The 56,672-nt window shown below is 60.3% G+C and carries 52 protein-coding genes and 1 tRNA gene; 19 read left to right on the top strand and 34 right to left on the bottom strand.

What is annotated here, in order from left to right:
- The first annotated feature begins 188 nt into the window (after window positions 1–188).
- The 4 genes from gspE to D8U70_RS22570 all read left to right on the top strand — a co-directional run bounded on the left by gspE (window position 189) and on the right by D8U70_RS22570 (window position 17,007).
- Window positions 189–1,595: a type II secretion system ATPase GspE gene (gene gspE, locus D8U70_RS22585; protein ID WP_130929758.1), complete on the top strand. Its 1,407-nt coding sequence runs from the start codon at window positions 189–191 to the stop codon at window positions 1,593–1,595.
- A complete protein-coding gene (gene gspF / locus D8U70_RS22580) occupies window positions 1,595–2,806 on the top strand; it encodes a type II secretion system inner membrane protein GspF (RefSeq protein WP_041480124.1) in 1,212 nt (403 codons plus the stop codon). The genes gspE and gspF overlap by 1 nt, the downstream gene beginning before the upstream one ends.
- Window positions 2,807–3,243: 437 nt before the next feature.
- Window positions 3,244–4,347, top strand: coding sequence for a substrate-binding domain-containing protein (locus tag D8U70_RS22575; protein ID WP_130886952.1), 1,104 nt, complete (start codon window positions 3,244–3,246; stop codon window positions 4,345–4,347).
- A 174-nt stretch (window positions 4,348–4,521) separates the two neighbouring features.
- Window positions 4,522–17,007, top strand: a complete 12,486-nt coding sequence (locus tag D8U70_RS22570; RefSeq protein ID WP_130929757.1) for a filamentous haemagglutinin family protein — start codon at window positions 4,522–4,524, stop codon at window positions 17,005–17,007.
- 56 nt (window positions 17,008–17,063) lie between these two features.
- Here the strand turns inward: D8U70_RS22570 and D8U70_RS22565 are convergent, their stop codons facing one another.
- The 9 genes from D8U70_RS22565 to D8U70_RS22525 all read right to left on the bottom strand — a co-directional run bounded on the left by D8U70_RS22565 (window position 17,064) and on the right by D8U70_RS22525 (window position 23,730).
- Complete coding sequence (locus D8U70_RS22565; protein ID WP_347238406.1) at window positions 17,064–17,285, bottom strand: type II toxin-antitoxin system RelE/ParE family toxin; 222 nt, start codon at window positions 17,283–17,285, stop codon at window positions 17,064–17,066.
- A 37-nt stretch (window positions 17,286–17,322) separates the two neighbouring features.
- The gene (locus tag D8U70_RS22560; protein ID WP_110645437.1) at window positions 17,323–17,517 is read right to left on the bottom strand and encodes a stability determinant; all 195 of its coding nucleotides are present in this window, start codon (window positions 17,515–17,517) and stop codon (window positions 17,323–17,325) included.
- Between the two features lie 230 nt (window positions 17,518–17,747).
- Window positions 17,748–17,966 carry a hypothetical protein gene (locus D8U70_RS22555; protein WP_024013150.1) on the bottom strand — a complete coding sequence of 73 codons (219 nt, stop codon included), beginning with the start codon at window positions 17,964–17,966 and terminating at the stop codon, window positions 17,748–17,750.
- Window positions 17,967–18,073: 107 nt separating this feature from the next.
- The gene (locus D8U70_RS22550) at window positions 18,074–19,753 is read right to left on the bottom strand and encodes an MFS transporter (protein WP_073476721.1); all 1,680 of its coding nucleotides are present in this window, start codon (window positions 19,751–19,753) and stop codon (window positions 18,074–18,076) included.
- Between the two features lie 178 nt (window positions 19,754–19,931).
- Complete coding sequence (gene phnE, locus D8U70_RS22545; protein WP_024013148.1) at window positions 19,932–20,699, bottom strand: phosphonate ABC transporter, permease protein PhnE; 768 nt, start codon at window positions 20,697–20,699, stop codon at window positions 19,932–19,934.
- Window positions 20,696–21,523 carry an ABC transporter permease gene (locus tag D8U70_RS22540; RefSeq protein WP_122746097.1) on the bottom strand — a complete coding sequence of 276 codons (828 nt, stop codon included), beginning with the start codon at window positions 21,521–21,523 and terminating at the stop codon, window positions 20,696–20,698. The genes phnE and D8U70_RS22540 overlap by 4 nt, the downstream gene beginning before the upstream one ends.
- On the bottom strand, window positions 21,517–22,314 hold the full coding sequence (locus D8U70_RS22535) for an ATP-binding cassette domain-containing protein (RefSeq protein WP_130929756.1): 798 nt from the start codon (window positions 22,312–22,314) through the stop codon (window positions 21,517–21,519). The genes D8U70_RS22540 and D8U70_RS22535 overlap by 7 nt, the downstream gene beginning before the upstream one ends.
- Entirely contained in the window at window positions 22,311–23,174 is an 864-nt protein-coding gene (locus D8U70_RS22530; RefSeq protein WP_041480134.1) for a putative selenate ABC transporter substrate-binding protein, read from the bottom strand. The genes D8U70_RS22535 and D8U70_RS22530 overlap by 4 nt, the downstream gene beginning before the upstream one ends.
- A gap of 157 nt (window positions 23,175–23,331) precedes the next feature.
- Window positions 23,332–23,730: a RidA family protein gene (locus D8U70_RS22525; RefSeq protein WP_130929755.1), complete on the bottom strand. Its 399-nt coding sequence runs from the start codon at window positions 23,728–23,730 to the stop codon at window positions 23,332–23,334.
- 116 nt (window positions 23,731–23,846) lie between these two features.
- On the opposite strand from D8U70_RS22525, the gene D8U70_RS22520 reads away from it, so the two are divergent.
- Both D8U70_RS22520 and D8U70_RS22515 read left to right on the top strand, forming a co-directional pair.
- Window positions 23,847–24,776, top strand: a complete 930-nt coding sequence (locus tag D8U70_RS22520; RefSeq protein WP_130929754.1) for a LysR family transcriptional regulator — start codon at window positions 23,847–23,849, stop codon at window positions 24,774–24,776.
- A gap of 48 nt (window positions 24,777–24,824) precedes the next feature.
- Window positions 24,825–25,850 (top strand): GlxA family transcriptional regulator, encoded by a 1,026-nt coding sequence (locus tag D8U70_RS22515; protein ID WP_130929753.1) that lies wholly within the window; start codon window positions 24,825–24,827, stop codon window positions 25,848–25,850.
- A 216-nt stretch (window positions 25,851–26,066) separates the two neighbouring features.
- On the opposite strand, the gene D8U70_RS22510 is transcribed toward D8U70_RS22515, so the two are convergent.
- Window positions 26,067–27,101 (bottom strand): alpha/beta hydrolase, encoded by a 1,035-nt coding sequence (locus D8U70_RS22510; RefSeq protein WP_130929752.1) that lies wholly within the window; start codon window positions 27,099–27,101, stop codon window positions 26,067–26,069.
- Window positions 27,102–27,408: 307 nt separating this feature from the next.
- Between D8U70_RS22510 and D8U70_RS22505 the strand changes: the two genes are divergently transcribed.
- Window positions 27,409–27,483, top strand: a tRNA-Gln gene (locus D8U70_RS22505).
- Window positions 27,484–27,597: 114 nt separating this feature from the next.
- On the opposite strand, the gene D8U70_RS22500 is transcribed toward D8U70_RS22505, so the two are convergent.
- Complete coding sequence (locus D8U70_RS22500) at window positions 27,598–29,586, bottom strand: U32 family peptidase (RefSeq protein ID WP_110645430.1); 1,989 nt, start codon at window positions 29,584–29,586, stop codon at window positions 27,598–27,600.
- Window positions 29,587–29,810: 224 nt separating this feature from the next.
- On the opposite strand from D8U70_RS22500, the gene D8U70_RS22495 reads away from it, so the two are divergent.
- Window positions 29,811–30,296, top strand: a complete 486-nt coding sequence (locus tag D8U70_RS22495) for a hypothetical protein (RefSeq protein ID WP_130929751.1) — start codon at window positions 29,811–29,813, stop codon at window positions 30,294–30,296.
- 156 nt (window positions 30,297–30,452) lie between these two features.
- On the opposite strand, the gene D8U70_RS22490 is transcribed toward D8U70_RS22495, so the two are convergent.
- Complete coding sequence (locus D8U70_RS22490) at window positions 30,453–30,833, bottom strand: RidA family protein (RefSeq protein ID WP_024013136.1); 381 nt, start codon at window positions 30,831–30,833, stop codon at window positions 30,453–30,455.
- Between the two features lie 215 nt (window positions 30,834–31,048).
- Here D8U70_RS22490 and D8U70_RS22485 point away from each other — a divergent pair, with 215 nt between their 5' ends.
- Entirely contained in the window at window positions 31,049–31,462 is a 414-nt protein-coding gene (locus tag D8U70_RS22485; protein ID WP_016774943.1) for a cupin domain-containing protein, read from the top strand.
- Between the two features lie 12 nt (window positions 31,463–31,474).
- Here D8U70_RS22485 and D8U70_RS22480 read toward each other — a convergent pair whose 3' ends face one another.
- From D8U70_RS22480 to D8U70_RS22460, 5 genes are all read right to left on the bottom strand, one after another.
- On the bottom strand, window positions 31,475–31,726 hold the full coding sequence (locus D8U70_RS22480; protein ID WP_071172612.1) for a hypothetical protein: 252 nt from the start codon (window positions 31,724–31,726) through the stop codon (window positions 31,475–31,477).
- Complete coding sequence (locus tag D8U70_RS22475; RefSeq protein ID WP_073476698.1) at window positions 31,723–31,980, bottom strand: DUF6555 family protein; 258 nt, start codon at window positions 31,978–31,980, stop codon at window positions 31,723–31,725. Before D8U70_RS22475 ends, D8U70_RS22480 begins: the two co-directional genes overlap by 4 nt.
- Before the next feature lie 204 nt (window positions 31,981–32,184).
- Window positions 32,185–32,736, bottom strand: a complete 552-nt coding sequence (locus D8U70_RS22470) for an ATP-dependent Clp protease proteolytic subunit (protein WP_130929750.1) — start codon at window positions 32,734–32,736, stop codon at window positions 32,185–32,187.
- A gap of 97 nt (window positions 32,737–32,833) precedes the next feature.
- Complete coding sequence (locus D8U70_RS22465) at window positions 32,834–33,184, bottom strand: general stress protein (RefSeq protein ID WP_130929749.1); 351 nt, start codon at window positions 33,182–33,184, stop codon at window positions 32,834–32,836.
- A gap of 469 nt (window positions 33,185–33,653) precedes the next feature.
- Window positions 33,654–33,830, bottom strand: a complete 177-nt coding sequence (locus tag D8U70_RS22460; protein ID WP_016774938.1) for a general stress protein — start codon at window positions 33,828–33,830, stop codon at window positions 33,654–33,656.
- Between the two features lie 327 nt (window positions 33,831–34,157).
- Here D8U70_RS22460 and D8U70_RS22455 point away from each other — a divergent pair, with 327 nt between their 5' ends.
- Window positions 34,158–34,325, top strand: a complete 168-nt coding sequence (locus D8U70_RS22455) for a general stress protein (protein WP_130929748.1) — start codon at window positions 34,158–34,160, stop codon at window positions 34,323–34,325.
- A gap of 67 nt (window positions 34,326–34,392) precedes the next feature.
- On the opposite strand, the gene D8U70_RS22450 is transcribed toward D8U70_RS22455, so the two are convergent.
- From D8U70_RS22450 to D8U70_RS22420, 7 genes are all read right to left on the bottom strand, one after another.
- Entirely contained in the window at window positions 34,393–34,623 is a 231-nt protein-coding gene (locus tag D8U70_RS22450) for a hypothetical protein (protein WP_016774936.1), read from the bottom strand.
- Window positions 34,624–34,776: 153 nt separating this feature from the next.
- Entirely contained in the window at window positions 34,777–35,814 is a 1,038-nt protein-coding gene (locus tag D8U70_RS22445) for a DNA topoisomerase IB (RefSeq protein ID WP_130929747.1), read from the bottom strand.
- Between the two features lie 71 nt (window positions 35,815–35,885).
- Window positions 35,886–36,965, bottom strand: coding sequence for a molybdenum ABC transporter ATP-binding protein (modC, locus tag D8U70_RS22440; protein ID WP_130929746.1), 1,080 nt, complete (start codon window positions 36,963–36,965; stop codon window positions 35,886–35,888).
- Window positions 36,966–36,968: 3 nt separating this feature from the next.
- Window positions 36,969–37,649 carry a molybdate ABC transporter permease subunit gene (gene modB, locus D8U70_RS22435; protein ID WP_125927562.1) on the bottom strand — a complete coding sequence of 227 codons (681 nt, stop codon included), beginning with the start codon at window positions 37,647–37,649 and terminating at the stop codon, window positions 36,969–36,971.
- The gene (gene modA, locus D8U70_RS22430) at window positions 37,650–38,363 is read right to left on the bottom strand and encodes a molybdate ABC transporter substrate-binding protein (RefSeq protein WP_241664679.1); all 714 of its coding nucleotides are present in this window, start codon (window positions 38,361–38,363) and stop codon (window positions 37,650–37,652) included.
- A gap of 187 nt (window positions 38,364–38,550) precedes the next feature.
- Window positions 38,551–39,615, bottom strand: a complete 1,065-nt coding sequence (locus D8U70_RS22425; RefSeq protein WP_130929744.1) for a nitronate monooxygenase family protein — start codon at window positions 39,613–39,615, stop codon at window positions 38,551–38,553.
- A 104-nt stretch (window positions 39,616–39,719) separates the two neighbouring features.
- Window positions 39,720–42,167 (bottom strand): autotransporter, encoded by a 2,448-nt coding sequence (locus D8U70_RS22420; RefSeq protein WP_130929743.1) that lies wholly within the window; start codon window positions 42,165–42,167, stop codon window positions 39,720–39,722.
- A 185-nt stretch (window positions 42,168–42,352) separates the two neighbouring features.
- Here D8U70_RS22420 and D8U70_RS22415 point away from each other — a divergent pair, with 185 nt between their 5' ends.
- Window positions 42,353–43,336 (top strand): MDR family oxidoreductase, encoded by a 984-nt coding sequence (locus D8U70_RS22415; protein WP_130929742.1) that lies wholly within the window; start codon window positions 42,353–42,355, stop codon window positions 43,334–43,336.
- On the opposite strand, the gene ada is transcribed toward D8U70_RS22415, so the two are convergent.
- The 4 genes from ada to D8U70_RS22400 all read right to left on the bottom strand — a co-directional run bounded on the left by ada (window position 43,326) and on the right by D8U70_RS22400 (window position 45,646).
- Entirely contained in the window at window positions 43,326–44,387 is a 1,062-nt protein-coding gene (gene ada, locus D8U70_RS22410; protein ID WP_130929741.1) for a bifunctional DNA-binding transcriptional regulator/O6-methylguanine-DNA methyltransferase Ada, read from the bottom strand. The genes D8U70_RS22415 and ada overlap by 11 nt on opposite strands.
- 80 nt (window positions 44,388–44,467) lie before the next feature.
- The gene (gene alkB / locus D8U70_RS22405; protein WP_122704144.1) at window positions 44,468–45,139 is read right to left on the bottom strand and encodes a DNA oxidative demethylase AlkB; all 672 of its coding nucleotides are present in this window, start codon (window positions 45,137–45,139) and stop codon (window positions 44,468–44,470) included.
- Between the two features lie 7 nt (window positions 45,140–45,146).
- A complete protein-coding gene (locus D8U70_RS27810) occupies window positions 45,147–45,317 on the bottom strand; it encodes a hypothetical protein (protein WP_016774926.1) in 171 nt (56 codons plus the stop codon).
- 26 nt (window positions 45,318–45,343) lie between these two features.
- Window positions 45,344–45,646, bottom strand: a complete 303-nt coding sequence (locus tag D8U70_RS22400) for a DUF1883 domain-containing protein (protein ID WP_007912251.1) — start codon at window positions 45,644–45,646, stop codon at window positions 45,344–45,346.
- A gap of 211 nt (window positions 45,647–45,857) precedes the next feature.
- On the opposite strand from D8U70_RS22400, the gene D8U70_RS22395 reads away from it, so the two are divergent.
- Entirely contained in the window at window positions 45,858–46,214 is a 357-nt protein-coding gene (locus D8U70_RS22395; RefSeq protein WP_016774925.1) for a hypothetical protein, read from the top strand.
- Window positions 46,215–46,286: 72 nt separating this feature from the next.
- Window positions 46,287–46,517, top strand: coding sequence for a hypothetical protein (locus D8U70_RS22390; protein ID WP_016774924.1), 231 nt, complete (start codon window positions 46,287–46,289; stop codon window positions 46,515–46,517).
- A gap of 3 nt (window positions 46,518–46,520) precedes the next feature.
- On the opposite strand, the gene D8U70_RS22385 is transcribed toward D8U70_RS22390, so the two are convergent.
- Together D8U70_RS22385 and D8U70_RS22380 are read right to left on the bottom strand one after the other, a co-directional pair.
- Entirely contained in the window at window positions 46,521–46,808 is a 288-nt protein-coding gene (locus tag D8U70_RS22385; RefSeq protein ID WP_071172599.1) for a hypothetical protein, read from the bottom strand.
- Window positions 46,809–46,948: 140 nt separating this feature from the next.
- The gene (locus tag D8U70_RS22380) at window positions 46,949–47,134 is read right to left on the bottom strand and encodes a hypothetical protein (RefSeq protein WP_016774922.1); all 186 of its coding nucleotides are present in this window, start codon (window positions 47,132–47,134) and stop codon (window positions 46,949–46,951) included.
- A 258-nt stretch (window positions 47,135–47,392) separates the two neighbouring features.
- Between D8U70_RS22380 and galU the strand changes: the two genes are divergently transcribed.
- Both galU and gorA read left to right on the top strand, forming a co-directional pair.
- Window positions 47,393–48,232, top strand: a complete 840-nt coding sequence (gene galU / locus D8U70_RS22375) for a UTP--glucose-1-phosphate uridylyltransferase GalU (RefSeq protein WP_024013124.1) — start codon at window positions 47,393–47,395, stop codon at window positions 48,230–48,232.
- Window positions 48,233–48,361: 129 nt separating this feature from the next.
- Window positions 48,362–49,720, top strand: a complete 1,359-nt coding sequence (gene gorA / locus D8U70_RS22370; protein ID WP_130929740.1) for a glutathione-disulfide reductase — start codon at window positions 48,362–48,364, stop codon at window positions 49,718–49,720.
- On the opposite strand, the gene D8U70_RS22365 is transcribed toward gorA, so the two are convergent.
- Window positions 49,717–50,733: a DNA-binding protein gene (locus D8U70_RS22365; protein ID WP_130929739.1), complete on the bottom strand. Its 1,017-nt coding sequence runs from the start codon at window positions 50,731–50,733 to the stop codon at window positions 49,717–49,719. The genes gorA and D8U70_RS22365 overlap by 4 nt on opposite strands.
- A gap of 177 nt (window positions 50,734–50,910) precedes the next feature.
- Between D8U70_RS22365 and D8U70_RS22360 the strand changes: the two genes are divergently transcribed.
- The 3 genes from D8U70_RS22360 (at window position 50,911) to ahpF (ending at window position 54,237) form a co-directional block, all read left to right on the top strand.
- Complete coding sequence (locus tag D8U70_RS22360; RefSeq protein ID WP_130929738.1) at window positions 50,911–51,849, top strand: site-specific integrase; 939 nt, start codon at window positions 50,911–50,913, stop codon at window positions 51,847–51,849.
- A 137-nt stretch (window positions 51,850–51,986) separates the two neighbouring features.
- Window positions 51,987–52,550, top strand: a complete 564-nt coding sequence (gene ahpC / locus D8U70_RS22355) for an alkyl hydroperoxide reductase subunit C (protein ID WP_016774916.1) — start codon at window positions 51,987–51,989, stop codon at window positions 52,548–52,550.
- Between the two features lie 124 nt (window positions 52,551–52,674).
- On the top strand, window positions 52,675–54,237 hold the full coding sequence (gene ahpF / locus D8U70_RS22350) for an alkyl hydroperoxide reductase subunit F (RefSeq protein WP_130929737.1): 1,563 nt from the start codon (window positions 52,675–52,677) through the stop codon (window positions 54,235–54,237).
- A 252-nt stretch (window positions 54,238–54,489) separates the two neighbouring features.
- Here ahpF and gloA read toward each other — a convergent pair whose 3' ends face one another.
- The gene (gene gloA, locus D8U70_RS22345; RefSeq protein WP_130927772.1) at window positions 54,490–55,011 is read right to left on the bottom strand and encodes a lactoylglutathione lyase; all 522 of its coding nucleotides are present in this window, start codon (window positions 55,009–55,011) and stop codon (window positions 54,490–54,492) included.
- Between the two features lie 137 nt (window positions 55,012–55,148).
- On the opposite strand from gloA, the gene D8U70_RS22340 reads away from it, so the two are divergent.
- Window positions 55,149–55,667, top strand: coding sequence for a DUF4946 domain-containing protein (locus D8U70_RS22340; protein WP_130929736.1), 519 nt, complete (start codon window positions 55,149–55,151; stop codon window positions 55,665–55,667).
- 215 nt (window positions 55,668–55,882) lie between these two features.
- Here D8U70_RS22340 and D8U70_RS22335 read toward each other — a convergent pair whose 3' ends face one another.
- Both D8U70_RS22335 and D8U70_RS22330 read right to left on the bottom strand, forming a co-directional pair.
- Window positions 55,883–56,248 carry a histone-like nucleoid-structuring protein, MvaT/MvaU family gene (locus D8U70_RS22335; RefSeq protein ID WP_016774912.1) on the bottom strand — a complete coding sequence of 122 codons (366 nt, stop codon included), beginning with the start codon at window positions 56,246–56,248 and terminating at the stop codon, window positions 55,883–55,885.
- A gap of 233 nt (window positions 56,249–56,481) precedes the next feature.
- Window positions 56,482–56,672, bottom strand: a 191-nt coding sequence (locus D8U70_RS22330) for an EAL domain-containing protein (RefSeq protein WP_130929735.1), incomplete at its 5' end; no start/stop codon positions are given.

Raw genomic sequence — 56,672 nt, 5'->3', positions numbered from 1 at the left:
ACTGAGATGATGACTGTGGCGAGGGGATTCATCCCCGCTCGGCTGCGCAGCAGTCGTGAAACCGGTACACGCGATTTGCCTGTAGAAACCGGTTCTCAAGGTTTGGGTCTGCTGCGCAGCCCAACGGGGATAAATCCCCTCGCCACTGAGGATCCCATTGCCACGGTCGATTGCGGGGAGGAAGGGTGATGAGTGTATTGCCTTACGCCTGGGCCAAGGCGCAGCGCATTCTTTTGTGCGATGGCGTGCTGACGGTGTGCCCGTCAACGGCCGGCTGGTCGATCAGCGAAGTGCGTCGGCAGTTCGGTGCGACGCGGCTGGAGCGTGTGCGCGATGACGAGCTCGACGGTTTGCTCGCCAGCGCTTACGCCGACACCGGCAGTGCGGCGGCGGTGGTGGGTGCTGCGGAAAACGAGGTTGATCTCGATCGGCTGATGCAGGACATGCCGGAAATCACCGACCTGCTCGACACCCAGGACGGCGCGCCGGTGATTCGCATGATCAACGCTTTGCTCACCCAGGCTGCGCGCGATGAGGCCAGCGACATTCATATCGAGCCGTTCGAAACCCATTCGGTGGTGCGCTACCGCGTCGACGGCACCCTGCGCGATGTGGTCTCGCCGCGCAAGGCGTTGCACGGTGCGCTGGTGTCGCGGATCAAGATCATGGCCCAGCTCGACATCGCCGAAAAACGCTTGCCGCAGGATGGCCGAATCGCTTTGCGCGTAGCGGGGCGGCCGATCGATATTCGTGTGTCGACGGTGCCCACCGGCCATGGCGAACGGGTGGTGATGCGCCTGCTCGACAAACAGGCCGGGCGCTTGCATCTGGAAACCTTGGGCATGGATGCGCAGGTATTGGCAAAGCTCGACCACCTGATCCGCCAGCCCCACGGCATCGTCCTGGTCACCGGGCCGACCGGCAGCGGCAAGACCACCAGCCTCTACGCGGCGCTGGCGCGGCTGGATGCGAGCACCAGCAACATCCTCACCGTGGAAGATCCGGTGGAATACGATTTGCCGGGGATCAGCCAGATTCAGGTCAACGCCAAGATCGACATGACCTTTGCCCTCGCGCTGCGGGCGATTCTGCGGCAGGACCCGGACATCATCATGATCGGCGAGATCCGCGATCTCGAGACCGCGCAAATCGCCGTGCAGGCCTCGCTCACCGGGCACCTGGTGCTGGCGACGCTGCACACCAACGACGCGGTGTCGGCGGTCAATCGCCTGATCGATATGGGCGTTGAGCCGTTCTTGCTCGCGTCATCCATGCTCGGCGTCCTCGCGCAACGTCTGGTGCGGCGCCTGTGCAATCAATGCAAACAGGAAGACCCGGCCACGCCCGGCACTTGGCGGCCGGTCGGTTGCGCGGCGTGCAATCACACCGGTTACAGCGGCCGCACCGGCATCCACGAATTGTTCTGCATCGACGACGACATCCGCACGCTGATTCACCAAGGGGCAGGGGAGCAGGCCTTGCGCGCGGCGGCGTCGAAAGCGGGGATGTTCAGCCTGCGTGAGGACGGTGAGCGTTGGATTTGCAGCGGTGCCACCGCGCCGGAAGAAATCCTTCGTGTGACACGGGACGCCTGATGAATCGCTATCGCTTTGAAGCGGCGGATGCCACTGGGAAAATCGAGTCCGGACATCTTGAGGCCGACAGCCAGAGCGCGGCGTTCAGTGCCTTGCGCGGACGTGGCCTGACAGCGTTGTCGGTGCACGAGGAAAGCAACGTCGCCCGACACGGTGGCGGCGGTTTGTTCAGCGCCAGACTCTCCGACAACGACCTCGCCTGGGCCACGCGGCAACTGGCGAGCCTGCTCGGCGCCAGCCTGCCATTGGAAGCAGCACTGAGCGCCACAGTCGAGCAGGCCGAGAAAAAGCACATCGCCCAGACCCTCAGCGCCGTGCGCGCCGATGTGCGCAGCGGCATGCGTCTGGCGGAATCGCTGGCGTCGCGGCCACGGGATTTTCCGGAGATTTACCGCGCGCTGATTGCCGCTGGCGAAGAGTCCGGCGATCTGGCGCAGGTGATGGAACGGCTGGCCGATTACATCGAGGAACGCAATAACCTGCGCGGCAAGATTCTCACCGCGTTCATCTATCCGGGCGTGGTCGGGCTGGTGTCGATCGGCATTGTGATTTTCCTGCTCAGCTATGTGGTGCCGCAGGTGGTCAGCGCGTTCTCTCAAGCGCGGCAGGATTTGCCGGGGTTGACGCTGGCGATGCTCACCGCCAGTGATTTCATTCGCGCGTGGGGCTGGTTGTGTGCGGCGCTGATGGCCGGGGCGTTCTGGAGCTGGCGTCTTTATTTGCGCAATCCGGCGGCGCGGTTGAGCTGGCATCACCGGGTGCTGAAATTGCCGCTGTTCGGGCGTTTCATTCTCGGCCTGAACACCGCGCGCTTCGCCTCCACGCTGGCAATTCTCGGCGGTGCCGGCGTGCCGTTATTGCGTGCGCTGGAAGCGGCGCGGCAGACCTTGTCCAACGACCGCTTGAGCCTGAGCGTCAGCGAGGCCACGGCGAAAGTGCGCGAAGGCGTCAACCTCGCCGCCGCGCTGCGGGTGGAGAATGTCTTCCCGCCGGTGCTGATTCACCTGATCGCCAGCGGCGAGAAAACCGGTTCGCTGCCACCGATGCTTGAGCGTGCGGCGCAGACGCTTTCCCGGGACATTGAACGACGGGCGATGGGCATGACCGCGTTGCTGGAGCCGCTGATGATTGTGGTGATGGGCGGGGTGGTGCTGGTGATTGTGATGGCGGTGTTGTTGCCGATTATCGAGATCAACCAGTTGGTGCAGTAGCCCAGTTTGATGTCGGCCGGGCCGGCCTCTTCGCGAGCAGGCTCGCTCCCACAGAGGAACGCATATCAACTGTGGGAGCGAGCCTGCTCGCGAAAGCGCCAGTCCCGACAACACAAAACTCAAATATTTTGCACCGGCCTGACCCTCACCCGAGTCCCGATCCCATCATCCTCGGGTTCTCCATTCTGTCATCTGCAACCACCCACCAACGGCTCCAGCCCGATTCAGCCAAACCCGCGATCCAGACGCGCCGCAACCCACCGCAAACACCCGAGAAATCCGCACCAAAATCCCCGCGCAGCTCCCGAGGTTTTTTCCTTTATCTGTCACCGGAAGCTGCGAATTTCTCCCTGCGGCTCCACTGCGGTGGACCCTCCCGGTGTCATGCAAGCCTTCCGAAACCTGTGTTCCAAACCAAGTTGAAAAGGAGATTCTTCATGTTCAAGCGCACTCTGATCGCCGCCTCACTGACCGTCGCCGCTCTGGCTTCCGCCCAGGCCATGGCCGTTACCGGTGGTGGTGCCTCGCTGCCTGCCGCGCTGTACAAAGGTTCTGCCAACAGCATCCTGCCTGCCAACTTCAGCTACGCCGTGACCGGTAGCGGCATCGGCAAAAGCGCTTTCCTGACCAACAACGCTGCCCAGTTCAGCACTACCGGCACCGTGCATTTCGCCGCTAGCGACTCGATCCTCAGCGCTGCGGAACTGAGCACCTACACCACCAACTTCGGTGCTTCGTACGGCCCGCTGATCCAGCTGCCATCGGTGGCCACTTCGGTTGCCATTCCGTACAAAAAATCCGGTCAGACCGCGCTTAACCTGACCAGCGCTCAGTTGTGCGACGCGTTGTCGGGCACCAAGACTACCTGGGGCGCGCTGTTGGGTACCGCCGACACCACCGCAATCCGCGTGGTTTATCGCAGCACTTCGAGCGGCACCACCGAAATCCTCAGCCGTCACCTGAACTCGATCTGCCCGACCAAATTCGCCGTCAACTCCACCTTCACCAACGCTCGTCTGCCGGCCGGTTCCGCGCTGCCATCGACTTGGGTCGGCGTAGCCAACACCGCTGATGTGGCCACTGCGGTGAACGCCGTGGACGGTTCGATCGGCTATGTGGGTCCGGACGGCGTGAACGCCACCAGCAACGCTGTGGTTGCCCGCGTCAATGGCGTCCAGCCAACCAACGCTAACGTGACGCTGGCGCTGAGCACTGCACCGGTGCCAAGCGCACCTGCCAACCCGGCTGGCTGGGCCCCGGTCGTGCCTAACCCGGCAAGCGGTTACCCGATTGTGGCTTACACCAACTTCATCTTCGGCCAGTGCTACAAAGATGCAGCCGTGGCCACCGCCGTGCGCAACTTCCTGACCACCCACTACAGCAACCCGGGCAACAACGTCGCCACCGTCGCCCACAGCTTCACGCCGGTTCCCAACAACTGGAAAACCGCTGTGACCGCCAACTTCATCACCAACACCTCGGGCAATAACCTGGACATCAATAACGCCAACGCCTGCAACGGCATTGGTCGTCCTTTGTAAGCCTTGTCTCAACTGCAATGAAACGGCAGCAGCCTTCGGGCTGCTGTTTTTTTTTGCCGATTTACTCCTTGATCATGAAGTTTGTGTGACATCCGTTCGGTCGTGAGGCTCGCCAACTGCCTATGTCGTAACAGCAGGGCTGATCCGACCTGCCACCCAAAAGGACCTGTAGTGATGCTTGCTCGCACCTCCCGTCACAGTAACCGTATCCGGCCGATCAAACGTGGCGCGGGCGATCCCGCACAGTGGCTGCTCAAGCCATTGGCGCAAGCCGTCGCCTTGTGTCTGGTGGCGGGCAGTGCCGAGGCGGCGACCGCGTTCAGTTCCACCTGGTTTGCCGCGAAGGGCGCGGCGCAGCAGGCTTCGGCGTCGCGTCCGGGTGGGAGCGGTCTGCCGGGGATGACCCCACCGCTGGCACAGCAGCAACGGGCCAGCCAGCAGTTGCAGCGCTCTTTGCAAACACTCAATAACACCGTGGCAGCGATTGCCACTCAGCAGGCCGCACAAGCCGCTGGACGTGCCGCCGCATTGGGCAGTGTGCAAGTGGTTCCGGACGGATTGGGCGAGGGTGGCCTGAAGATCGATAACAGCTTGAGCCAGGGCTGGATGAACGCCAAAGGCCCGCAACAGACCCAGGCCGACGGCAAGACCACGGTGAAGATCGAGCAGACCGCCGACAAGGCGATTCTCAATTGGGAAACGTTCAACGTCGGCCGCAATACCACAGTGGAATTTGCCCAGCAGGCCAACTGGGCGGTGCTCAATCGCGTCAACGATCCGAGCGCACGGGCCAGCCAGATTCAGGGGCAGATCAAAGCGGACGGCACGGTGATGCTGATCAACCGCAACGGCATCGTCTTCAGCGGTGGCAGCCAGGTCAATGTGCGAAATCTGGTAGCGGCAGCCGCGAACATGACCGATGCACAATTTCGCGATCGGGGTCTGTATTTCGACAGCACCGGCAGTCAGCCAACCTTTACCGACGCTGCTGGCAAAGTCCTGGTGGAGCGTGGCGCAGCCATACAAACGCATCAACCTGCGCTCTCCACCGACGCCGGCGGCTATACCTTGCTGCTCGGCCAGGACGTGCAGAACGACGGCTCGATCAGTACGGCCAAGGGTCAGACGGTGCTGGGTGCCGGGGACCGTTTCTATATCCGCAAGGGCTCGGGCACCGACGGTAATGGTTATTCAACCACCTTCGGCAGTGAGGTCATTCCCGGTTTCAAGGCTGACAGCTCGGGCAAAGTCAGCAACACCGGCCTGATCCAGGCATCCACCGGCGACATCACCCTGACCGGCCGCGACGTTGTGCAAAACGGTGTGCTGCTGGCGAGCACTTCGGTGGCGACGCGCGGCACCGTGCATCTGCTCAATCCGGCCAGCGATGCCCAAGGCCGTGTGACCCTGGGCGAAAATGGCGTCAGTGCGATTCTGCTCGACAGCAGTGATCTCACGGCCCTGGACAGCCAGCGCGAGGCCGCGCTGACCGGCGTCAATGCCAACAACCGGATCCGCAGCGATCAGTCACGCATCGACATCGGCAGCGGCGGCACCGTCGAATTCAAAAGCGGCTCGATCACCCTTGCCACCGGTGGGCAGGTGGCAGTTGCCGCCGGACAGCGCAGTCTATTGCGCGAGGGGGCGGTGATCGACGTGTCCGGCGCCCTCGGCGTCAAAGTGGCGATGGCAAACAACAACATAAAGATCAACGTCCAGGGCAACGAGCAGCGTGATGCGCCGGTCAATCGCGAGAACGGCGCGCTCAACAGTAACGACATCTGGGTCGATGTCCGTGAGCTGGTATTCGTGCCGGCGGGCACCAACGGTTACGCCACCGACCGCTGGTACACCGCCGGTGGGTTGTTGGAGGTCGGCGGATACCTCGGCACTCAGGGCCATGGCGTTGGTGAATGGATGGCGCAGGGCGGTGAGGTGCGGTTTTCCGGAAAGGACGTGATCAGCGAAAAAGGTTCGCTGATCAATGTGTCCGGCGGCACGCTTGATGTGCAGGGCGGCGAGATTCGCCAGAGCTGGCTGCGCGGTGCGGACGGGCGGTTATACGAAGTGTCGCGTGCGCCGGGCGATATTCTCTACAACGGTCTTTACAAAGGTTACGAAAGTCACAGCGAGCGCTGGGGCCAGGCGGATTATTTCTATAGCCCGCTGATCGCGCCGACGCGTCGTCAGGAAGCGGGTTACACCGTTGGCCGGGATGCCGGCCAGTTGGTGATCGCCACGGGCAACGCCGTGCTGGATGGCCAGCTGTTGGGTGAGGTGTTTCAGGGCGAACGGCAAATCCAGGCACCGCGGGCAAGTCTGGACGGCTATGCCCAGACCCAGACCGCCCGGGCGCGGCGAGGGCAGTTGGTGGTTGGCAGTTACGATGCTGCTTATGTCGCTGCCAGTGCCGGCCTGCTCTATCAACTCGACCCGTTGCTCGATCAGGTGCAAGTGGGGGGCGCGCATGCCAGCGTAGCGAACGCAGGGCTGACCGATGCGGTCGCGGCAGAACGCGCAGGCAAACTGTTCCTCGATGCCGGGCTGCTCAATGGTTTCGCGCTGGGCGCGCTGAAGATCTCGGCAAAAAACACGATTGAAGTCAATGAAGGCGTGACCGTGGATCACGGTGGCAACATCACCCTGTTCAGCCCTGACGTGCAGGTCAATGCCGATCTGATTGCGCAAGGCGGCAGCCTGCAATTGGGCAACGTTTTGAACCAGCTCGCCACCGATCGGCGTGATGACACCAGTCTCCAGGTTTCAGCAGGCAAGCTAGCGCGAGTGACGGTTGCGCAGGGTGTGCAGCTGCAGACACGCGGTCTGTGGAGCAACCTGTCGAGTAACCCGGACGACGCGGGCGGCCTGGCGTACCTCAATGGCGGGACGGTGTCGATCCGCAGTACCGGCGACATTCTGCTGGCCAGTGGCAGTCTGGTCGATGTTTCGTCGGGCGGCGCGGTATTGGCCAACGGCAAGACGCGTGGCGGCAAGGGTGGCGACGTGACGCTTGAATCCAGCGCCAACAGTGCGCCGGGCCTGTCGCGCATGGTGCTCGATGGCGAGGTGCAGGGCTATGGCGTGAACGGCGGCGGCACCTTGACCGTGCAGGCCAGCAAGGTGCGGATCGGCGCTTCCGGCGAAGTGGCCGAAGAACAGACCTTGCGCCTGACGCCGGAGCTGTTCCGCACGGGGTTCAGCGCCTACAACATCATCGGTCTGAAGGGGCTGGAGGTCGATGCGCAAAGCGCGATCGATGTGCAGATGCCGGTCTATCGATTTGGCGAATCCGCCTCGACCATTGTGTCCGGTATGTCGCCGCGCGCTGCGCTGGAGCTATGGACGCCCGCGCTATTCCAGGAAGACCCGCTCAAGGGCGTCTTGACGCAAAGGGCCGGCGCTTCTGTCGCATTGCAGGCCGGCGCGACGCTTGCTGGCTTGATTGATCCCGCCAGCAGTCCGTTGTCGATTGGCCAAGGCTCACGGATCAGCGTCGATCCCGGCCAGCGCATCGGTTTGCGCGGGGCAGGCCAGATCACGCTTGATGGTGAACTCAACGCTTGGGGCGGTATTGTCGATATCCGTCAACAGCAGTTCGGCGCGATTGATGTGGCGACGTCCTTGCAAGAGGCCGATCCGACCCCGCACAACCGTTCGATCTGGATCGGTGAACATGCCTTGATCGATGTTGCCGGTCGGGCAGCGACCGCTGTCGATGCGCTGGGCCGCGTCTACGGCCAGGTTGGCAAGGGTGGCTCGATCATTGTCGGTGGCGAGATTGATGTGAAGAAAATCACGGCGACCGCTGCCGATGCTTACGTCATCATCCGCCAAGGTGCGCGACTGGAAGCGTCCGGTGCGCAAGCCGTGCTCGATAGCGGTGGGCAAGGCCCCGCTCGTGTGGCCACCGATGGCGGACGGATCACCCTGAGTTCCTACAATGGTCTGTTCATCGAGGGCAGTCTGCAGGCCAGTGCTGGCGGTGCAGGTGCGGCGGGCGGGCGTCTGGAGATCGCTCTGGATACACCGGCGTACGGTCCCGCGAACTTGAGCAATGCGGTGCGCGTGCCCCGTGAAATGATCATTGGCCAAGGGCCCGCGCCGGCACTGCCGCAGCCGCTGCGAGCGGGTGAGGCTTCGCCACTTTTACGCTACGGGCGTACACGCTTGAGTGCCGATCAGCTGATGAGCGGTGGCTTCGACAGCGTGAGTCTGCTGAGCAACGGTCTGATGACGTTCGACGGCGATGTCGACCTGCACATGGGACAGGGCCTGAGCCTGTTCGCCGGTTCTCTTTCATTGGCCGAGTCGGCGAGTGACAGCGCCCGGGTCAACCTCAGCGCACCTTACCTGCGCCTGTCAGGGCTGGGCACCTATTTGAGCTCGGAAGTCAAAGTGCGTCCGCGGGTGATGAGCAATCCGACAGCGCAGTTGTCCGGCGCGCAATTCACCGCCAGCGCGAACCTGCTGGACGTGGGCAACTCGCTTTCATTCGGCACCGAAGGGACTCTTGTGCAATCGGCCGCACCGGCGCTGGCGGTCAGCCGCCGTGGCTTTGGTCTGGTCACGCTCGACAGCCAGGGCGACCTGCGCTTCCTCGCGCCAACCGATGAACAGCAGCGCAGCCGTCTGTGGACTGCGGGTGACATGCACATGCGGGCTGCGCAGATCTACCCGGCCAGTGGCGTCTCGGCTGAGGTGCGAGTGGGCTATCAGAGTATGGCCGGATCGGTGCCGGAGCATACGTTGCGTATCGGCAATCACGGGGCGGCGCCGACCGCTTTGCCTTACTCGGTGTTCGGCAGCCTGACACTCAGTGCGGGACAGATCGAGCAGGGCGGCGTCATTCGTGCGCCTTTGGGGCTGATATCCCTGGGTGATGACGTCATTGTCAAAACCCGTGAACTTCACCTTCTGCCGGGCAGCGTGACTTCAGTCAGCGCCGCCGGCCTGGTCATGCCCTATGGAGGAACCACCGACGGTATCGACTATCGGTACAACGGTAAGTCGGTGATGTTGAATGGCATTGCCGGAGCGACCTCCGGGGTCATCCTTGATGCGCAATACACCAATGTGCAGGCCGGGGCAGTGATTGACCTTTCGGGCGGCGGCGATTTGCGCGGTGCCGGTTTTGTCTCCGGACGAGGTGGCTCCACCGATGCGCGTTTCAATCCGCTGGTACGCAATGCCACCGATGGCACCTTCAGTTTGCCGGGGCTGGCCAATAACCCCGTGTATGCAATCGTAGCCGGTGACCAGAGCCGCTATGCGCCGATGCTGGCCGAGGCCGGCGCGGTCGACCCGCGTATCGGCCAGCAGATCACCCTCGGGACCGGCGTTGCCGGACTGGCACCCGGCACCTACACCTTGTTGCCATCGACCTTTGCCTTGTTACCGGGCGCCTTCCGGGTCGAAATCAATGGTCAAGCGATTGCGGGGCCGATGGACAGTGCGTTGAAGTTGCGCAATGGCTCGTGGACCACGGCCGGACAGCTGTCGATTGCCAACACCGGTATTCGCGACAGTTTGCCCAGCCAGGTCATCGTGACGTCTGCCGATGTGCTGCGGCGCTATTCACAGTACAACGAAACCGGGTTCAGCCAATTTGTGCTCAACGATGCTGCCCGCCGCGGTCTGCCGCGCGCCCGCACACCGCTGGACGGCAACACGCTGCACCTGCGCATGGTCAGTGGCGGCGAGCACGACTCAGCCCTGGATTTCAACGGGCAGGTGCTGTTCAAACCTGCCAGCGGCGGGGTCATTGGTACGGCGGTCGTTCAGGGCGGTTATACCGGCGCAGAGTTTGAAATTCTCGGTGCCGGGCATACGCGAACGCCAGGGTTCGACGGTGTATCGCTGTACGCCGACACCCTCAACCGCTTGAATGCCGGACGTTTGACCATCGGTGGCACCCCAACCGTGTATTACGGTTCGGAGGGCGGCTCGATCAAGGTGATCGGCAATACCTCGGCGATTCGTCTGCGCGAGGGCGCGATCCTCTCGGCGCCAGAGGTTGTGCTGAGCAGTAACAGCGCCAATGGCGGCATCACCATCGATGCGGGAGCGGGCGTCAATACCTTGGGGCGAGGTAACGTTCCGTATGATGCCGCAGCCGGTTTCGTCTACGAACCGGGGCGCTCCAGCCTGCTGGTGGTGTCCAACGGCTGGACGCCGGTGCTTGCGCCCACCGAAGGCGGGGGCGGGAGCATTCGTATCGGCAACTGTCCGACGGCCGATTGCACTGCTGCGGCGTTGCTGTACTCCAACGGCAGCATCATCGCCGCCACTGACAAAGACTTCGAACTGGGCGAAAGCGTGCGCTTTGGCACTCGCCAACTCGGGCTTTCGGTCGGTGTGGTCAATGCCGGCAGTCCGCAAGCACTGGCCGCAGCCAGCGGCCGCACACCCGCGGGCCTGACGCTTAACCAGAACGTGCTGGATCGCCTGTTGCAGGGCGACACGCAATCTGGCGCCCCCGCGCTGGAAACCCTGAGTCTGGTGGCCCGCGATGCGTTCAACTTTTTCGGCAGCGTGACCCTCGACACCATTGATCCGCAGACCGGCCAGAGCCGTTTGCAGAATCTGGTGTTGGGTAGCCCGGCTATCTACGGCTCGGGCGCTGCCACCGATGTCGCGACGATCCGCACCCGCAATCTGATCTGGAACGGGGCGACTCAGGCCCCGGGTACGGTGGTCAACGACGGCGCCGGCAACGGGCACGGCACGCTGGATATTCAGGCGCAGCGGATCGAATTGGGTTACGGCCCGAACCCGCAGCCCAATGGCCTGGATCGCAATAACCGACTGGCCCTGGGGTTTGCCAACGTCAACTTCAACGCCAGCGAGCGCATCACCGCCAACCACAAGGGCAGTCTGGCGGTGTACGAATCCCAAGGAGCTTATGACGCGGTCAAGGGGTTCAGCTACAGCGGCGGCAATCTCAATCTGCGCACGCCATTGCTGACCGGCGAGGCCGCCTCGGTCAGTGAACTCAAGGCGGGCAACAACCTGACGCTGAGTGGTAGCGCCACAACGGCTGCCGCGGATGCCCTCGGTGCGCAACTGAGCCTGACGGCACGCAGTGTTGTGCTCGACAGTCGCATCGTCCTCGCCAGCGGCAAGCTGCTGGTCAATGCCGAAGATGATCTGCTGCTTGGCAGCGGCGCGCAGATGGACATGGCGGGCCGGGTTCTGCCGTTCAATGATGTGCAGAAATACAGCTGGGGTGGCGACGTGTCGTTGCAGAGCAACAACGGCAATATTCGTCAGTCGGCGGGCTCGCGAATCGATCTGTCCGCCGTCAACAATCAGGCCGGGCAATTGAACGTTGTGGCCCTGGCCACTGACGCTGGACAGGTTGATCTGCAAGGGCAGATTGTCGGCAGCAGCAGTGGCTATTACGACGCGGGCGGTACGTGGGTGCCGTACAAGGCCGGTGGCGTGGACATTCGCGCCCAGCGCCTGGCGGGTGATTTGAGCCAGGCCTTTGCCAGCCTTAACCTGCGCTTGAATGCCGGCGGGGTTGTGGGCAGTCGAAGCTTCCAGTTCAAGCAGGGCAATCTGCGTATCGGTAACGAACTCAAAGCGGGCGAAGTCAATGTCTCGGTGGACAACGGCAACCTGACCGTGGACGGGGTGATCGATGCCAGTGGTGAACGGGTCGGCAGCATTCGCCTTGCCGGCAAAAACGGTTTGAACCTGACGGGCAACGCGCTGCTCGATGCCCATGGCCGCGTGCTGCGCGTCGACAGCTACGGCAAAATCATCGACGCACCGAACCGCGCCATGGTTGAACTCAATTCAGGTGACGGCGTGCTGACGCTGGCCGCTGGTGCACGGATTGATCTGCGTCACGGCACCGATGCCGTGCCTGGAAACCAGGCGGGACAACGCGATGACGTGTTGCGTGGGACGCTGGAGCTGAATGCACCGCGCCTGGGCGGCGGTGACATTGCGGTGGATGCCAGCGGTACGTTGAATATTCAAGGTGCGCGCTCCATCGGGCTGAATGCCGTGCGAAGTTACAGTGATGCTGCCGATGGCACCGATCCGGCGGCCAGCGGTCGCCCGTATCAAGTGATCGATCAAGCCTACCTGGATCGCATTCACTCAGACAGCAGCGGCTTTATCGATGCGGCGCTGGGTAACAGTGATCTGCTACAACGCAAACTGGCCGGCCTCAACAATGCGACCTATGCCGATGCGTTTCATCTGCGCCCGGGGGTGGAAATCGTCAGCAAAACCGCTGACGGCGATCTGGTGGTGCAGGGCGATCTCGACTTGTCCGGCTACCGTTACGCCAGCCTCAACCCGCACACTCGCCGGACCTCGGTGTATGGCAGCGGGGAAGCGGGCAGCCTGTTGATCCGTGCCGGTGGCAACCTCGATATCTACGGCAGCATCAACGACGGTTTCGCACCGCCGCCGGAAACCGTGGACGACGCTGGCTGGAAACTGTTGCCGGGGATACAGCCTTTCGGCGGTGACCTGATCGTACCGGGCAGTGGTGTCAGCCTTGCCGAAGGGACGCTCTTTCCGGTTGGCGCCACCTTGAATTACGACCTGCCGATTCAAGCCGCCACACTGGCCGCGGGCACGGTGTTGCCGGTTCAGAGCACATTGGCCGCACCTTACGTGTTACAGGGTGGAACGGTGCTGGCCGGCGATGTGCATGACGCGGCGGGTAACCTGATGTATGCCGCCGGTACGTTGCTCGACAACGCTGTGACCCTGCCGGCCGGCAGTCGTTTGGGTGCAGGTATTCGCTTGAACAACGCCACCGCACTGCAGGCCCTGCTCTGGCCCAAAGGCGTGCCGCTGCCGGGTGCGGTTGATGCCGACAATAAAACGGTGGGTGTTGTGTTGAACGGAACGTTAGCGCTGTTGCGGGGTTCGCTGATCCCCTCCATGACCAACGTGAAGCTCGCCGATGGCACGGTATTGCTCGACCTGCGTCCTGCCAATGGAAACCAGCAAGGTCGAAACTGGGCGATCGCCAGCATGCTGCCGGCGGGCAGTGCGTCGTGGTCGATGCGCATGGTGGCAGGGGCCGATCTGACCGCGGCCGACAGCCGTAGCGTGAAACCTCAGGCCAGCGTCGGCAACTTGCAGATGGCCGACACTCACTATGGTGTGAGCATGATCGAGGTGGCCGGCAAACTGGTCTGGGCGGTGGATAACGAGTATGGCTTTACACCGTACGAACCGGTTCCCGAGGAATACCTTGTGCTCTGTGATATCGCTCCCGGTTCTTGCGCGCCCATGGCGCGCAGTGTGTGGGCGCCTGGCAACTGGATGGGCATGCCGGATTACACACCGATGAACGATGACGAATTGTTCTGGTGCTCCATCGACCCGGCACTGTGCATTGAAAACAATCCGAGCAAGAGCGCCCAGGCCCACACGCAGATGTTCAGCGTTTTGCGTACTGGCACCGGCGACCTGGATTTGATGGCGGCCGGTAACCTCAGCATGGCCTCACCTTTCGGCGTCTACACCGCCGGCACCCAATCGGCAGACGTCGACGCGCGTTATAACCAGCCCCGCGGAAGGCTGTCGGCTGATGGCTCGGTATTGGGCAGCGCTGGCAGCGATTACGAAAAATGGGTCGATGGCGGCAGTGCCAGCCTCTATCAGGCCTGGTATCCGCAGATGGGCGGTAACCTGACGATCAATGCCGGCGGGTCTGTGTCGGGTGACGTGCTTGGCCGTCGCTCGGTCGCCACGGGCGACGGTACGCGGGAGCAGGTGCCGAGTGTGGCGGTGGGCAATTGGCTCTGGCGCCAGGGCACCGGCAACAACGATGTACCGACTGCCTGGTGGATCAATTTCGGCAGCTACGCTGCGCAGCCATTGCCAGCGCTGGGCGAGGAAACCAGACCGTATCTGGTGGGCTTTACCGGGTTCGGTACGCTGGGCGGCGGCAACATCAGTCTGAGCGCCGGCGGGGATGCTGGCATGCTCAAGGCCATGGGCGACGACAGGTATGCGTCGTACCCCCGCAGTCAGGGGTTGATCGTGGCTGTCGGCAGTACGGGCCGCGTGGACAGTGACGGGAACCTGCAACTGACCGGTGGCGGAGACCTGGATATTCGTCTGGGCGGTGTCCTTAATCCGTCTCTGCAGGCACGTGCCGGCCTGGCGGGTACCGGCACGCCGACGCACGACTTGCAGGGCGCGCTCATCAACCTGCGCGGTGCGGCGCAACTGACGGGCGCCGCGTTGGGCGGTATCAATCTGCAGTACGGCGCCTCGGCGCTGTTTCATGACCCACGGGAAACGCGCGCCTTCGACCCGTTCAACTCGACGGCCAGTAATGCCAGTGGCGGGCTGGTGCTGATTCCCGGTGACTCCGGCATGCGCCTCAACACCCGCGGCGATCTGGTGTTGGGTGGCGCCGCCGATCCGGGCCGCGTGAGGTTGCAGAACTCCACACCGTTTACCACGGCGGATGGCATTTACCATGCCGGTGGCGGTTTGAGTGGTTTCTCGCTGTGGACCGATCACACGGCCATCGATTTGTTCTCGGCCGGCGGCAACCTGACGCCCAGCACCCAGTTGATGGAAACCACCGGGCAGGACCCCGTCGCCGGGCTTAACGGGTCACCGACCGATGACCGCTTCGTCTTTCCTTCGATATTGCATGCCGTGGCCGGCCAGGGCTCGATTTATGCGGGACCATCAGCGGCCTACGGCATAGGCAACCCGGCGCCGGCTCTGGCCTGGTCATTGCTGTTGGCACCTTCCAGCGCGGGGCAGCTTGAACTGATCGCTGGGGATTCGATCTATGCCGGCGGCTACGCCATCAACCAGTCAGGGGCCAGCCCGGCGGCGCTCGCCACACCGTTTGCACCCGCGTTCAATGGCTACGGCAACAACCAGTCCGCTCGGCCGATCACGACCAACGCCGGCAGCGATGGTGTGCTGGCGCAAACCAATTCGCGCTATCCACTGTTTGCCTTTGGTCCCGATAGCTACTCGGGGTTGAGCAGTGTTCAGGGGCCGGCGCGCTTCTATGCACTGACCGGTGACCTGGTAGGAATTCGCACGGGCGAAACGCTGGCGTTCGCGACCACGAAGCGCACCTGGTATGAATCGGCAGGCCCGGTGTGGATGGTGGCGGGGCGTGACATCGTGGCGTCCGGTACCAATTTGGGGCAACCCACGTTTGCGCCCGTTGGGGGCATGAGTCGCAATAACGAACAGATCGCGTCTACCGGCAATCTATTCGTGCATAACGATGCGCGCGACATTTCGCGGGTTTCGGCCGGGCGAGACATTCTCTACAGCAGCTTCGACATTGCCGGCCCGGGTGTTCTGGACGTCAATGCCGGGCGCAATATCCTGATGGAAGATCGCGCCAGCATCACCAGCCTCGGCCCTGTCGTGGCAGGTGATCAGCGCCCCGGTGCGAGCATCGTGATGCAAGCGGGTGCGGGCGCGCAGGGGCCGGATTACTCACGGTTCAGTGCGCGTTATCTGAACCCGCAAAACGTCGCGGACTCAGGTGTGGCCCTCAGCGCGCAGCCGGGCAAAGTGGTCAAGACCTACGTCGAAGAACTGCAGAGCTGGCTGAGCCTGGGTTATGGCTTCAAGGGTGGCGACGAACAGGCGCAAGCGTTCTTCGCCGCACTGCCGAGTACCGAGCAGGCGATCTTCGCCCGCCAGGTGTACTTCGCCGAATTGCGTGCCGGTGGCCTGGAATACACCGATGCCGACGGCCCGCGCACTGGCAGTTACCTGCGTGGTCGCAACGCCATTGCGGCACTGTTCCCGACCACTGATGTCGCCGGCAATCCGATTCGCTACGACGGCGATATCACGATGTACGGCGGCGCCGGGGTCAAGACGCTGTTTGGCGGCGATATCCAGATGCTCACGCCGGGCGGTGGTCAGGTGTTCGGCATCGAAGGCGCTGCGCCGCCGTCGACGGCGGGGATCATCACTCAGGGTTCGGGCGACATTCAGCTGTACTCGCAAGGCAGCATTCTGCTCGGCCAGAGCCGGATCATGACCACCTTCGGCGGCTCGATTCTCGGCTGGTCCGCCGAGGGCGATATCAACGCCGGTCGCGGCTCGAAAACCACCGTGGTCTACACGCCGCCAAAACGTGTCTACGACAACTGGGGCAACGTCACGCTGTCGCCGTCGGTGCCGAGTACCGGTGCCGGTATCGCCACGCTCAACCCGATCGCCGAAGTGGCACCGGGCAACATCGACCTGATCGCGCCATTGGGCACCATCGATGCCGGCGAGGCGGGGATTCGCGTGTCAGGCAACGTCAACATCGCCGCGCTGACGGTGGTCAACGCCGCGAACATTTCGGTGCAGGGCAAAGCGACCGGCGTGCCGGTGGTGTCGGCGGTGAACACCGGCGCAATCACCTCGGCCAGTTCGGCGGCATCCTCCGCTACGCAAGCGGCGGAAGACGTCGCCCGGCAGCAACAGGCAGCGGCGCGGCAGAACCAGGCTTCGGTGTTCACTGTGCAGGTACTCAGCTTCGGCAACGAGCAACTGGCACCGTCGCGCGATGGTGCCAGTCGCGCGCCAGCGACCGGTTACAACCCGGACAGCCCGGTGCAGGTACTCGGCGCCGGGGCATTGGATGAACAGGCGAAGCAGCAGCTGACCGAGGAGGAGCGTGGGCAGCTGACGTTGTAAAAGACTCTCGTGCAGTACGTTTGGGCGGCCGGTTGGCCGCCTTTTTTTATGAATGGTTATGGATATTTTTTACGGGCGTGCAACACGGTCAGAATTTTGATGTGGTCTGTCACCCGATAGACCAGCAAATAATTCGAGTTAATGACCATTTCGCGAGTGCCCGGTATTCGGCCGGAGCGGAAACCATGCGGTATCCAGGAAAGCCTTCGCGCTGCGGCGCTGATCTTTTGGTGCAGTGCAACTGAAGCGAAAGTGTTGCGTTGTTCTACGTAGTCGATGATGTCAGCCAGATCTCCAAGAGCCGGTTTACTCCAGCTAACCGGCAGCGCGTCGATTCTTGCGTCTCTCCTCCAGCATCTGACCTAGCAGCACCATTGCCTCATCATGGGGGATAGGCGGGCGTGGATCATCAAGTGCGGCTTGTACCTTGGCGCGATACCAAAGGTCGTATTCCGCAGCCTCTTCTTCGGTTTCGAAGTCTGAAACGATAAGTGAAAGTTCAGCGCTCATCATGACCTCCATGATCAATGTGAAGCAGTCTAAGGGGATGTGGGCTCGTTGTCGTCACTGGCGGGACGAGGGAGACATCATCCGCAAACAGTCGATGCAAATCTGTCAGACGCTTCGCTTGTGATGCACGTGAAGTCGATCAGCTGTGTAGTTCAATTCTGTAGGAAATCAGCTTTTGGTCATCGGGCTGACAGCCGCCGCTCAAAGCCGCGGCCACAGCCACGCTGCACTCAGTTACCGTCTGCAACCTTACGCTCGATCTCATCGACTTTGCGCTGCAGCTCTTCAGCTTCCTGCTCTTTGACCCGAGTGGAAGAGGGCGTGATGACTTTGTCTACGCCCTCGGTGGTGTTGTCGCGGTCTTGCAGGTCGCGCTCGACCACGTTCACCGGTTTGCCGCTGGCATCGGTGGGTGGGGCGTTGGGGGTTTTGTCGTCGTTGGGGTTCATGGCGCTGGCCTCCTGTGGGTGTACACATTGGAGACAGCGCGGCGGCAGACGTTCGAAATTTTTCAGCGGCGAGGCCCTCTCCCGCAGGAGAGGGCACAGCGGTTGTTTCAGTCTTTGAGAATGTCGCGATCCTTGGTTTCCGGCAGGAAGAACGTGCCGAGTATCGCCGTCGCCACAGCAATGACAATCGGGTACCAGAGACCGTAGTAGATATCGCCAGTAGCGGCGACCATGGCGAACGCCACGGTCGGCAGGAAGCCGCCGAACCAGCCGTTGCCGATGTGGTAGGGCAGCGACATCGAGGTGTAGCGGATGCGCGTCGGGAACAGTTCGACCAGCCACGCGGCGATCGGGCCATAAACCATGGTCACGTAGATCACCAGCACGGTGAGCAGGAGCAGCATCATTGGGTAATTGATTTTGGCCGGATCGGCTTTTTCCGGATAACCGGCGTCTTTCAACGCCGCGCCGAGGTTGGCGGTGAAGGCGTCGTTGCGGGCCTTGAAGTCGGCGGCGGTGAGGGCGCTGCCTTCGAAGCTCTCGACAACGCGGTCACCGATGCGCACCTGCGCCACCGTGTTCGGTTCTGCGGCGACGTTCTCGTACGGGATCGCGCGTTTCGCCAGCAGGGTTTTCGCCAGGTCGCAGGAGCTGGTGAATCTGGCCTTGCCCACCGGATCGAACTGGAACGAGCACTGCTCGGGACTGGCGATGACCTTGACCGGATTTTTTTCCTGGGCGACGAACACGTCCGGATTGCCGTACTGGGTCAGCGCAGTAAAGATCGGGAAGTAGGTCAGCGCCGCGAGGATGCAGCCAGCCATGATGATCGGTTTGCGCCCGATGCGATCGGACAGGCTGCCGAAGATCACGAAAAACGGTGTGCCGATCAGCAGCGATCCGGCGATCAGCAGGTTGGCGGTCTGCGCGTCGATCTTCAATGTTTGCAACAGGAAGAACAGCGCATAGAACTGCCCGGTGTACCAGACCACCGCTTGCCCGGCGGTGCCGCCCAGCAGCGACATGATCACCACTTTGAGGTTGTCCCAGCGTGCAAAGGATTCAGTCAGCGGCGCTTTCGAGGCCTTGCCTTCGTCCTTCATTTTCTGGAATACCGGCGACTCGCTCAGTTGCAGGCGGATGTACACCGACACGGCCAGCAGAATGATCGACAGCAGAAACGGAATCCGCCAGCCCCACGCTTCGAACGCCTCGTTACCCAGCGCCGTGCGGCAGGCGAGAATCACCAGCAGCGACATGAACAGACCGAGGGTAGCGGTGGTTTGAATCCACGAAGTGAAAAAGCCACGGCGGTTGCGTGGCGCGTGCTCGGCCACGTAGGTCGCCGCGCCGCCGTATTCCCCGCCCAGCGCCAGGCCTTGCAGCAGACGCAGGGTGATCAGAATCACCGGGGCAGCGACGCCGATGGTGGCGTAGCCGGGCAGGAGACCGACGATTGCCGTCGACACGCCCATGATCACGATGGTGATCAGAAACGTGTGCTTGCGCCCGATCATGTCACCCAGACGCCCGAAGACGATGGCGCCGAACGGCCGCACCGCAAACCCGGCGGCAAACGCCAGCAGGGCAAAGATGAACGCGGTGGTTTCGTTGACGCCGGCGAAGAAGTGCTTGGCGATGATCGCCGCCAGTGAGCCGTAGAGGTAAAAGTCGTACCACTCGAAAACCGTGCCCAGCGAGGAGGCGAAGATGACCTTGCGCTCCTCCTTGGTGATGCCGCCGCTGCGCGGTGGCGTGCCGGTGGATGCTGTGTCGATTGTGGCCATGGGTGTTCTCCGTCGTGCTTATTGTTGTAGGCCGGAGTTCCCCGTTACTGCCTGTCGCACTCTGGCCCGTCGGCATCTGTCGCCGTTGCTCTAGCGTGAAGCTTGCACAGTCTGACCGCCTCGCAGGGCTGCAAGGTTTCCTGAAGCATAATCAGCTTTTGCCAGATATCCACTCGGCCTACGCTTTGACCCAACGCTGCCGGCTCCAGGCGCTCAACCAATCGACCAGAAACACCAGCAACAGCATCGCCAGAATCACCGTACTGGCCTGGGCTTCCTGGAACAGGCTGAGGCTGACATACAGCATCTGGCCCAGGCCGCCGGCGCCTACGAAACCGAGCACGCTGGCCATGCGGATGTTGTTTTCCCAGCGATACAGGCAGTAGGCGAGCAGTTGCGGGGCGAGGTTCGGCAGGGTGCCGTAGCAGAACGCGAGAAGCGGATTGCCGCCCTGCAAACGAATCGCCTCGGCCGGTTGCGGCGGGGTGTTTTCCAGCGCTTCGGCGAACAGCCGACCGAGTACGCCGGTGGTGTGCAGAGCGAGGGCGAGGGTGCCGGCGTTCGGTCCGAGACCGGCGGCAAGCACCATCAGCGCGGCCCAAACCAGCTCTGGAATTGCCCGCAAGCCGTTGAGCAGCAGGCGCGCCGCACTTTGCAGCGGCCAGCCGAAACGCCCGGCGGCGGGCAGCGCCAGAACAATGCCGAACAGCGCCGCGAGCAGGGTGCCGAGGGCTGACATAGCGAGAGTTTCCAGCGAACCGTGAGCGATAGCTTTCAGATACCCGGCGCTCAAATCGGGACTGAGAAAACGCTGAACATAACTGCCCATCTGCTTGAGGCTGTTGGCGCTGCCGAGTTCGGCAAGATCCAGTTCCAGATAGGCAAAAGAGGCGGCCACCGCGACCGCAATGGCGGCGAGCAGCAGCAGGTTGATCAGGCGCCTCATGTCAGCCTCCAGCGTAGCAAGCGGCTGAGTTGATCGGCGCACAGCACCAGCAGCAGGAATGTCAGCAACATGCTGGCGACCTCACCGCCGGCAAACATGCGGATCGACAAGTCGATCTGTTGCCCCAGCCCACCGGCACCAACAAAGCCCATCACCACCGAGGCACGGATCGCGCACTCCCAGCGATACACCGTGTACGAGAGCAATTCGGCGGCGACATTCGGCAGCGTGCCGTAGGCAAACGCCGCCAGTCGACCGCTGCCGGCCTGCAACAATGCGTGCGCCGGGCGTTGGTCGGTGGATTCGAAAATTTCTGCGTAGACCTTGCCGAGCATGCCGCTGTAGGTGATGGCGATGGCCAGCACGCCCGCCGCCGGCCCGAGGCCGACCGCGCGCACGAACAACAGCGCCCAGACGATCTCCGGCACGCTGCGCAGAAAGATCAGCAAGCCGCGTACCGGCCAGCGCAGCAAGCGCCCGGGCAGGCTCGGCACGCCGCCCCGCGAAGCGGCAGAAAGCGACAGTGCGCGGCTCGCGATCAGGCTCGCCGGCACCGCCAGCAGCAACGCCAAGGCCATGCCGGCCGTGGCAATCGCCAGGGTTTGCAGGGTGGCTTTGAGCAGCAGTTGCATAAACGCCTGATCGTGCGCCGGTGGCCAGAACGCCGAAACGAAACGGCCCATTTCGTTCTGGCTAGCGTCCTGAAACAGCACGCCCAGGTCCAGCTCGCTGAGCTGAATGCCCGGCCACAGCAGGGCCAGCGCCAGCAGCGTCAGCAACAATCGCGGCCACGCCGCCGGGTCCCGTGAATCGGCCTTCAGCATCGCGGAATCTGCACAATCAAAGGCGCGACCGCTGGTGCAGGCGATTGCAGTTGTTCATTGGCGTACAGCGCATCGAGCTTGTCGCGGCTGACTTGATCGGATGGGCAATCGAAAAGAATCTGCCCGTCGCGCAGGCCGATGATCCGTGGAAAGTGCGCCAGCGCCAGGTCCACCGCGTGCAGGCTCGCCACCAGCGTGACGTTGTGCTCGCGAGCATGGCGCGACAGGATCGACAGCGTATGGCCGGCAAGCACCGGGTCCATGGCCGAGACAGGTTCGTCGGCAAGCAATATTTCCGGCGCCTGATACAGCACCCGCGCAATGCCGACGCGCTGCAACTGCCCGCCGGACAATTGCTGGCAATGGGCGAACAGTTTGTCGCCCAGATCCAGTCGCGCTAACGCCGCGCGAGCGCCCGCCACATCCAGTGGATGCAGCAGGTTCAGCAGACTTTTGCCCAGGCTCCACTGACCGAGCTTGCCGGCCAGCACCGCCGTAATCACCCGCTGACGTGGCGGAATCGGTGGCGCTTGATGCACCAGGCCGATGCGCGCACGCAGCCGCTGCCGCTGGCGCGCCGACAAGTGCCAGGCGCGTTCGCCGAGCACTTCGATGTCGCCACTGCTGGGCTTGAGCGCGGTGGCCAGCAGATTGAGCAGGCTCGACTTGCCCGCGCCGGACGGGCCGATGATCGCTACCTGTTCGCCAGCGCCAATCTGCACGTCGATGTTAAGAAGGGCATCGACGCCATTGGCATGGCGCAGGCTGCCCTGGGTGAGGCGTAGGGTCATTTCAGCAGTTCGGCGGCGCGGGCGGCTTCCTCGATGCCCTTGTAGTTCTCGGGCTTGGTCTCGATGAAGCGACTGGCGGCCTGCAGATCGAGGATCTTCTTCTGCTCGGGATTGGCCGGGTCGAGGTCGAGGAAGGCTTGCTTGATCTTCGCGGCCAGCTTCGGATCAAGGGTGCCGCGCACGGTCCAGTTGTAATCGAAGTAGGTCGGCGTGGTGGCGAAGACCTTGACCTTGTTGGTGTCGACCTTGCCGGCGTCGACCAGTTTCTGCCAGACGCTGGCGTTCAACACACCGGCATCGACCTTGCCGGCCTGCACCCAGGCAACGGTGGCGTCATGCGCGCCGGAGTAGGCGACACGGCTGAAATAGCCTTCAGGCTTGATGCCGTCGTTTTTCAGCATGAAGTAACGCGGCATCAGACTGCCCGAGGTGGACGACACCGAACCGAAGGCGAAGGTTTTGCCCTTGAGGTCGGCGAGGCTTTTCACGTTCGGGTCGGCGGTGATGAATTTGCTCGTGAACTGTGCATCCTGTTCGCGCTGCACCAGCGGGATCACTGGCGTAGTGGCGTCGGTCTTCAAACGTGCCTGCACGAAAGTGAAACCGCCGAGCCAGGCCATGTCGAGGCGATCGGTGGCCAGCGCTTCAACCACGGCCGGGTAGTCGGCGACGGGGACAAACTGCACCTTCATGCCCAACTGCTGCTCAAGATAGGCACCCAGCGGTTCGAACTTGCGCAGCAGCTCGGTCGGGGCTTCGTCGGGAATCGCGCTGACGCGCAACACATCAGCGGCTTGCGTCATCAGGGCAGAAAAGGACAGCGCCAGACCGGCGGTGAGGGCGAGGGTACGCTTGAACATAGAATTCTCCGTTTCGTAAGCGTCAACATTCGAAGGGCTGCCGGTAGTCAACGGCGCGCCACGTCAGGGTAGACGAAACGGCGAGGTTATACGCATTCGCGAGGAGATTGGCCAGCCTCCGTGCCGGCGCGTTGTGTCTGTTTGTGTGCGGTGCCGGTCAAGCGGCTTCCGGCAGTTTGGCAATCACCTTGATCTCGAAATCAAAACCCGCCAGCCAGGTCACGCCGACAGCCGTCACCGTCGGAAACGGCGCTTCGCCCCAGAACTCCGGCACCACGCTCCAGATGGTTTCGAACGTCGAGTGCGGATCGACCATGAACACGGTGACATCCACCGCATCATCGAAGCTGCAACCGGCCGCAGCGAGGATCGCGTTGAGGTTGTGGAAGGCGGTGCGCACCTGATCGCGCAGATCCGCCTCGGGCGAGCCATCCTCACGGCTGCCGACTTGTCCCGAGACAAACAGGAAACCGTTGGAGCGAATCGCCGGCGAGTAGCGGTGACGCTCATACAAGGCATGGCGGGCGGGTGGGAAAACTACATCGCGCTTGGACATGGGGCTGACTCCATCAGTGGGTTGATGGGAAACGACTTTAGGTATTTGCAGTGCGCGGATAAACGCGCAAGCTTGGCGTTCACTGTTTGCAAATCCCAAACAATCGAGGGGCGCGGATGGACCGGTTCGATGCGATGCAGGCCTTTGCCCGGGTGGTCGAGGCGGGCAGTTTCACCAAGGCTGCCGAAACCTTGCACATGAGCAAGACCACGGTGACGCAACTGGTGCAGCAACTGGAGGCGCGGCTGCGGGTCAAGCTGCTCAACCGCACCACACGCAAGGTCAACGTTACCGCTGATGGCGCGGCGTATTACGAGCGGGTGATCAAGCTGCTGGCCGACATGGACGACGCCGAAACCAGCCTGCCGGGCGCCGCCGCACGGCCGCGCGGGCGTTTGCGCATCGACGTGCCGAGCCCGTTCGCGCGGCACATTCTGGTGCCAGCCTTGCCGGATTTTCACGCGCGCTACCCGGACATCCAGATCGATATGGGCGTTAGCGACCGCATCGTCGACATCATCGATGAGAACGTCGATTGCGTGGTGCGCGGCGGCGAGCTGCTCGATCAATCGTTGATGGCGCGCAAGCTTGCCGATCTGCCCTTGGGTGTTTTCGCCGCGCCGGCTTATCTGGCCCGCGAAGGGACGCCTGAGCACCCGCTGGAACTGCAAGACTCCCATCACCGCGTCGTCGCATTTCTCTGGGCTCGCACTGGTAAACCTCTTCCGTACACGTTGCACAACGGCACCGAGCGCCTGCAGATCAAGGGCCGGCATGTGCTTGCGGTGGATGATGGCAATGCTTATCTGGCGGCGGGACTGGCGGGCATGGGGGTGTTGTGGTTGCCGACGTATATGTCTGATGCGCATGTGGCGCGGGGCGAGTTGCTGCAGTTGTTTCAAGGCTGGCAGCTTGAGTCGATGCCGCTTTATCTGGCCTATCCGCCAAATAGGCATGTCAGCCTGAAGTTGCGGGTTTTTATTGATTGGGTGGTTGGGCTGATGGCGGCGGCAGCGCCAATCGTGACGCACCAGTCACGGCCATGATTGACTCTTGCGCAGAAGCGGCCAACTATCGCCGCATAACAACGACCGATGGACCCGACCTTGATTGAACGACGTCAATTCAGCGGTGGCATGAAGGGCAAGAACCTTCGCTATCTGAATGAACAGAACCCCGATAACACCGGTGTGACCCGCACCGGTTTCCTCTTGCTTGAACATTTTTCACTTCCGGCCTTCACCCAGGCGCTGGACACGGTAGTCACCACCAACCTGTTGCGCCCGGGACTTTTCTCGTCGCGCACCTTCGGCCTCGGCGATGGCGAAGTGATCAGCGATCTGGGCCTGGTCATCCGCCCCGATGCGCGCCTGGATTCTGCTGCGCTTAACGAGCTGGATCTGCTGGTGGTGTGCGGTGGTTATCGCACCGAATTGCGCGCCAGTGACGAATTCATCGGCCTGCTCAAGTCCGCAGCGGAGCGGGGCGTGAGCCTGGCGGGATTGTGGAATGGTTCCTGGTTTCTCGGTCGCGCCGGTTTGCTCGATGGCTATCGGTGCTCGATCCACCCGGAACATCGCCCGGCACTGACCGAAATCGCCAAGAGCACCCACGTCAGCAGCGAACCCTATGTGATCGACCGCGACCGCCTTACCGCCTCCAGCCCGTCCGGGGCCTTCCACATGGCGCTGGACTGGATCAAGGGCTTGCACGGCAAAGCCTTGGTCGAGGGCATCGAAGATATCCTCGCCTTCGAAGAGTCGCGCTACCGGCGCATCAAACCGGATGAAAACATCTGCGTCAGTGCGCCGTTGCGTGAAGTGATCAAACTCATGGACGCCAACCTCGAAGACCCGTTGGAGCTGGAACAATTGGCGGTCTACGCCGGCCGCTCACGGCGCCAGCTCGAGCGCTTGTTCAAGGAGCAACTGGGCACCACGCCGCAGCGCTATTACCTGGAACTGCGCATCACCGAAGCACGGCGTCTGCTGCAACACACCGAGCTGTCGCAGGTGGAAGTGCTGGTGGCGTGTGGTTTTGTTTCACCGAGCCATTTCAGCAAGTGCTATAGCTCGTACTTTGGTTATCGGCCTTCGAAGGAGAAGCGGCTGGTGAAATAGGCCAGCCGGTGCAGCCCTCTAAACCCCTCACCCCAGACCTCGCCCAGAGGGAGAGGGCGCCGAGGTGTCTTGCGCTGTACATCGACCTGAAAGATGGATGTCGATTATGGATTCACTACAGCGCTTTCAGGTTGGCGTGACTCTTCGACATCCCCCGATCAGTTCCCTTTCCCTTCGGGAGAGGGCTAGGGTGAGGGGCTTTTGTGGGCGGGTCTGTCAGAGATGATCCGCATCAACCACAGCCTGCGCAAACGCCTTCGGATCCTCCTGCGGCAAATTGTGCCCAATCCCACCCTCAATCAACCTGAATTGATATTTCCCGGTAAAACGCTTGGCATAGTCCTCAGGCTTGGGATGTGGCGCTCCATTGGCATCGCCTTCCAGGGTAATCGTCGGCACGCTGATCGACGGTGCAGTAGCCAACTTTTCTTCCAGCGCGGCATATTTCGCCTCGCCCTGCACCAGGCCCAGCCGCCAGCGGTAGTTGAACACGGTGATCTCGACGTGATCGGGGTTCTGCAACGCTTTGGCGCTGCGGTCGAAGGTGGCGTCGTCGAATTTCCACTGCGGCGACGCCAGTTGCCAGATCAGTTTGGCGAAGTCGTGGGTGTTCTTTTCATAGCCGGCGCGGCCGCGTTCGGTGGCGAAGTAGAACTGGTACCACCACTGCAATTCGGCTTTCGGCGGCAGCGGGTTTTGACCGGCGGCCTGATTGCCGATCAGGTAGCCGCTGACCGCTACCAGCGCTTTCACGCGCTCTGGCCACAAGGCCGCGACGATGTCCGCCGAACGCGCGCCCCAGTCGTAGCCGCCCAGCACCGCTTGTTTGATTTTCAGCGCGTCCATGAAGTCGATGACGTCGCTGGCCAATGCCGCCGGTTGGCCGTTGCGCAGAGTGGCTTTGGACAGGAACTGCGTGTCGCCATAACCCCGTGCATACGGCATCAGCACGCGGTAACCCTTGGCCGCGAGCAGTGGTGCGACTTCGTCGTAGCTGTGAATGTCGTAGGGCCAGCCGTGCAGCAGGATCACCACCGGCCCATCGGCAGGACCGGTTTCGGCGTAGGCTACGTCGAGCAAGCCAGCCTTGATGTGCTTCAGCGGGCCGAAAGGAGAGGGCGCCGAATAGCTGGCGGCGGCCGGTTCAGTGGTTTGCGCCTGAACGCTGCCGACGGCGCCGAGCAGTGACAGCGCCAAGACTGACAAACCAAGTGCGGCTTTGAATTTAGAGGTATGCAGAGCCTGTTTCATGCTGACGTCTCCTTTGCGAGCCTGTGGCCAAGGGGCTGGATGAACCCTTGAAACCCTGAGTGCATTGAAGCGTGGCGAGGTATCTGCTCTGTGTCGCCAGAGAGCGTTTTTGCATTGGGTTGTGTAGCAGCGGGGCGCGTACACAGTGTGATACATGGCGATGAAACGGTGAGTTTACGCGCGAAAATAATAAGTGGCTGTTTTAAAACAAAAAAAATTTCATCTCGGGCTTCCCAAATGAAATGAATGTTGTTAAATTGCGCCCCGTTCTCACAGCGATCCTAACGGAGCCGCTGACCAGAGCTACAGGGGCGTCGCCAAGCGGTAAGGCAGCAGGTTTTGATCCTGCCATGCGTTGGTTCGAATCCAGCCGCCCCTGCCATCTACGAAAAAACGCCAACTTCGCAAGAAGTTGGCGTTTTTTTATGCCTGCGATTTACTGCGCTTGAGCTAGCCGGGGCGTGCGCGATGCCGAAGCGCCGCGCACGCCGGTCACTCAGTGCGGTGCGCGCGGGATGGTTTTCATCAGGTCTTCAGGGCTGATGTGGCCGACCACGCTGCCCGGCTGCGGCAGGTTGAGGATGTGGCCTTTCATCTTGCCAATGATGTGCATCTCGCACGGCTTGCAATCGAACTTAAGCGTCAGCACCTCATCGCCGTGGATCAACTGCATCGGCGCGACCTTGGTACGCACACCAGTCACGCCTTTGGCCTGTTTCGGGCACAGGTTGAAGGAGAACCGCAGGCAATGCTTGGTGATCATCACCGGCACTTCGCCTGGCTCTTCGTGAGCTTCGTACGCCGCGTCGATCAGCTTGACGCCGTGACGGTGGTAGAAGTCGCGGGCCTTCTGGTTGTAGACGTTGGCGAGGAAGGTCAGGTGCGAATCCGGGTACACCGGCGGCGGCGTGGTTTCGGCCTTGCGGCTGCCACGCGGATGCGCGGCGACACGTGCCGCAGTCAGCGCTTCGATGACTTCGCGGCGCAGAGACTTGAGCTGCGAGTTGGGAATGAAGAACGCTTGCGGCGCATCCAGCTTGATGTCGGTGGCGTGATACTGCGTGGTGCCGAGCTGGCCGAGCAGGTCGCGCAATTGCTCCAGCGCTTGCTCAGGCTTGTTGGCAACACCAAACGGCCCGTTGAGGGTAACGCTGGCGCTGATGCCTTCTTCGCTGGTCGCGGTCACTTCCAGCTGTTCTTCGCGCAGACGAGCGAGCCAGCTCAGGGCCACACGACGTTCCGAAGAAGTTTTCTGCAACGCCTGTTGCCAGTTGTGATCGAGGTTGCGATTCAACGGATGGCTTGGACGCAGCTTGAACAGGCCTTCGGGCATTTCGTTCGGCTCGACGCGGTAGCGGTAGCGCTTCTCGCCGTCTTCTTCGAACTCGCCTTTGGCCTCGGCGATGTTGGCGCGGAAACCGACCACTTCGCGTTTGACCAGAACGTTCAAGCCATCGCCGTTGGACAGCGGCTCATGGGTGACGACCTGCATGTCACGCTTGCCGACTTTCTCCACCGTACCGACCGGCAGGCCGGTAAAGGTTGGCGAGTCGAAGGCGCCGATGTCGATCTTGCGATCAGTGACGAAATAATCGGTGCTGCCACGGTGGAAAGTCTTTTCCGGATCGGGCAGGAAGAAATGCACGGTGCGGCCGCTGGAAGCGCGGGCCAGGTCCGGGCGATCCTCGAGCACGTCGTCAAGGCGCTGGCGGTAATAGGCGGTGATGTTCTTCACATAGCCCATGTCCTTGTAGCGACCTTCGATCTTGAATGAACGCACGCCAGCCTCAACCAGTGCGCGGATGTTGGCGCTCTGGTTGTTGTCTTTCATCGACAGCAGGTGTTTTTCGTAGGCGATCACGCCACCCTTTTCGTCTTTCAAGGTGTACGGCAAGCGGCAGGCCTGGGAGCAGTCGCCACGGTTGGCGCTGCGGCCGGTTTGCGCATGAGAGATGTTGCACTGGCCGGAGAAGGCCACGCACAGCGCGCCGTGGATGAAGAACTCGATGGCGGCATCGGTTTCATCGGCAATGGCGCGGATTTCTTTCAGGTTCAGCTCACGGGCCAGTACCAACTGAGAGAAACCGGCCTGATCGAGGAACTTCGCTCGCTCGAGGGTGCGGATGTCGGTCTGGGTCGAGGCGTGCAGCTCGATCGGCGGAATGTCCAGCTCCATCACGCCCAGATCCTGGACGATCAGCGCATCGACACCGGCGTCATACAACTGATGGATCAGCTTGCGCGCCGGCTCCAGTTCGTTGTCGTGCAGGATGGTATTGATGGTGGTGAAAATACGCGCGTGGTAACGGCGGGCGAACTCGACCAGTTCGGCGATTTCGCTGACTTCGTTGCAGGCGTTGTGGCGTGCGCCGAAGCTCGGGCCGCCGATGTACACGGCGTCAGCGCCATGCAGGATGGCCTCGCGGGCAATGGCGACATCGCGGGCAGGGCTGAGCAATTCCAGGTGATGCTTGGGCAAGGACATAGTTTTTTTAGTCAGGCGGTCACGGGCAAGGGGCGCATTGTACCTGTGAAACACCCAGGCGGCACCAGCGTGCCGATATCAGGTACGAAGGACCTAGCACATTACGAGGCAATGCATAACTGTAAAGTCTGTCAGTTGTCCGCCCGCGTCCAAAGCGTGAACATCAGGTGGGAGCGGGAAAGTCGCTCTGGCCTATATCACGCAAGACATTGGAGATTAATATCATGAAAGGTAATAACGCTTTCGCGACGATTGGTATCTCGGATTTCGCGTCGTTTAAATCGCGTCCTCGGAAGAAGGCGGAAGTGTATTACAAAGCGGTCGTTTCACCCGATCATCCGGGCATAGGCAAGCCAATATTCTCCGCCACTCGGCATCTTTATTTCGGCACAAAAGAGACGTTTAGCGTTATTGGTCAATATTTTACGGACGAGGTGGGTGAGATCATTTCATTTGTGATAGATCGCTCCCTTGCGGACGGTACGCATGAAGTTGGCGGGTTCGGAAGCCCTGTGGCGGGATTGATGACTATGTCGCATGAAATTTTATATGCGAAAACAGGAACAATAGAGTTTGCGCGCAAACACGAGGAAGGTATCGATTCGATTACGGCAACATTCAATTTTGAAATCGAGCACCGCGGGCAAACATACCGGGTATCAGAAGGTAAACTGTTTGTTGTAGCTAGCGGTCCGCTTCAAGTTTTGTGAATAGACCGTTGACGCCAATTCGCTCAACGGGCGAGCCAGCGCTTGCCAAACGGCCCCATCCTGGTGGCTGCTGTGTTTGGCACGCGCCCTTGAGTATTTCACTGCGTATGTCGCACTTCGGAATCGTGGCGGCAGCCTACGCAGTATTTCCGCAAATCAGCCTTTCGCCGCCATCGCCGTCACTTCCACACGCATCCCCTCAACCGCCAGCGAGGCCACGCCTACCGCCGCCCGCACCGGCCAAGGCTTGGCGAAATAGCGTTTGTACACTTCATTGAAAGCCCCGCGATCGCCCATGTCGGTCAGGTAAATGGTCAGGTGCAGCACCCGGTCCATCGAACTGCCGGCACGTTCCAGTGCGACTTTCAGCGCTTGCAGCGTGCACTCGCTTTGCTCGGTGATGCCGCCGAGTTCCAGGCTGCCATCGGCGCGGGTTGGAATCTGCGTGGAAACCATGATGCCGCCGAAGGTGGCAACGTCGGAAGAAATCGAATCGGTGTCGGGATCCGGCGTGAAGATGATGTCTTGATTGGCCATGGGCATCTCTTGTTTGAGTGAATGAAGATTGCGGCAGTTTACAGATTCCCTCCGGCCATGGCCCGGTCAGGTACCGCAACACGTTTGTATAAGCATGTATCAACCCTCAGCGCATACACACGGCAACACCAAACTGCGCCTTCGAGACACATCCGCCCTACATGCCGAGTCCAAAGTAGCCCTCACACCAACACTACGCTCAAGAGGGCATCACCATGTACCGTCCACTGTTTCTGGCTTCTGCCGTTGTCTTCGCCTCCCTGACCGGTTTCGCCCATGCGGCGGATGCGCCGGCGACGAGCTGGCAAAAAGGTCTGAGCCGTACTGATCTGGTTCGCCAGGATCTCGGCGCTGACAATCGCGAAGTGATTCAGGCGCGTATCGATTTTGATGCTGGCGTCACCTCACCTCGGCATGCGCATCCCGGCGTGGAAGTCGCTTATGTCATCAGCGGCACGTTCGAGTATCAGCTCGAAGGGCGGGCGCCGGTGATACTCAAGGCCGGCGATTCGTTGTTCATTCCGGCGGGCGTCGCGCATGTGGCCAAAAACGTTGGCAACGAGAAAGGCGTCGAACTGGCCACTTACGTCGTCCCGAAAGGCGAACCGCTACTGATCCTCAAGCCATGAGGCGCCAGGCCGCTATTTCGAGCGCGGCTTGCTCATCGCGCGCTTGATGCGCATCCAGTCCTGATAGGCCGCCGTTCGTTTGGCGTCGGCCATAGCCTTGGCTTCGCTGAAACGGGCCCAGGCTTCAGGATTGTCCGTGTCGTTCTCGATGATCCTGTAAGCCGCTTCTTCGAGCAGATCGGCCTCGCGGAACATCGCGGCATTCTCCGCCATCTCGTCATCCCACGAGCGGCCGAAACCGTATTTCAATGTGCGTTCTGTCATTTCACGTGATCCTCCTCCCAGACCAAAGGTACTGATTCTCGCCATTGCACCTCGGTCACGCCAAAGCGTTCCGCCATCGGTTTGGAAAAACGTTTCAACGGAGGTCGGCCGGGGCGGGGGATGGGCGCGATACCCGCGTCACAACTTGCCCATTGCCACGCTTCAGCATTGTTCATGGTTTTTGTGCGAATGATGAATGACCTGGGCTTCCCGTGAAGCAGGTAATCAATCACGTACAAATCCTCTCCGCTCATACATTTCCTCCGGCTGTTAAGAAGAGGGATATCTGGCGAAATGAATAATTCAGAGAAATTGAAACGGGCGTGATGACCGGCTGATTGGGCGATTTGTAAGTCTGTACGGCAGAGTGAATCCGTACAACTTCGTCTGGAATTTTTGGCTGAATTGCCGGCTGTTAAGGAACGCGCCTGCTACGACGCGTTATCAAGTGGGACGATTCAGGAGTAGATGCACGAGCAGACAAAGTCCGCGTGAACCTCAGTGTTTTCAATCGCCGTGATAAGGCCTGAATGCATAGCTTCTTCAGGATTGATGATGCGCGGCGCTGCTGTCAGATATTTCTCTGTCTCCAGCGCATTTTTTCCGTTGCTCGTACGCTCGGCGACAATCTGGGCGTAGAGATGCAAGTCGTAATCCAGGCTCATGGCGTATTCCGACATGCGCGAGTGATCGACCGAACCTTGCAGGTGCCAATGAAATGGGTGAAACAGAAACTTGCTGTGGGTACAGGCGGTGCGGCGCTGGCCGGCCAGAAAGACAATGTTGCCCATCGATTCGACCGTTCCCAAATTGTGGGTGTTTACCGGAATAGGCAGGGCCAACAGGAAGTTGTACATCGTGAAACCGTAACTGCATTCGCCGCCCATGGTGGCGATGTTGACGATCAGTCGCGGTGCATCTTCCTTTACGGCGAGCGAGGCTTTATCGATCAATTGGCCGCAGGTCGAGGCATTGATCGGGCCGGTGAAGTTGATGACATGAACAGGCATGGCGATTCCCTCGGCTGGTCAGGACTCCTAAGCAATAGCTGTAATTTCGCTTGAATGAAAGTGGGCAGGGGAGCCGCGCTCCCCTGCACCCGACGCATCAACTGTTGCGCCCGCCACCATGGCTGTTTTGACCACCTTTGTGTCCAGCTTCAGAGGCTTTTTCCCGATCGCTGGCAAAGTTGCCGCCGCTGCTCTGGCCGCCCTTGCTGCCAGCTTCGGACGCTCTGTCCCGATCGTTGGCAAAATTGCCACCGCTGTTCTGGCCACCTTTGCTCCCGGCTTCGGAGGCGCGCTCAGGATCATTCTTGAAGTTGCCGCCACTGTTCTGGCCGCCTTTACTGCCGATTTCCTGATAGAACTCTTTATCGTGCGAAGCCGAAGTGGCATCACCACCTTTCTTGCCTGCTTCGTTAACCGACATGCTGCCTTGTTGTTTATCTTGTGCCATTTCAAACTTCCTCATTTTCTCTATATAGGCACTCGGCGAATCAAGGATGCACAAACTACGTGCCGTCGTTGTTCGCGAATGCTCATAAAGTTTACTGATGTCGTTTGCTTTAGTTGGTCTGGCTTGTCTAGTGACTACAAGTTAGACCTTTGTGCTAAGAGGAGCGCTCATAAGTCGGCGTTGTATCCGGTGTCCGGGAGTTTTCAGAATTTACTGCAAGTTCCCGGCGTTCATAACATTCCTGCTGAACACTTTCCCGGTGCCTTGGACTGATTTGCTGTCGTTCGACACAAGGTGACACCGACGGACTGTCCGACCTGGTCACGTGCGAACTGCGCGCTGCTTCGGGATACACTTCCGCTCCCTTGTTTCGTTGCACTTCGCCTCGTGCAAAAGCCGGTACCGTTCTCATGATTACGCTCCATCAGCTGATTTCAAAGGGCAGCGAGGCTGCCCTTGTACCGCTAGCTCAGGACTTGCGACCGCCGCCGTGGCTGTTCTGCCCGCCTTTGCGGCCAGCCTCGGATGCTTTTTCACGATCATTGGCAAAGTTGCCGCCCGACGACTGACCGCCTTTCTTGCCGGCTTCAGATGCCTTTTCACGATCGTTTGCGAAGTTACCTGGATTTTTATTTCCTGTGGTCATGATAGCTCTCCGATATCAATTAACGTTTCGCTAGTTATGTCCGTTGTCGCACCGGACATCTACTCCGATTACGAGCCGGCAAAAAATGTTTTGAAAATTTTTCCTCAGGCCGATGAACGGTAAGTTTGTGATGAAACTTATACAGCCTGCTGTTTTCTGCGCCGCTTCGTATAACTTTCCGAGTTGCTGGTTGATGTGCAAAAGAGGTTGGAGTTTGTTACCGCTTCGCTTCGGAATTCTGACCATTTGTCGGTGCGAAGTTGAACTGTGATCGGCTGAAACTAGAGTCTGTTAAGTGTATGTATTAACTAGTCCGAGGACATTGAGATGACCAATCATCACAAGGATCAACCGTTCGCTGAAGACCCACAGAAAATCAAGGAAGCCGGCAAGAAAGGCGAGAGTCCAGTCAACGTGAAAGTTGATCGGGCCGAGAAGTCACGCGTCGGCGGGCAGCACAGCCATGGAGGCGGCCGTACCGGCAAGGGCGACTGAGTCGGTTGGAAAAGTACCAATCGGCGTCCTCTCTGCGCCGATGCAGAGAGGACTGCTACGCGGAGGCCTATCTGAACCGTGGCAACGGCCGGTCGATCGGTTTGAGCGTCGAGAGCGTATCGCGAATCAGCGGCGCATCTTTTTCGATGTCGTGCAGCCGGTCGCGAATTCGCAAAGCCGTCGGATGCCCGCCCTGATGATCAACCCAGTCGGCAATCTCTTTGCAGGCGGCTGCGAGGCGCGCCTGGCGGGCGTCGAGCAGGGTGAGGAGGGTGGTGATGGACTCTTTTTCGGACATGGAACACCTCCGTTCGCTGAAACGGCTGAGTTGCAACAAAAAGTCCGCGTTACGCGAACCTTCAGATCAACTATAGAAGACCTGTGTAATCGTGCAAAAAATACCCAGTTCAACTCGTCGGCGAAACCTTTGGAGCGAGCGTCACGCTGGAGATCAAGACGCCTCGCATACCTCACACATCCGCTCAAGAAACATCGCCAAGGCTACTTCCTCGGCGCGCAGGCCTTTGCGCACGCGCGGTCGGGGCAGTTCGGCAAGGGCGCCGAGCATGAAATGTTCGAGCACTGCGGGGTGGATGTAGCACTTGCGGCATACCGCGGGCGTGTTTCCCAGCTGTTTGGCGACGTTCTTCACCGCTTCGACCACATGGCGCTTGGCTTCGGTTTCCGACTCATGCTGCAACTCGCGCAGCACCGACAACGCCAGGGCGCTGCCCGCCCAGGTGCGATAGTCCTTGGCGGTGAACGCCGCGCCGGTGAGCTTTTGCAGATAGGCATTGACGTCGGAGGAGGTGACGGTGTGCCGTTCGCCATTTTCATCAAGATACTGAAACAGGTTTTGCCCGGGAATTTCCAGACAGCGCTTGATGATTCGCGCCAGGCGGCGGTCCTTAACGGTGATCTGATGCTCGATGCCGCTCTTGCCACGGAACTGGAACAGGATCGCGCTGCCGTTGACCTCGACATGCCGACTGCGCAACGTGGTCAAACCGTAAGAGCGATTGTCCCGTGCGTATTGGGTATTGCCGACGCGGATCAGCGTGGCGTCGAGCAAGGTAATCACCGTGGCCATGACCTTGTCGCGGCTGAAGCCCGGCTCATCGAGCAGCGCCTCGAGCTTGCGCCGCAGTTTGGGCAGGGCCATGCCGAAGTCGCGCAGGCGCGAGTATTTGTCGGCGTCGCGCACTTCGCGCCAGCGTGCGTGATAACGGTACTGTTTACGCCCGCGCGCATCGCGGCCGGTGGCCTGCAAATGGCCGCACGGGTCGGCGCAGATCCATACATCGGTGTAGGCCGGTGGTACCGCGAGGGCATTGATGCGTTTGATTTCCTCCGGGTCGGTGATGCGCTGGCCCGACGGTTCGAAATAGACGAACTTGCCGCGCAGTTTTTTCCGGGTGATACCAGGCTGAGTGTCATCGACGTAATGCAGATCGGCGGGCAGAGCATCTGTCAGCACGGTATCGGGCATGGCGGTTTCCTTCGGTCATACGGCAGTCTGTAACTGATTGACCGCAGGCGCTGGCCGTCGTGCCGAATGATTTACGCGAGCACCGCCACCGCCTTGATCTGCGCCCACAGCCGCTGGCCCGGGTGCACGCCCAGTTGATCACGCGAGAAGCGGGTGATCCGCGCCAGCAGCGGCGTGCCGCCGGCATCGAGGCGGATCAGCACATGGGCACTGTTGTCAGCGGCCTGTTCGCTGACGACCGTAACGGGCAGACGATTGAGAATGCTGCTGGCTGCATCGTTGTTCAGCGCCAGGCTGATGTCGCGCGCGTGCACTTTGCAGCGCAGAGCCTGGCCCACGGCCATCGGCGCATGGGTGACGCGAATGTTCATTGCAGTGGCCGGCAGTTGCAGGCTGAGCAATTGATAGGTGGCGTCGTAGGCGCTGACCTGGCCTTCGATGATCACCCCGGCGTCATCGCCCAGCGCCAAGGGCAGATCCAGACGCGCGAGGGTCTCGCCGATCGGGCCGCTGGCGAGGGCTTTGCCATCACGGAGCAATACCAAATGATCGGCCAGACGCGCGACTTCGTCCTGGGCATGGCTGACGTACAGCAGCGGAATATCCAGTTCGTCGTGCAGGCGTTGCAGGTACGGCAAGATTTCGCTTTTGCGCCGGCTGTCGAGAGCCGCCAGCGGTTCGTCCATCAGCAACAGTTTCGGGCTGGTCAGCAGGGCGCGGGCGATGCCGACGCGCTGTCGTTCGCCGCCGGACAGATACTGTGGATGACGCTCGAGCAAATGGCTGATGCCGAGCAGTTCTGTGGCCTGGTTCATATCAACCCGGCGTTGCGACCTGGCGATGCGTTTGAGACCAAACTCCAGATTGGCCAGCACCGAAAGATGCGGGAACAGGCTGGCTTCCTGAAACACATAGCCAAGCGCACGTTTATGCGGCGGGACGAAAATGCCCTTGGCACTGTCCTGCCAGATCTCGTCGTTGATCTGCACAAAACCCTGCTCGGCGCGCTCCAGTCCGGCGATGCAGCGCAGGCAAGTGGTTTTGCCCGAGCCGGAATCGCCAAACAGCGCGGTGACGCCGCGGCCCGGCACTTGCAGATCGATATCCAGTTCGAACCCCGGATAAGTGCGTTTCAGGCGTACATCAATCATCGATCAGCTCCAGCCTGCGCGGGTCTTGCGGCTGGAGTACAGCGCCAGCAACACCAGAAACGAAAACACCAGCATCGCCGCGGACAGCCAGTGCGCCTGGGCATATTCCAGCGCTTCGACGTGGTCGTAAATCTGCACCGAGACCACGCGGGTCTTGTCGGGAATGTTGCCGCCGATCATCAGCACCACGCCGAATTCACCCACGGTGTGGGCGAAGCCGAGAATCGCTGCGGTGATGAAGCCGGGGCGCGCCAGCGGCAGGATCACGCTGAAGAACGTGTCCCAGGGATTGGCGCGCAAGGTCGCCGCGACTTCCAGCGGGCGGGTGCCAATCGCCGAGAAAGCGTTTTGCAGCGGTTGCACCACGAACGGCATGGAGTAGATCACCGAACCGATGACCAGCCCGGTGAAACTGAACGTCAGCGTGCCCAGCCCCAACCATTGAGTGAACTGGCCGAGAAAACCGTGCGGCCCCAGCGCCAGCAACAGATAAAAGCCGATCACCGTCGGCGGCAGCACCAGCGGCAGGGCGACGATGGCGCCGATCGGCCCGCGCAACCACGACGAGGTGCGCGATAGCCACAGCGCGATCGGCGTGCCGATCAGCAGCAGGATCGCAGTGGTCAGTGACGCCAGTTTCAGGGTCAGCCAGATCGCGGCGAAGTCGGCACTGGTCAGTGACATTTACAGTTCATATCCGAAGGATTTGATCACCGCAGCGGCTTTCGGACCTTTGAGGTAATCGACCAGGGCCTTGGCAGCGGCGCTGTCCTTGCCTTTGTTCAAGATCACCGCGTCTTGTTTGATCGGATCATGCAGGGTGGCCGGAACAATCCATGCCGAGCCGCTGCTCACCTTGCCGTCCTTGTAGATTTGCGACAGGGCGACAAAGCCCAGTTCGGCGTTGCCGGTGGAGACGAACTGGTAGGCCTGAGTGATGTTCTGGCCTTCGACGATTTTGCTTTTCGTGGCTTCGCTCAACTGGAGTTTTTCCAGCACCTGGGTGGCGGCGAGACCGTATGGCGCGGCTTTTGGATTGGCGATCGCAAGGTGTTGGTATTGGTTGGTTTTCAACACTTTGCCCTGCGCATCTACGTAGCCTTCTTTCGCTGACCACAGCGCTAGCGTGCCGATGGCGTAGGTGAAGCGCGAACCTTTGACGGTTTCGCCTTCCTGCTCAAGCTTTGCCGGGGTCGCGTCGTCAGCAGCGAGGAACACTTGGAAGGGCGCACCGTTTTTGATCTGGGTGTAGAACTGGCCAGTGGCGCCGTAAGCGGCGACCAGTTTGTGGCCGGTGTCTTTTTCGAAGTCGGCAGCGATCGCCTGGATTGGCGCGGTGAAATTGGCGGCGACCGCCACTTGCACTTCGTCAGCCTGCGCGGCGCCCATGCTGAACATTGCGAGGAGTGAAGCGAAGCAGGCAGGGGCGAGGCGTGTGGCAGCAAGTGTCATGTAAAGGCTCCGTGATCGCCGGTAAATGCTTTGCTTTGGATAACGCCGATACACGGGCGCAATCGCTGTATACGGAAATATATAGCGATACGCCGCCAAGTGGCGAGGGAATAAATCCGCTCGCCGCGTAAATTCAATGACGGTTGAGTTTCGCCAAGGCGCCTTCGGCGAGTTGCCGGGTCAGTTCAGCGCTGCCGATATCCTTGCCGAGCGTAAGCGCCTGTCCGGCCCAGAGGTTGGCAAAGTCGGCGTCATCCTTGGCCCGCAGCGGCATCAGCGCACCGCCAGCCAACGGGAAGGCCGGCGCCTGCGCTGACATCGGGCCGAGTTCACGCATCGCCCGATTGACAATGCCCCGTGCCGGGCGTCCGGTAAAAATGTTGGTGATGGCGGTCTGGCTTTCCTTGGCGGTGCGCAGGGCCTTGTGGTGTGAGGCGCTGACTTTAGCTTCCGGCGTGAACAGGTACGCCGTGCCGACTTGCACCGCCGAGGCGCCGAGCATGAAAGCTGCGGCAACGCCTCGCGCATCGCTGATCGCGCCCGCCGCGATCACCGGCACTTTTACCGCGTCGACCACCTGCGGCACCAGCGCGAAGGTGCCGACCTGAGTGCTCAGATCCTCGCTGAGAAACATCCCGCGATGGCCACCAGCCTCATAGCCCATGGCGATGATCGCATCGCAGCCGTGTTGCTCCAGCCAGATCGCTTCTTCGACCGTAGTCGCAGACGAAAGGATTTTCGCCCCGGTCGCCTTGACCCGATCAAGCAGGGTTTTTTCCGGTAGCCCGAAATGGAAACTCACCACCTCGGGTCGGAACTCTTCGAGCAAGGCACACGCGGCCTCGTCGAACGGAGCACGGTTGGAAACCGGGGTCGGCGCGTCGAAATCGGCACCCAATTCACGGTAGTAAGGTTCGAGCAGGTTTTTCCAGTCACGGGCCCGCTGTTCATCAGGCGCCGGTGGCTGGTGGCAGAAGAAATTGACGTTGAACGGCTTGGTGGTGTGCTGGCGAATCGTTTTCAGTTCTTCGCGCAGTTGCTCGATGCTCAGCATCGCTGCGGGCATTGAACCGAGGCCACCGGCATTGCACACGGCAATCACCATCGAAGAGTTGGTCGCCCCGGCCATCGGGCCCTGGATGATCGGCAGTTCGATACCGAGAAGATCAAGGATGCGGGTGTCTGGCCACTGGCTCATATAACGAATCTCCGAACGATGAAACGGGCAGGGACGGCAAGCGGTTTTAGCAGTAAAACCGGCTGCGGGGCCAGTCTGAAATTCTGAACATTACGTGCAGTTTTTCAGCGTCGGTGCAATCCTCCGCCGCCACCGCCAAACGAACGGTTCATCATTTGTGAAGAATGGTTGAAGTTGTGCGTGCGCTGATTGCCGAGATTACGTGCGGCGGATTCGCGGTTGAGATTCTGCAATTGCGCATTGTTGTTCGCGGGTCTGGTGCGGTTGGCACCGCTGCCGGCCACGGACTGCCAGCCGTTGTCGGTTTTCTTGTAGACGTTGCCGTCGCGCCCGGCATAAACATTGTCGCCGACCCGCGCGGCGCCGCCGTTGCGGCCATGGATACCGCCGTATTGCGTGGTGTTGCCGGTATTGGGGTTGTAAACGGCGCCGCGATTGGCACTGACGTGAGTGCCGCTGCGGACGTTGCCAGCGCTAACCCGTTCTCCGGCGATGGCGCCGCCGTTCGGGCCGACTGCCACGCCGCTGCGCCCGGCAGCGTAGTTGCCGGTGTAGGCGTTGTGCACCGCGCCACGTTGCCCGGCGGCGGCAATGCCGGTACGCGAGTTGTACGAGGCGCCAACCTGGCCGGCCCAGCGATTGCCGGTCCAGGCGTTGTAACCGGCGCCATAACGGCTGACCGTCGCGCGATCACCCCACTGATGATAAAGATTGCCGGTGGTTCCGGCCCAGCCCCCCGGACCCCAGGCCACCGCGCCGCCGCGATAACCGTAGGCTGCGCCACCCCAGGCCAGCGGCGCCGGGTACAGACGCGGACCCCACGCGTAGCCCCAGCCGTAATTTCCCCACCACGGATAGGCGCCCCAGCCCCAGCCCATGGCGACGGTGTTGCCGCCCCAGCTCCAGCCGAATCCGAAGCCGAAGGTCCAGCCAGTCCACGGCGTGTAACGAATCGCGACGCCGAAACCATAGGTCACCGGCGGCCCGTACCAGACGCTACCGACCCACGGCGTATACGGATAACCGGTGCCGTACACCACAACGCCAGTCGCCGGGTCCAGCGTCGAGCCTTGATAGCCCGGCGTGTAGCCGACCACCACGGTATCGCCGCTGGATTCGTAAACCTTCACGTACGTGAGGTAGTGCATCGGCGAGCTGGGCGGAATCGAATAAATCACCGCTGGCACTGAAGTGGCCACACTCCACGGCCCGTTCAGTGAGGTGGCGCTGAACCAGATGCCGTTCTCCACCGCCCACCAACTGTCGTTGTCGACTCGAATAATCGGAGTGGCGCTGTTGACCACGTATTGCAGCGGCGTATTGCTGATCGCTTTGAGCTGCGGCTCGCCGTCAAATTGCGGTGTCGTCATCTTCACCGCGCTCTTGTTGATCGCCGACGTCTGCGGGATCGTGGCCGCAATGGCCGCCTCCTGTGCCTGTGGCGTGCCGGCTACCGAGGCCTTGACGTTCTCTTTGGCGCTGTCGTCAGGAATATTGGCAAAGTCGGCCGGCAGTTTGTCTGCCGGGACAAAGGTCCATGGCCCGCTCATGTCGCTGGCGCGGAACCAGCGCCCGGAGATCAGCACGTAACTGTTCTGGTCGCCGATTTCCTTGAAAATGTGCCCGGTGGTGTTGCTCACGTACAACAGGCTGGTGCCCTGAATCGGTTGCCATTGCGCGGCGCCGTCGGTCACCAACAGTTCCGTTGGCGTGGTGGCGATGAAGATTTTCGGCTGCGGCGGCTTGGCCAGGCTGGGAATCTTGTCCTTCGGATCGCTTTGCCCGGTGAGCAGGTCCACCTGGCGACTCTTGATCGCCGCCTGTTTGGCTTTTTCCAGACTGGCCGGTGGTGCAGCGAGGCGCGTGTAATCACCGGCCAATTGATCGGCAACCATCCAGCCGTCAAATACATGCAGGTAGTGTTTGCCTTCGGCGTCCTTGAGCAGAAGTGGGCGCGTGTTGATCACCCGTTGCAGCTCCGTTCCTTCCACCGGCCGATAAGCCGCCTCCCCGTCGATGTATACGAGGATTGCCGGACGGTCGGAACTGACGATGGTCGGCGGCGTGTTTTCCAAGGGCGCGCTGTCGGCTTTCTGTTCAGCGTTGAGCACGCCAACCGCTGCTTCCAGCTGATCCAGTGAAATGGTTTTCTTGCGGCTCTCGGCATCTTTTTTCAGGATGGCGAGCCACGTTTCGGCCTGTTTCGCATCGGCGGGGAAATCGGCCTTGATGATTTTGTACTGATCGAGCGCGACCCAGCGAGTGGCCTTGTCGACGAGGGTATGAGCGCTGAACTGGACGATGCCGTAGGTGGACTTGCCATCGGCAGCCGTGGCTTCGACTGCCGCGCGGGCATTGAGTGTATAGCCGTCCCAACTGTCGAGCTGCGGCTGATACACCGTCAGCTTGCTCTTGCCGCTGCTGATCACCTGCGGCCATGTCGGCTCGCTTGGCGCCGTGTTCGGCTTTGCCGCCGGTGAGGCTGCCCAGGCATTGCCAAGTGTCAGCAGACATAACATCAGCAACGAGGGTAAAACGCTCAGGAAAGGCATCGTCAGCTCCATCGACACACCGGTTTGCAAGGCGCAACCGGGAAAACACAACCGTCGAAAAAGCATAGCCGCCCGCCGTGGATTTACCCGGCTGATCGAGCCGTTAGCGCAAAGTCGAGTGTGGCAATGTGTTGCGATGTGCTATTTCAAGGCATGCTTTTTCCAATCATCTTCGAGGGGCCGTCATGTTCAACGCCATTCTGATCGACAAAGACGACAGCGGTTATCGCGCCAATCTGCAGCAAATCGATGAGCAGCAACTGCCCGAAGGCAATGTCAGCGTGAACGTCGCGTACAGCACCCTGAATTTCAAAGACGGCCTGGCGATTACCGGCAGCAGCCCGGTGGTGCGCAAGTTTCCCATGGTACCGGGGATCGATCTGGCGGGAACTGTCGAGTCCAGTTCGCATGGGGATTTCAAGGCGGGCGATCGGGTGCTGCTCAACGGTTGGGGCGTCGGTGAAAGCCACTGGGGCGGGCTGGCGCAAAAGGCTCGGCTCAACGGTGACTGGCTGATTCCACTGCCCGAAGCTTTCACCCCGGCGCAAGCCATGGCCATCGGCACCGCCGGCTACACGGCGATGCTGTGCATTCTGGCGCTGGAGCGCCATGGCGTAACGCCGGATCACGGCGAAGTGCTGGTCACTGGCGCCAACGGCGGGGTCGGCAGCTTTGCCATCGCCTTGCTCAGCAAGTTGGGATACCGCGTGGTGGCATCCACCGGCCGCGTGTCCGAGCATGAATACCTGGAGCAATTGGGCGCTGCCGAAATTATCGATCGAGCCACCTTGTCCGAACCGGGCAAGCCATTGGCGAAGGAGCGTTGGGCGGCGGTGGTCGATTCGGTCGGCAGCCATACATTGGCCAACGCTTGCGCCAGCACGCGTTCGGAAGGCGTGGTTGCGGCATGCGGGTTGGCGCAAGGCATGGACTTTCCGGCCTCGGTAGCGCCGTTCATTCTGCGCGGCGTGACGCTGGCTGGAATCAACAGCGTGACCCAGCCCAAAGCACGCCGTATCGAGGCCTGGGACCGACTGGCCAGGGATCTGGATTTCTCTTTATTGCAGCTGATCAGTCAGGAAATCAGCCTGAGCGAAGCCCTTGAGGCTGCGCCCAAACTGCTTGCCGGGCAACTGCGGGGCAGGGTGGTGGTCGACGTCAATCGTTGAGTTCGCGCTCAAGCAGTTGGCGTTTGCGCTCGACGCCCCAGCGGTAGCCGGAAAGGTTGCCATCGCTGCGTACCACGCGGTGGCAGGGAATCGCCACCGCCAGGCGGTTGGCCCCGCAAGCCTGCGCCACGGCACGCATCGAAGTCGGCGCGCCGATACGTTGCGCGATTTCGGCATAACTGGCGGTGCTGCCTGCGGGAATCTCCCGCAGCGCCTGCCAGACGCGCTCCTGAAACGCGGTGCCGCGTATATCCAGCGGCAAGTTCAGGCCTTTCGCCGGTGCTTCGACAAAGCCGACGACGCTGGCGATCAACTGTTCAAATTCGCGGTCGGCGCCGATCAGGTTGGCGTTGCGAAACTGATCCTGCAGGTTGCAGACCAACTGATGCGGATCGTCGCCGAGCAGAATCGCGCAGATCCCACGTTCGCTTTGCGCCACCAGAATCGCCCCCAGCGAGCATTGGCCAACGGCAAAGCGAATGTCGTTGTTCTGCCCGGCGGCGCGGTAATCGGTGGGCGTCATGCCCAGCAGTCGATCGGCTGATTCGTAGAAACGGCTGTTGGAATTGAATCCGGCGTCATACAGCGCGTCGGTCACCGAGCCGCCGTCGGCCAGGCGCGCACGCAGCTTGCGCGAACGATGCGCCATGGCGTAAGCCTTGGGCGTCAGGCCTGTCGCAGCTTTGAATACTCGATGAAAGTGGAAAGGGCTAAGGCCGGCGCTCGCCGCGAGGCTGTCGAGCGCGGGCAACGTCTCGGACGCTTCGATCTGCCGGCAGGCCGCTGCGATGATCGCCGCGTGCTGCGCTTCATTCTGGTCCTTGCTGGCGCGTTTGCTCGGCCGATATCCGGCAGCTTCGGCCATTTCGGCTGTTTCGAAAAATATGACGTTCTGCGGTTTCGGCAAACGCGCAAGGCTGCTCGGTCGGCAATAAACGCCGGTGGTTTTTACTGCGTAGACAAACTGCCCGTCCGCACGCGGATCGCGGGCAACCACGGCGGCCCAGCGTGGATCGTCTTCAGTTCTGATCGTCTTCGAAAGCGTGTCCATGAGAGGGAATCCGTTGACCTGTTTGAGTCAGGTTAACCAGCATCGTAACCCGCGACACTCCGCGCCTTGCGGTCAAACTTTTACTGATCGCCAGCAACTCGAAAGGTGATGTTGATGCGCCGTTCGCCCAAGAGCGGGTGCTGGCCGGGTTTGATTGGCAGCACGCCGTGATAGCGCAGACGGTCCACGCCGCCCCAGACCACCATGTCGCCATGCAGCAGCGGGATGCGCCGGGTTTTATCGCTGCGTTCGAAACCGCCGAACAGAAACATTGCCGGCAACCCCAGCGACAACGAAACGATGGGCGCGGCATAGCCCTTTTCGTCCTTGTCCTGATGCAGCGACATCTTGGCGCCGGGGACGTATTGGTTGATCAGGCAGGAGTCGGCCTGAAAACCCGGGAAGCCGGCGCGTTTCGCCGCCTCGTGGGCCAAATCGGCAAACACCGCCGGCATCGATGGCCACGGCAAGCCGCTGAGAGGATCGACGCTGGAATAGCGGTAACCGCTGCGATCAGTGATCCAGCCCAACTGCCCGCAGCTGCTGGTGCCAACCGACATGCTGAAACCGCCGGGCGTGACCATGTGGCGTAGCGGGGCGGCGGCAAGAATGGCTTCGAGCTCGGTCAGCAGTTGCTCGACCTGCGGCAAGGCGAATCCGCGCAGCACCCACGATTGTTCGCCGATCTGCTCGGCGCGGGCTTGCTGTACGGGTTCGTTGTCGGCGAACAGGTCAAACGTGGTCGGTTGCATGATTCGGTTACAGCGCTTTGCTGACCTTGATGTCACTGAGTTCTTCGTCAGCGTGCATTTTCTTCAGCGCCGCTTTCGCCTCCTCGTCAGTGCCGGTTTCCAGTTCAGCGAACTCGAAACGCTGTTCACCGTCCAGTTTGTACTTGATCACGTATTTGGTTTTTTGCGCCACGGTCATGTTTCCCTTTCAATAGGCTGTGCGTCTCAGCTCAGTTTAGTGCTGGAGCGACGGATGATCTTGATCGAGTGGGTCAGCGTCGGCTTGCGAGTCACGCTGATTGCGCGGCGGTTGACGGTGTCGATGGTGATGTTCCAGAAGCCGGTGCTCGGTGCGGTGATGCGTGCCGGAAACGTGTCGAACGCGCCGCCGTGGTAGGTGTGACGGCCGCCGTTTTTGAAGCTGCGGAAGTTGGCGTCGTTCATCAAACGGATGTTGCACATCTGCGAGCATTGAATGACGACGATGTCGTCTTCGTTGAGGTGCTCGCGCTGGTGAATGAATTTCATGGGCGCCTCCAGAAGGGCTTTTTCTACTAAATCAAAACGATAGCTTGTCGATGGGCGCAGTTTATCAGCCCGCACGGGTTATTATCTGGCCGTCGGGCGTTGCTTTGACAAATTTTGAACAGAACTTCGCCACGGCAGGCGGGTTAAATGCACAAGGCACCGGAGAAAAGCGGCATTTGTGCTGTCGGACGGTCTTTGACGGAGGATTGATATGAAGTGGGGTGTGGTGTGTGTGCCGTTGATTCTGGCGATGGCCGGTTGTGCAAATGTTTCCGAAATCAATGAAACGCTGCCAACCATGAGCGTGATCTCCGGCAAAAAGCCCCAGGAGTATGCGCAGTGTCTGACCGACAAGCTCGCTGACAGTCGTGGTGCGTTGCAAGTCCAGCCGCAGAAGGACGGTGTACGAGTCATCGTTCCCGGCAAACTTTCGTCAGGCCCGGCAGCCGTGTTTGATATCGAAGATCGCGCTGGCGGCAGCAGCATCAAGCTGCATGAGCGCATGTCCAACGTGCCGGTTCGCCCTCGCGATGTACAGAAAGCCGCGAACGCCTGTATTTCCGGCTGATAGACTACCGAACATCAGCACCCGATGCCGTCACAGTCCTGCTGTGGCGGCATTGTCATATATGGAGTCGTGATGAAGCGAGAGCATGTGCGGGAGCGCCACGCAGAGGGCCTTATCTCTGCCACTCATGTCATCCAGAACCCGGCGAATCCCGGTGAATGGATCGTGTTTTTCAAGAAGAGTGCAGGGCGCAGCTACTTTTTGGTGGATGACAATGATGAAGTCGAGTCCTTCAATCGGCTTGATGATCTGATCGAGGTCGTCCGTGGCCTCGGGATCAAGTTTGCCGAAATCCACATGTAAGGCTTACTTGCAGACGACCACGACGTTGCGGGTCTTGTAATTGCCAACGTCAACGCCCAGGGTTTTGTCATCTTCCTTGGGCGCCGGTGTGCCATCAGTGCCGACGATGCGATAACCGGTGCCGGCGCAGGATGCATCGGCCTTTTCGTAGCACATGGCCCAGGAGTTGGCTTCGCCGGAACAATCGATGCTCAGGCCCTGTTCGCCATTGTTCAGATAGGTTGGCTGCGAAGTGGCACAGCCGCTCAATACCAATACCGCGAGAAGCGGCTGCAGTTTGTTCAGGTTCATGGTTGCGTAATCTTCAGGTGGGGGACTGGATGCTCTGACAGCGCCGCGATGAAAAGGTTATAGCGATTGGCCACTTGTTTGCCAACAAGGCACAAAAAAGCCCTGCATGCTGGCAGGGCTTGGCGCAAGTGCGGGCAGGATCAGTCCTGATCTTTACCACGGCGCTTGGAAGAAGCAGGCGTATCGGTGAACACCGAGGCCACATCCGTCGCCATCTGCTCGCTGTCAAAAGGCCCGGCGATATGTTCGCCGTTGGTGGTGGTCAGCGTCCACTTGCCGTCTTTCTTGTCGATCACATACCCGTTGATGATTTTTACCGCAGCCATCTGGTCATTCTCGTTCGCTGGTTCAAAGGCGCCATGATAGCGGCAAATGCTCGCATTGGGGGCTGATAAGCGTATGGTGATCCTGTTTGCCCGGATCTTGAGCTACGCTGACTCCGCCGCTGAAATACCCGGATGGAACTATCCGCGCGAATATTTCTCTATGTTGGCATCGGTTAGCCAGCGCGGGGCATTGTAAGGCGCACGCCGCCTGATTAGACTGCCTCGAAACTCGTACACACAGCCTTTTCAAGGACTTATATGATCAAGAAATGCTTGTTTCCAGCAGCCGGTTACGGCACTCGCTTCCTCCCAGCGACCAAAGCCATGCCTAAAGAAATGCTGCCGGTGGTAAACAAGCCACTGATCCAGTACGGCGTTGAAGAAGCACTGGACGCGGGCCTGACTGAGATTTCCATCGTCACCGGCCGTGGCAAGCGTGCTCTGGAAGACCACTTCGACATCAGTTACGAGCTGGAAAACCAGATCAAGGGCACCGACAAGGAAAAGTACCTGGTCGGTATCCGCAAGCTGTTGGACGAATGCTCGTTCTCCTACACCCGTCAGACCGAAATGAAAGGTCTGGGCCACGCGATCCTGACGGGCCGCCCGCTGATCGGTGACGAACCGTTCGCCGTGGTTCTGGCGGACGACCTTTGCGTCAACATCGACGGCGACGGCGTGCTGACCCAGATGGTCAAGCTGTACAAGCAGTTCCGCTGCTCGATCGTCGCTATCCAGGAAGTCGATCCGCAGGAAACCAACAAGTACGGCGTAATCGCTGGCGAAATGATCCGCGACGACATCTACCGCGTGCACAGCATGGTCGAGAAGCCAAAGCCGGAAGACGCGCCGTCGAACCTGGCGATCATCGGTCGCTACATCCTGACCCCGGACATCTTCGACCTGATCGAGCAGACCGAGCCAGGCAAGGGCGGTGAAATCCAGATCACCGACGCCCTGATGAAGCAGGCCCAGAACGGCTGCGTCATGGCCTACAAGTTCAAGGGCAAGCGTTTCGACTGCGGTGGTGCGGAAGGCTACATCGACGCGACCAACTTCTGCTTCGAAAACTTCTACAAGACTGGCAAAGCTTACTGATAGCGTTTGCCTCGTCTGCAAAAGAAAGCCACCTCCGGGTGGCTTTTTCATTTTCCGCCCTTATATGGATGGCAGTGCTTGCCCAATGGATGACTGCGGGTATGCTGATGGCCTGCCGAGGAGATAGAAATGGCCTACGATTTTGACCTTTATGTGATTGGTGCCGGTTCCGGCGGTGTGCGGGCTGCGCGGTTTGCCGCAGGCTTCGGGGCGAAAGTGGCGGTGGCCGAGAGCCGTTATCTGGGCGGCACGTGCGTCAACGTCGGCTGTGTGCCGAAAAAGCTGCTGGTTTACGGCGCGCATTTTGCCGAGGACTTCGAGCAGGCGTCCGGTTTCGGCTGGAACCTGGGCGAAGCCAACTTCGACTGGGCCACGCTGATCGCCAACAAGGACCGTGAAATCAATCGCCTCAACGGCATTTATCGCAATCTGCTGGTCAACAGCGGCGTGACCCTGCACGAGGCGCACGCGAAAATCGTCGGGCCGCACGAGGTTGAGGTCAATGGCGAACACTACACCGCCAAGAATATCCTGATCGCGACTGGCGGCTGGCCGCAGATTCCCGAAATTCCGGGGCATGAGCATGCGATCGGTTCGAACGAGGCGTTCTTCCTGAAAGAGTTGCCCAAGCGTGTGCTGGTGGTTGGCGGCGGTTATATCGCCGTCGAGTTCGCCGGGATTTTCCATGGTCTCGGCGCCAACACCACGCTGCTGTATCGCGGCGATCTGTTCCTGCGTGGTTTCGATGGGGCGGTGCGCAAGCACCTGCAAGAAGAATTGACCAAGCGCGGCCTCGACCTGCAATTCAATGCCGACATCGCACGCATCGACAAGCAGGCCGACGGTAGCTTGAAAGCGACGCTCAAGGATGGTCGTGTACTCGAAGCCGATTGCGTGTTCTACGCCACCGGTCGACGTCCGATGCTGGACAATCTCGGCCTGGAAAACACCGATGTGCAACTGGACGACAAGGGCTTCATCAAAGTCGACGACGAGTATCAAACCACCGAGCCGTCGATTCTGGCGCTGGGCGACGTCATTGGTCGCGTGCAGCTGACACCGGTCGCGCTAGCCGAAGGCATGGCTGTGGCGCGGCGTCTGTTCAAGCCGGAGCAATACCGCCCGGTGGACTACAAGATGATTCCGACCGCCGTGTTCAGCCTGCCGAACATCGGCACAGTCGGTTTGAGCGAAGAAGAAGCGCGCGATTGTGGCCACGAAGTGGTCATTTTCGAAAGTCGCTTCCGGCCGATGAAGCTGACCCTGACTGACTGTCAGGAGAAAACCCTGATGAAGCTGGTAGTCGACGCCAAGACCGACAAGGTGCTTGGCTGCCACATGGTCGGCCCGGACGCCGGCGAGATCGTGCAAGGTCTGGCGATCGCCTTGAAGGCCGGCGCGACCAAGCGCGACTTCGACGACACCATCGGGGTGCACCCGACGGCTGCCGAAGAGTTTGTGACCATGCGCACGCCGGTCAGCGCTTAAGCGTCTTTCGCTTTGGTCGAGTCTGGCGCTGCCGCAACGGCAGCCGCCAGACGCTGGCTGTCCTCAAGGCTTGCCTGAGCCTTGAGCAATTCCTTTTCCAGTGACTGATTGAGTTGCGTCTGCTCGTCGACGCTCTGCTTGAGTGCCTGACTTTCCAGTGTCGCCACGCGCAGACGTTCCTGGAGGAGGGTGCGCTCGCTGTCCATGCGCGTCGCCTGCTCAAGCAATTGATCCTGACGCTGATTGCTCTGCTTGAGCTGATCCTGCACCAGATTCAGCTCGCGCTGAATGCCACGGTTTTCGGTGAGCAAGCGTTCGTTGTCACGGTGCAACTGTGTGATCTCATCCTGACGCACCAACGCGCTCTGCTGGGCTTGACGCAGTTCGGCCTGGATCTGCTGGATTTGCCCTTCGTGGCGGGCCTGTTCCTGCTCGCGCTGTTCCTTGGTGGCGTTACGGTAATGCTCCAGCGCATCGCGGGCGTGCAGGTGTTTTTCTTCCAGTGAGCGGATCTGTTCGTCCTTGTCCTGCAAGCGCAATTCAAAATCGGCCAATGCCTGGTTGAGGCCGGCATTGCGCGTCTGTTCGGTTTGCAGCATCGAGCGGGTGTTGCTCAGCGCTTCGGATTCGCGTTGCAGCGCGGCGCCTTGAATGTCGTGGTCGTGTTCGAGTTTCTCCAGCGCCTGGCGAACCTGTTTCAGTTCGGTTTCCAGTGCTTCCCGTTGCTCTTCGAACTGTTCGCGGGCTTGCTCGATGGGTTCCTGTGCTTGTTCTTTCAGGCGCTGGGCGAGTCGAGAGACGAGGGCGGTCAGCTCATCATCGATCGGTTCTGCTGACGCCTCATTCGGCTGGGCACCGTCGTCCAGTTCTTTCAGATAGCGATGGATCGTGGTTTTCGAGCCGGTGTTGCCCATTTCGATGCGTACTGCATCGATGCTTGGGTGTTCGCCGCGAGCCAGGATCGCTGTGCGCGCGATTTGCACCAGTGCTTTGGTAATGCCGCCACGGGCCATGAGAACTCCTACGGTTACGTACTGTGGTACATGCCACTAAAGTACGCAGTGTACCATGCTGAAAATATAGGTAAATATCTGAATTAAAACACGCGGGATATACTGGTATTACCCAATGTCAGGGGGCAAAATGCGCACCTGCATGCCTGAACCCGTACGCCAGCGAGAAAACTGCCCATGAGCGACATTGATCGATATCTGCAAGCCGCCACCCGGGACAACACTCGCCGCAGCTATCGCATGGCCATCGAGCACTTCGAGGTGACGTGGGGCGGATTTCTGCCGGCTACTGCCGATAGCGTTGCGCGATATCTGGTGGCGCACGCTGGCGTGCTGTCGATCAACACGCTGAAGCTGCGTCTGTCGGCGCTGGCGCAGTGGCACAACAGTCAGGGGTTTGCCGATCCCACCAAGGCGCCAGTGGTGCGCAAGGTGTTCAAGGGCATTCGTGCTTTGCACCCGGCGCAGGAAAAACAGGCTGAGCCGCTGCAATTGCAGGATCTGCAGCGCGTGATTGATTGGCTTGAGCAGGAGGCGCAGACGGCCCGGGAAGAACAGGACCGCCCGACCTTGCTCAAGGCGTATCGGGATCGCGCGCTGATTCTGTTGGGCTTCTGGCGCGGCTTTCGCAGCGACGAATTGTGCCGTTTGCAAATCGAGCATGTGCAGGCGAGCGCTGGCAAGGGCATCACTCTGTATCTGCCGCGCAGCAAGGGCGACCGGGAGAACCTCGGGCAGACCTACCAGGCCCCGGCGCTGTTGAAGTTGTGCCCGGTGCAGGCCTATATCGATTGGATCACTGAATCCGCGCTGGTGCGCGGCGCGGTGTTCCGCAGCATTGACCGCTGGGGCAATCTGAGCGAGGAGGGCCTGCACGCCAACAGCATCATTCCGCTGCTGCGCCAGGCGTTGCAGCGCGCCGGGATTGCCGCCGCCAACTACACCAGCCATTCACTGCGGCGTGGCTTTGCCACATGGGCGCATCAAAGCGGCTGGGATCTTAAATCGCTGATGAGCTACGTCGGCTGGAAGGACATGAAATCCGCCATGCGCTATGTTGAGGTCAGCCCATTCCAGGGAATGGCTCGGATTATGGATAAGCCGGATCAAGCGTAGAGATCGTTTTCTTCTATTAATACAGTCAGCTAATAGCGAAAACAAATCAGCAGTATCAGGTTTGCCAATGAGCCTTCCGTCGAGTGAGTGGGTAGGATTCACCCATCAACTTCATAACCCCTGACGGAGAGTCATCGATGCCTATCATCAACAGCCAAGTAAAACCGTTCAAAGCTACCGCGTTCAAAAACGGCGACTTCGTTCAAGTCTCGGATGCTGACTTGAAAGGCAAGTGGTCCGTAGTGTTCTTCTACCCAGCCGACTTCACCTTCGTGTGCCCAACCGAGCTGGAAGACCTGGCCGACAACTACGCTGAGTTCAAGAAGCTGGGCGTGGAAATCTACAGCGTTTCGACCGACACCCACTTTGCTCACGCTGCCTGGCACAACACTTCGCCAGCCATCGGCAAAATCGAATACACCATGATCGGCGACCCGACCCACGTCATCTCGCGCAACTTCGACGTACTGATCGAAGAAGCTGGTCTGGCTGACCGTGGCACCTTCGTGATCAACCCTGAAGGCCAGATCAAAATCGTTGAACTGAACGATGGCGGCGTTGGCCGTGACGCTTCCGAGCTGCTGCGCAAGATCAAGGCTGCTCAGTACGTCGCTGCACACCCAGGCGAAGTTTGCCCGGCCAAGTGGAAAGAAGGCGAGGCCACTCTGGCTCCGTCGCTGGACCTGGTCGGCAAGATCTAAGTCTGTGACATGCAACGCAGGGCGGCACGCCGCACCTTCTTAAGTTAGCTGCACCGCCCAATAAAAATGCCCGGGCGAGATTCGCTCGGGCTTTTTTTCGCCTCAAATAAAGGAAATCGCCCGTATGTTGGACGCCAATCTTAAAGCCCAGTTGAAATCGTACCTGGAACGGGTCACCCAACCGATCGAGATCGTTGCATCCCTCGACGACGGTGCGAAATCCCGTGAAATGCTGGACCTGCTGAAAGACGTTGCCAGTCTTTCGAGCCAAATTACCCTGATCGACAGCGGTGACGATGTTCGCAAGCCATCGTTCTCGATCAATCGCCCTGGAGCCGACATCAGCCTGCGTTTCGCCGGTATTCCAATGGGCCACGAATTCACCTCGCTGGTGCTGGCCCTGCTGCAAGTCGGCGGCCACCCGTCGAAGGCCAGCGTTGAAGTCATCGAGCAGATTCGCTCGCTCAAAGGCGAGTTCAGCTTCGAGACTTACTTCTCGCTGTCTTGCCAAAACTGCCCGGACGTCGTCCAGGCGCTGAACCTGATGGCCGTGCTCAACCCGAACATCCGCCACGTCGCCATCGACGGCGCGCTGTTCCAGGACGAAGTCAACGATCGCAAGATCATGGCCGTGCCGAGCATCTACCTCAACGGCGAAAACTTCGGCCAGGGCCGCATGGGCCTGGAGGAAATCCTCGCCAAACTCGACACCGGCGCGATTGAGCGTCAGGCCGAGAAAATCAGCGCCAAGGAAGCCTTTGACGTGCTGGTCGTCGGCGGTGGCCCGGCCGGTGCTTCGGCGGCTATTTATGCCGCACGTAAAGGCATCCGCACTGGTGTCGCGGCTGAGCGTTTCGGCGGCCAGGTGCTCGATACCATGGCCATCGAGAACTTCATTTCCGTGCAGGAAACCGAAGGGCCGAAACTGGCCACGGCGCTGGAAGAACACGTCAAGCAGTACGACGTCGACATCATGAACCTGCAACGCGCCGACAAGCTGATCCCGGGCAAGAACGGCGAGCTGCATGAAGTCCGCTTCGCCAGTGGCGCGACCCTGAAAGCCAAGAGCGTGATTCTCGCCACCGGCGCACGCTGGCGCGAAATGAACGTTCCGGGCGAGCAGGAATACCGCAACAAGGGCGTGGCGTACTGCCCGCACTGCGACGGCCCACTGTTCAAAGGCAAGCGCGTGGCGGTGATCGGCGGCGGTAACTCCGGCGTTGAAGCGGCCATCGATCTGGCCGGTATCGTGTCGCACGTAACGTTGCTGGAATTCGACGTACAACTGCGCGCCGATGCTGTGTTGCAGCGCAAGCTGCACAGCCTGCCGAACGTCACGGTGATCACCAGTGCGCAAACCACTGAAGTCACCGGCAATGGTGAGAAGGTAAACGGTCTGCGTTACAAGGATCGCACTACAGATGAGCTGCGTACGGTTGAGCTGGAAGGCATCTTCGTACAGATCGGTCTGCTGCCGAACACCGATTGGCTGAAGGGCACCATCGAGCTGTCGCCGCGTGGCGAGATCATTGTCGATAATCGTGGCGAGACTTCGATCTCGGGGATCTTCGCAGCGGGTGACGTGACGACTGTGCCTTACAAGCAGATCGTGATCGCAGTGGGCGAGGGCGCCAAGGCTTCGCTGAGTGCGTTCGATCACTTGATCCGGACTTCGGCCCCGGCGTAACTGCCAGGTCGAAAACTAAAAAACCCATGAGCGATCATGGGTTTTTTATTGCGCGTGGAAAGCCACCCCTCACCCCAACCCTCTCCCGAGGGAGAGGGAGCCGACCGAGGTGTCTGAAGTCATCCATCGACCTGAGAGAGCCGGTCGATTATGGATTCACCGCCAATCGTTCAAGTCGGCGTAATTCTCCAACATCCCGCAATCAGTCCCCTCTCCGTGTGGGAGAGGGCTAGGGTGAGGGGCTTTCAGCTTTTACAGCGGCGCAGGCTGAATGATTTCGACCCAGTAGCCATCCGGATCCTTGATGAACGCCAGGCTCTTCATCCGGCCATCGGTCAGACGCTTCTGGAAATCGCAACCCAGCTCTTCAAAGCGTGCACATGCTGCAACGATATCCGGCACTGAGATGCAGATGTGACCGAAACCGCGCGGGTCGGTGTTGCCGTTGTGATAGGCGAAGTCGGCATCGTTTTCGGTGCCGTGGTTGTGGGTCAATTCCAGAATGCCCGGGATCGATTTCATCCATTCGGTACGCGCGGCGTCGTCGGCCGGGATCTGCGCTTTGTCGACCAGCGCGAGGAAGTACAGGCTGAATTCGGCTTCCGGGAAATCGCGCTTCTCGACCAGCGTGAAACCCAATACGCGGGTGTAGAAATCCAGCGACTTGGTGATGTCCTTCACGCGTAGCATGGTGTGGTTGAACACGAAGTTGCGGGTTGCGCTGTCTGGCGTGGCAGTTACGCCGGGGAAAGTGTTCAGTTCGTTGAGGCTCATGGGCCCTCCAATAACAATGGGCGAGTGAATGGGCGCAATGATACGCATGCCGGCCGGCATCGCCAAATGCAAGGCGGGCTTGCCCTGCGCGAAGGCGGGGCTCAGACTTTGCTTTCTATCCATGAGTGCGTCCGGCAATGATCCGACTGTTGAAATCCGTGTTTGTTTTTTTTGCTTTGTCGTCGGCTGTGGTTTTACCCGTAATGGCCGAACCAAGTATCACTTGGCCGACGGGCTGGGAGGTTGAAGCATTGCCGGAAACCGCGCCGCCAGTCTCGCGGCAACGGGCGGTGAAGCTCCATGCTGATGGCAATCAGGTAATGGTGATGGAGTTGACGATGACGCAAGTGGAGGCGGGGCATCAGGTCAATTTGCAAGGCGTGCTGCTGGAAATGCGCAAATCGATCCAGAAGGATTTCTTCCGCAGTGGTTATCAGAGCGTCTGCAACAGAATTCATCCTGCTGCGCTCGGCTCATTGTCCGGGCTGGAGACGACCTGCACGGTCACCGAGAACGGTCGACACGTATTATCACAAACGTTGGTGGCAGCTGTGGAAACAGACAAGGCTTACGTACTTTCATATGCCGGTCAGGCCGACGTTTATAAGGCGAGCGCCGACGATATAGAAGCGGCGCGCAACAGCCTGAAATTATAAACGTTCGTACTAACTCGCAGCAGTTCGCTTACCGGAAGGGATTAAGCACATAGTTTGATCAAGCGCTCGAGGTAACATCGCGCAGCAAAATGTTTAGCCTGATGATTCAGAAGCGTTACACAAATTTCCAACTTGTTCGATGAAAATCATTTCATTTGTTAGATATTGTCAATAAAAAAGCCCTGCATCAGGCAGGGCTTTTTGTTGGCGTCAGATTAACCGCGCAACCATGAATCCACGGTGGCTGCACCGTACTGCTCTTTCCAGGCTTTCAAACCGCGATGGTTGCCGCCCTTGGTTTCGATCAGCTCGCCAGTGTGCGGGTTCTGATAAACCTTGACCACGCGGGCGCGGCGGGTCTTGGGCGCTGCGGACTGCTGCAGACCGGACTTTGCCGGGTTTGGATCAAGGATGGCGATGATGTCTTTCAGGCCTTTGCCATAGGTTTTCATCAGTCCTTGGAGCTTTTCTTCGAATTCGATTTCTTTCTTCAGCCCGGCATCGTTCTTCAGCGATTCCAGCTGTTTGAGCTGTTCCTGAAGGGCCTTTTCAGCTGCGCGAAATTCAGCGAGTCTGGACAATATCTTTACTCCAATAGTGTGTTTGGCTGATACCAACCGCAAACAAAGCTATAAGCCAAGAGCCTTGAAGCGACTCGGTGATAAATGGCGCACCTGCGAAATTACCGCAGGCATGAAAAATTGTAGTAGTTAATTGGCCAAGAGTAAATCATGTCTTTTTCTTCATGTAACAAGAGTAGTCTTTTGAATCAAATTGTGTACCCGTTGACCGTCTCATCGCATAAGGCCAAGGGTTAATGACCACTTAATGCACTAATGAATTCCGCGCCAGGCAGCGGTCGGCCGAACAGATAGCCTTGCTGAAAGTTAACGTTATGAGCGGTCAGGTAATCACTTTGCTCTTGGGTTTCTACACCTTCTGCAACCATTGCAAGATCGAGCTTGCCCGCAAGTTGAATGATGGCGTCGAGAATATGGCTGGAGG

Source organism: Pseudomonas sp. Sample_20 (assembly GCF_004307585.1).
GTDB classification, from domain to species: Bacteria; Pseudomonadota; Gammaproteobacteria; order Pseudomonadales; family Pseudomonadaceae; genus Aquipseudomonas; species Aquipseudomonas atacamensis.
This window is presented reverse-complemented; position numbering and strand designations above follow the sequence as displayed.

Bases quoted from the DNA above. Each gene is read 5' to 3' on its own strand.
- D8U70_RS22490 (WP_024013136.1), bottom strand. From the start codon at position 30,833: ATGGCCAATCAAGACATCATCTTCACGCCGGATCCCGACACCGATTCG.
- D8U70_RS22485 (WP_016774943.1), top strand. From the start codon at position 31,049: ATGTACCGTCCACTGTTTCTGGCTTCTGCCGTTGTCTTCGCCTCCCTG.
- D8U70_RS22525 (WP_130929755.1), bottom strand. From the start codon at position 23,730: ATGTCCAAGCGCGATGTAGTTTTCCCACCCGCCCGCCATGCCTTGTAT.
- D8U70_RS22400 (WP_007912251.1), bottom strand. From the start codon at position 45,646: ATGAAATTCATTCACCAGCGCGAGCACCTCAACGAAGACGACATCGTC.
- D8U70_RS22360 (WP_130929738.1), top strand. From the start codon at position 50,911: ATGAGCGACATTGATCGATATCTGCAAGCCGCCACCCGGGACAACACT.
- phnE (WP_024013148.1), bottom strand. From the start codon at position 20,699: ATGAGGCGCCTGATCAACCTGCTGCTGCTCGCCGCCATTGCGGTCGCG.
- D8U70_RS22570 (WP_130929757.1), top strand. From the start codon at position 4,522: ATGCTTGCTCGCACCTCCCGTCACAGTAACCGTATCCGGCCGATCAAA.
- gspF (WP_041480124.1), top strand. From the start codon at position 1,595: ATGAATCGCTATCGCTTTGAAGCGGCGGATGCCACTGGGAAAATCGAG.
- D8U70_RS22460 (WP_016774938.1), bottom strand. From the start codon at position 33,830: ATGACCACAGGAAATAAAAATCCAGGTAACTTCGCAAACGATCGTGAA.
- modC (WP_130929746.1), bottom strand. From the start codon at position 36,965: ATGATTGATGTACGCCTGAAACGCACTTATCCGGGGTTCGAACTGGAT.
- D8U70_RS22455 (WP_130929748.1), top strand. From the start codon at position 34,158: ATGACCAATCATCACAAGGATCAACCGTTCGCTGAAGACCCACAGAAA.
- D8U70_RS27810 (WP_016774926.1), bottom strand. From the start codon at position 45,317: ATGACCGTGGCGCAAAAAACCAAATACGTGATCAAGTACAAACTGGAC.
- D8U70_RS22475 (WP_073476698.1), bottom strand. From the start codon at position 31,980: ATGAGCGGAGAGGATTTGTACGTGATTGATTACCTGCTTCACGGGAAG.
- D8U70_RS22465 (WP_130929749.1), bottom strand. From the start codon at position 33,184: ATGGCACAAGATAAACAACAAGGCAGCATGTCGGTTAACGAAGCAGGC.
- alkB (WP_122704144.1), bottom strand. From the start codon at position 45,139: ATGCAACCGACCACGTTTGACCTGTTCGCCGACAACGAACCCGTACAG.
- D8U70_RS22385 (WP_071172599.1), bottom strand. From the start codon at position 46,808: ATGAACCTGAACAAACTGCAGCCGCTTCTCGCGGTATTGGTATTGAGC.
- D8U70_RS22395 (WP_016774925.1), top strand. From the start codon at position 45,858: ATGAAGTGGGGTGTGGTGTGTGTGCCGTTGATTCTGGCGATGGCCGGT.
- gspE (WP_130929758.1), top strand. From the start codon at position 189: ATGAGTGTATTGCCTTACGCCTGGGCCAAGGCGCAGCGCATTCTTTTG.
- D8U70_RS22550 (WP_073476721.1), bottom strand. From the start codon at position 19,753: ATGGCCACAATCGACACAGCATCCACCGGCACGCCACCGCGCAGCGGC.
- D8U70_RS22575 (WP_130886952.1), top strand. From the start codon at position 3,244: ATGTTCAAGCGCACTCTGATCGCCGCCTCACTGACCGTCGCCGCTCTG.
- ada (WP_130929741.1), bottom strand. From the start codon at position 44,387: ATGGACACGCTTTCGAAGACGATCAGAACTGAAGACGATCCACGCTGG.
- D8U70_RS22540 (WP_122746097.1), bottom strand. From the start codon at position 21,523: ATGCTGAAGGCCGATTCACGGGACCCGGCGGCGTGGCCGCGATTGTTG.
- D8U70_RS22560 (WP_110645437.1), bottom strand. From the start codon at position 17,517: ATGAGCGCTGAACTTTCACTTATCGTTTCAGACTTCGAAACCGAAGAA.
- D8U70_RS22415 (WP_130929742.1), top strand. From the start codon at position 42,353: ATGTTCAACGCCATTCTGATCGACAAAGACGACAGCGGTTATCGCGCC.
- D8U70_RS22555 (WP_024013150.1), bottom strand. From the start codon at position 17,966: ATGAACCCCAACGACGACAAAACCCCCAACGCCCCACCCACCGATGCC.
- D8U70_RS22480 (WP_071172612.1), bottom strand. From the start codon at position 31,726: ATGACAGAACGCACATTGAAATACGGTTTCGGCCGCTCGTGGGATGAC.
- galU (WP_024013124.1), top strand. From the start codon at position 47,393: ATGATCAAGAAATGCTTGTTTCCAGCAGCCGGTTACGGCACTCGCTTC.
- D8U70_RS22470 (WP_130929750.1), bottom strand. From the start codon at position 32,736: ATGCCTGTTCATGTCATCAACTTCACCGGCCCGATCAATGCCTCGACC.
- D8U70_RS22520 (WP_130929754.1), top strand. From the start codon at position 23,847: ATGGACCGGTTCGATGCGATGCAGGCCTTTGCCCGGGTGGTCGAGGCG.
- D8U70_RS22530 (WP_041480134.1), bottom strand. From the start codon at position 23,174: ATGTTCAAGCGTACCCTCGCCCTCACCGCCGGTCTGGCGCTGTCCTTT.
- D8U70_RS22515 (WP_130929753.1), top strand. From the start codon at position 24,825: ATGGACCCGACCTTGATTGAACGACGTCAATTCAGCGGTGGCATGAAG.
- gloA (WP_130927772.1), bottom strand. From the start codon at position 55,011: ATGAGCCTCAACGAACTGAACACTTTCCCCGGCGTAACTGCCACGCCA.
- ahpF (WP_130929737.1), top strand. From the start codon at position 52,675: ATGTTGGACGCCAATCTTAAAGCCCAGTTGAAATCGTACCTGGAACGG.
- D8U70_RS22425 (WP_130929744.1), bottom strand. From the start codon at position 39,615: ATGAGCCAGTGGCCAGACACCCGCATCCTTGATCTTCTCGGTATCGAA.
- D8U70_RS22365 (WP_130929739.1), bottom strand. From the start codon at position 50,733: ATGGCCCGTGGCGGCATTACCAAAGCACTGGTGCAAATCGCGCGCACA.
- D8U70_RS22450 (WP_016774936.1), bottom strand. From the start codon at position 34,623: ATGTCCGAAAAAGAGTCCATCACCACCCTCCTCACCCTGCTCGACGCC.
- D8U70_RS22445 (WP_130929747.1), bottom strand. From the start codon at position 35,814: ATGCCCGATACCGTGCTGACAGATGCTCTGCCCGCCGATCTGCATTAC.
- modA (WP_241664679.1), bottom strand. From the start codon at position 38,363: ATGTTCAGCATGGGCGCCGCGCAGGCTGACGAAGTGCAAGTGGCGGTC.
- D8U70_RS22380 (WP_016774922.1), bottom strand. From the start codon at position 47,134: ATGGCTGCGGTAAAAATCATCAACGGGTATGTGATCGACAAGAAAGAC.
- D8U70_RS22495 (WP_130929751.1), top strand. From the start codon at position 29,811: ATGAAAGGTAATAACGCTTTCGCGACGATTGGTATCTCGGATTTCGCG.
- ahpC (WP_016774916.1), top strand. From the start codon at position 51,987: ATGCCTATCATCAACAGCCAAGTAAAACCGTTCAAAGCTACCGCGTTC.
- D8U70_RS22420 (WP_130929743.1), bottom strand. From the start codon at position 42,167: ATGCCTTTCCTGAGCGTTTTACCCTCGTTGCTGATGTTATGTCTGCTG.
- modB (WP_125927562.1), bottom strand. From the start codon at position 37,649: ATGTCACTGACCAGTGCCGACTTCGCCGCGATCTGGCTGACCCTGAAA.
- D8U70_RS22535 (WP_130929756.1), bottom strand. From the start codon at position 22,314: ATGACCCTACGCCTCACCCAGGGCAGCCTGCGCCATGCCAATGGCGTC.
- D8U70_RS22500 (WP_110645430.1), bottom strand. From the start codon at position 29,586: ATGTCCTTGCCCAAGCATCACCTGGAATTGCTCAGCCCTGCCCGCGAT.
- D8U70_RS22390 (WP_016774924.1), top strand. From the start codon at position 46,287: ATGAAGCGAGAGCATGTGCGGGAGCGCCACGCAGAGGGCCTTATCTCT.
- D8U70_RS22510 (WP_130929752.1), bottom strand. From the start codon at position 27,101: ATGAAACAGGCTCTGCATACCTCTAAATTCAAAGCCGCACTTGGTTTG.
- D8U70_RS22340 (WP_130929736.1), top strand. From the start codon at position 55,149: ATGATCCGACTGTTGAAATCCGTGTTTGTTTTTTTTGCTTTGTCGTCG.
- gorA (WP_130929740.1), top strand. From the start codon at position 48,362: ATGGCCTACGATTTTGACCTTTATGTGATTGGTGCCGGTTCCGGCGGT.